This is a genomic window from Oscillibacter sp. MSJ-31, from assembly GCF_018918025.1.
Classification (GTDB): domain Bacteria; phylum Bacillota; class Clostridia; order Oscillospirales; family Oscillospiraceae; genus Hominicoprocola.
The window spans coordinates 282968-340638 of record NZ_JAHLPT010000001.1 but is presented as its reverse complement, the minus strand read 5'-3'; the positions used below and the strand labels follow the sequence as shown (position 1 = coordinate 340638).

Genomic DNA, 57671 nt, shown 5'->3' with positions numbered 1-57671 from the left:
AAGCGCGGTATGTCCGCGACCTACGAGGAATGGCTGATGAGCGCGGAGTACGTCATGGCCGGCGGCAACGAGAACGTCATTCTCTGCGAGCGCGGCGTGCGCACCTTTGAGACCTACACCCGCAATACGCTCGATCTTGCGGCGATCCCCGTGCTGCGCAAGCTGACGCACCTGCCCATCATCGTCGACCCCAGCCACGCCACCGGCAAGAGCTGGCTGGTCGACCCGCTGGCGATGGGCGCGGTGGCGACTGGCTGCGACGGCCTGCTCATCGAGGTCCACAACGACCCCGCACACGCGCTGTGCGACGGCCCGCAGTCCCTGAAGCCCGAGCAGTTCGACGCGCTGGCAAAGAAGCTGCTTCGACTGAAGGAATTTGTCAAGACGATAGAGGAGTAAGACTATGACAGTCGGCATTGTCGGCCTCGGCCTCATCGGAGGCTCGATGGCCAAGAGCATCAAGGCGCGCACCGCGCACACCGTGTTCGGCTGCGATCTCGATCAGGAGACCATGATGATGGCGCGTATGTGCGGCGCCATCGACGCGCCGCTGACGGCGGAAAATTTGAAGGATTGCGACCTTGTGCTGGTCGCCATCCGTCCCGCCGCGGCGGTAAAATGGGTGAAGGAGCACGCGGAGGGAATCCGCCGGGGCGCGATCCTTGTGGACCTGTGCGGTGTGAAGCGCGCGGTGGTGCGCGAGCTCGCGCCTGTCGCCGAGCAGTACGGCTTTGCCTACATCGGCGGACACCCGATGGCGGGCCGTGAGCGCGGCGGCTTTACCGCCGCGACGGACAGCCTGTATGTGGGTGCGTCCATGATCCTTACGCCGGACAAGCGCACGGATATGCAGCTGCTTGAAACGCTCAAGGCGTTTTTCCTCGATATCGGCTTTGCGAGCCTGACCTTCTCCGATCCCGAGGAGCATGACCGCATCATCGCCTTTACCTCGCAGCTCGCGCACATCGTCTCGAGCGCCTACGTCAAGTCGCCCGAGGCGCAGAAGCGCCGCGGCTTCTCCGCCGGCAGCTTTCAGGATATGACGCGCGTGGCGCGGCTCGACGAGAATATGTGGACGGAGCTGTTTCTGGACGACGCGGACTATCTGACGGACGAGCTGGATATCCTCATCGGACATTTGCAGGAGTATGCCGACGCGCTGAAAAGCAAGGACGCCGAGCGCCTGCGCGCGCTGCTGCGCGACGGCCGCGAGAAGAAGGCCACCGCGGGCGGCAACTGAAAAATCAACGAAGATCGACCGGGGAGGGAAGAGCTATGTCCTCTGTTCAGACCATTGAAGTCCATACCGCGCCGACCTACGAGGTCACCATCGGCGTGGGACTGCTGCGGGAGTGCGGCGCACGGCTGAAGACCGTGCTGGGCGGCTGCCGCATCGCGGTCGCCGCCGACAGCAATGTGGCTCCGCTTTATCTTGAAACGGTTTGCGCGAGTCTGCGCGATGCGGGCTTTGCCGTCTGCTCTTATGTGTTCCCGGCGGGGGAGGCGCATAAGAATTTCACGACGCTCTCCGCCATTCTGGAGTTTCTGGCCGAGTCTCAGCTCACGCGCACGGACTGCGTGGCGGCGCTCGGCGGCGGCGTGACCGGCGACATGGCGGGCTTCGCTGCGGCCTCGTACCTGCGCGGCATCCGCTATGTGCAGCTGCCGACCACGCTGCTCTCCACCGTGGATTCCTCCGTCGGCGGCAAGACGGCCATCGACCTTGCGGCGGGGAAAAACCTTGCGGGCGCGTTTTTACAGCCCGCTGCCGTGCTGTGCGACACGGACTGTCTGAGATCCCTGCCCGCCGCCGTCTTTGCCGACGGCGCGGCGGAGGCCATCAAGACCGGCGTGCTGAGCGGCGAGACGCTGTTCTCTCTCTTTGAGGACGGCACACTTACCGACGCGCCCGCCGAGATCATTGCCCGCTGCATCCGCTACAAGGCGGGCGTGGTCGAGCGCGACGAGAAGGAGCAGGGCGAGCGGCGCAAGCTGAACCTCGGCCACACCGTCGGTCATGCCATCGAAAAATGCAGCGGCTATGCCATTCCGCACGGCCACGCGGTCGCGGCGGGTCTTGCCGTCATGGCGCGCGCCTCCGAACGGCTCGGCTGGGCCGAGCCGGGGGTGTCCGCGCGCATCGCGGCGTGTCTGGAGAAGAACGGCCTGCCGACCGGCACGGACTATCCCGCCGAGGCGCTGGCGAAAGCCGCGCTGGCGGACAAAAAGCGCAGCGGGGACAGCATCACCATCGTTGTACCGAAGGCCATCGGCGATTGCGAGCTGAAAAGGATCCCGGTGACGGAGCTTCTGCCCATCATCGCCGCCGGACTGGGGGGATGAGGATGGATATTCGCATCCGACCGCACGCCCTCGCGGGCGCGGTCACGCCGCCGCCGAGCAAGTCGATGGCGCACCGCCTGCTGCTGGCCGCTGCGCTCGCGGACGGTGTGAGCACGGTCCAGAATGTCGCGCTCTCGCAGGACATCGAGGCGACGCTGCGCTGCATGGCGGCGCTCGGCGCAAGCTGGGAGCAGGCAGACGAAGGGACCCTCCACGTGACCGGCATCGGCGGCAAGAGAAAACCCTTTACAGAGCTTCCGCGCTTTGACTGCGGCGAGTCCGGCTCGACGCTGCGCTTTCTCATTCCCATCGCGCTGGCGGCCGCGGGCGGGGGCGTGTTCACCGGCCGCGGGCGGCTGATGGAGCGCCCGCAGAAGCCGTATTTTGACCTCTTTGACGAAAAAGGCATTTCCTATGAACAGACCGCCGGTGCGCTTACCGTGCGCGGTACGCTGACGCCGGGGGAGTACCGGCTGGCGGGCAACGTCTCGAGCCAGTTTTTCACGGGGCTGCTTTTCGCGCTGCCGCTGCTCGGCGGCGGCTCGACGCTGGTATCGACCACGCGGCTCGAGAGCCGCGACTATGTCGCCATGACGCGCGACGCGCTCGCGCGGGCCGGCGTGAAGATAGACGGAGACGCGGAACGCTTTGCCGTGCCGCCGTCGGTCTACCGCTCCTTTGACGCGGCGGTGGAGGCCGACTGGTCGCAGGCGGGCTTCTGGTACGCGGCGCGTTTTCTTGGAAATGGCGTGGAGGTGTGTGGGCTGAACGAAAACTCCGCACAGGGCGACCGCGTTGTAAAAGACCTGCTTGAGCGGTTCAAGGCGGCGGGGGAGCAGAGCGTGGATGTGTCCGACTGCCCCGACCTGCTGCCGCCGCTGGCGGTGATGGCCGCGCGGCGGGAGGGGACGACGTACTTTGTCAACGCCGCCCGCCTTCGGATGAAGGAGAGCGACCGCCTGTCGACGACCGCTGCGCTGCTGCGTGCGCTCGGCGTTCCGGCAGAGGAGACGGCGGACAGCTTGACTGTCCGCGGCGTGCCGGCCTTTTCCGGCGGCACGGTGGACGGCGCGAACGATCATCGCATCGTGATGGCGGCGGCAGTCGCCGCGACCGCCGCGGCGGCTCCGGTCACCGTTACAGGCGCGGAGGCGGTGCGGAAATCCTATCCCTCCTTCTGGGAGGAATACAAACGACTGGGAGGTAGCTTCGATGTCCTCTGAATTCGGAAGAACGCTGCGCGTCGGCGTGTTCGGACAGTCCCACGGAGCCGCGATCGGCGTGACCGTCGACGGCCTGCCTGCGGGCGAGCGCATTGATCTTGCGGAGCTGCAGGCCTTTCTGGATCGGCGCAGGCCGGGAAAAAGCCCGCTTTCGACCGCGCGGAAGGAAGCCGACGCGCCGGAATTCCTCTCCGGTCTGCGCGACGGCGTGACCTGCGGCTCGCCGCTGTGCGCGGTCATTTACAACAGCGACCAGCACTCCTCGGACTACACGGAGCTTGCCGACAAGCCGCGCCCCTCGCACGCCGATTATACCGCGTGGGTGAAATGGGGCGGGCAGGCGGATATGCGCGGCGGCGGGCATTTTTCCGGCCGCCTGACGGCGCCGCTGTGCATCGCCGGCGGCATCGCCAAGCAGATCCTTGCGCGGCACGGCGTATTTGTCGGCGCGCACCTTGCCGCCGTGGGAGCGGAGGACGACGAAGCCTTCCCGCTCTACCCGACCGACGAGCTGTTCCGCGCCGTGGCGGCGAAGCCGTTCCCGACCATTTCCGACGCGGCGGGCGAGCGGATGCAGCGTCTTATTTTGTCGGCGCGTGAGGCGCAGGATTCCGTCGGCGGCATCGTGGAATGTGCCGCCATCGGGCTGCCTGCCGGTCTCGGCGACCCAATGTTCGACGGCATGGAAAACCGCCTTGCCTCGGCGCTGTTCGGCATCCCCGCCGTCAAGGGCGTGGAGTTCGGCGCAGGCTTCGGCGCTTCGCGCCTGCGCGGAAGCGAAAACAACGACGCCTTCCGCGTGGAGGACGGCCGCATCGTCACGGAGACGAATCGCGCCGGCGGCATCCTCGGCGGCATCACCACCGGTATGCCGCTCACGCTGCGCGTCGGCATCAAGCCGACGCCGTCCATCGGCAGACCGCAGAAAACGGTCTCGCTCGCGCGGATGGAAAACACCGAGCTGACCATCCGGGGCCGTCACGACCCCTGCATCGCGCACCGCGCCGTGCCCGTCGTTGAGGCGGTGACGGCCTGCGTGCTCTTAGACTTACTGTTGGAGGAACATCATGGAACTTTCTGAGATCCGCACCCGCATCGACGCCGTGGACGATCAGCTCTTGAAGCTCTTTCTTGAGCGTATGGAGCTGGCCGAGGAGGTCGCGGCCTACAAGAACGAGCACCATCTGCCCATTCTGAACAAGCAGCGCGAGCGCGAAATTCTTGCCAAGGTAACAGCCAAGGCCGGTGACAAGGAGCGCTACGCCTATCACCTCTACTCCACGCTCTTTGAGCTGGCGCGCTCGCGGCAGGCGGAGCTGGTGGACCTGCCGACCAGAGTGGCTGAGCGGGTGGAAAAGTCCCTCGCCGCGGGCGGCCCGGTCTTCCCACAGACGGGTCTTGTCGCCTGTCAGGGCGTGGAGGGCGCGAACTCGCAGGTCGCCTGCGACCGCCTGCTGCCGCGCGGCAGCATCCTGTATGTCAAGACCTTTGACGCGGTGGTGTCCGCGGTGGAGTCCGGCCTGTGCAAATTCGGCGTGCTGCCCATTGAAAACAGCTCCAACGGCTCGGTGCGCGCGGTCTACTCGCTGCTTCAGCAGCATCAGCTCTCCGTGGTGCGCTCCACGAGACTCTGCATCCGCCATGAGCTTTTGGCCATGCCCGGTGTAAAGCTGGAGGACATTACAGAGATCTACTCCCATCAGCAGGCCATCGGTCAATGCAGCAGGTTCCTCAGCAGCCTTTCCGGCGTGCGGGTGATCCCCTGCGGCAACACGGCGGAGGCGGCGAAGCTGGTCGCCGAGAGCGGCAGCCGCCACGCGGCCGCCATCTCCTCACATCCCTGCGCCGCGCTTTACGGCCTTGAATGTGTGAGCGACAAAATTCAGGACAGCGAGAATAATTACACCCGCTTTTTCTGCGTGGCGAAGGACCCCGTCATCTACGCCGGCGCAAACCGCATCAGCCTTATCCTTTCGTTCGAGAATAAGCCCGGCGCGCTCTATGAGATCCTCTCCAAGCTCGCGGCGCTGGACATCAACATGACCAAGCTCGAATCCTGCCCCGTCGCGGGGAGCGATTTTGAGTTTGTGTTCTTCCTTGAGCTGGAGGCAAGCGTGCAGGACCCGAGCGTGCTTGCCATGCTCGAGGAAATGGAGCGCAGCTGCGCGGAGTTTGTATTCCTCGGAAATTACGCCGAGGTGTGAACGATGGGGGAGAAGGTTTACGGACTTCTGGGACGAAAGCTCGGTCACAGCTGGTCGGCGCCCATTCACGCCGCGCTCGGCTGTGCGGACTATCGCCTCATCGAGCTGGAGCCGGAGGAGCTGGGCGCGTTCCTCGCGCGGGAGGAAATCGGCGGGCTGAACGTCACCATTCCCTACAAGCGCGACGTGATAGCGTACTGCGATGTGCTCGACCCGATGGCGGAGGCCATCGGCAGCGTCAACACGCTCGTGCGCCGCGCGGACGGAAAGCTCTATGGCTATAACACCGACGCCGCGGGCTTCTGCTTCATGGCGCAGCGCGCGGGCATCGGCTTTGCGGGGAAGAAGACGCTTGTGCTCGGCAGCGGCGGTGCATCGCGCACGGCGGCCGCGTGCGCGAAAAAGCTCGGCGCGCGCGAGGTGGTCGTCATCTCCCGCTCGGGAGAGAACAACTATACGAACCTCGGCCGTCACGCGGACGCGGAGCGGATCGTCAACACCACGCCGGTCGGGATGTATCCGAACAACGGCGCGGCGGCGGTCGATCTGACCGCCTTTCCCGCCTGCGCGGGCGTGCTCGATCTGATCTACAATCCCCGCCGCACGGCGCTGCTGCTGCAGGCGGAGGAGTTGGGCATTCCAAGCTCGGACGGCCTTCCGATGCTGGTGGCGCAGGCCAAGGCGGCGGAGGAACACTTCTTTGACAGGCACATCGCCGACCGTGAGAACGAGCGCATCCTCGCGCAGCTGCGGCGGGAAATGACGAATCTCGTGCTCATCGGGATGCCGGGCAGCGGCAAGTCCACGGTCGGCGCGGCGCTCGCCGCGCTGACGGGCCGCGAGGCCATCGACATCGACGCGCGCATCGCGGAGAAGGCAGGCTGCTCCATTCCCGAGATCTTCGCCAAGGGAGGAGAAGCCGCCTTCCGCGCACTCGAGCGTGAGGCGACGGCGGAGTGCGGCGCGCTGAGCGGGAAGCTTTTGCTCACGGGCGGCGGCGTGGTGAAAACACCGGAGAATTACGCCGCGCTCCACCAGAATGGCCGCATCTATCAGCTTCTGCGTCCGCTGGAGTTGCTGCCGACCGACGGCCGTCCGCTCTCGCAGGGGGCGGACCTTGCGGCGATGTGGGCGGAGCGCGCGCCGCTCTACGAACGGTTCCGCGACGCCGCGATCGACAACAGCGGCACGGTCGAGCAGACCGCGCAGGCGATCTGGAGGGATTTTTGTGAAAATTCTGGTCATTAACGGCCCCAACATGAATATGCTTGGCATCCGTCAGCCGGAAATTTACGGTCATGCGACCTACGAGGACCTGAAGAGCATGATCGCGGGCGAGGCGGAACGGCTGGGCGCGGAGGTCTCGTTCTTCCAGTCCAACCACGAGGGCGCGCTGGTGGACGCCATTCAGCAGGCGTACTTCGACCGGGTGGACGGCATGATCATCAACCCCGCCGCCTATACGCACACGAGCGTCGCGCTGCTTGACGCGGTGAAGGCGGTCGGCATCCCGACGGTGGAGGTCCACGTTTCCGACCCGGACAGCCGCGAGGATTTCCGCCATGTGTCCTACATCCGCGCGGCCTGCATCGCGACCATCCGCGGGCACGGGCTGCCGGGCTATCTGGAGGCGCTGCATTTGCTGTGCGAGCGCGGGGAGGGCAGAGGATGACGCGGACGGAGTACGACGTTGTTGCGCTCGGTGAGCTGCTCATTGACTTTACGGCGCAGGGGACGGGAGCGGACGGCTATCCGCTCATGGCGGCGCATCCCGGCGGTGCGCCCGCCAATTTCCTCGCGGCCATCGCGCGGCTCGGCGGCAGGACAGCGCTTTTGAGCAAGGTGGGCGCGGACGCCTTCGGCACGATGCTCACCGGGACGCTGCACGAGGTCGGCGTGGATGCGCGCGGCGTTGTCGTGGCGGAGGATGCTTTCACGACGCTGGCATTCGTGACGCTCGACGCGCGCGGCGAGCGCTCCTTTTCCTTTGCCCGCAAGCCGGGCGCGGACACGCAGCTCCGCGCTGAGGAATTGGACCTCTCGCTCATCGAAAAAACAAAAGCGTTCCATTTCGGAACACTTTCTCTGACCGACGAGCCTGCGCGCGGTGCGACGCAGCGTGCTGTCGCCTTTGCAAAGGAACGAGGGAAGCTCATCACCTTCGACCCCAATCTGCGCCCGCCGCTCTGGAGAAGCCCTGACGGCGCGCGGGAGCAGATGCTCTGGGGACTCAGGCAGGCCGACGTTGTGAAGCTCAGCGACAACGAGGTGAAATTCCTCTTCGGCCTTTCACCGCGCGAGGGCGCGGCGTACATTCGGGAGCGGTTCGGCACGCAGCTCGTCTTTGTGACCTGCGGCGCGGACGGCTGCGAGTTTGCAAGCCTGAGGGCGCAGGGCCATGTGGACGGTCTCAAGGGCCTGACAGTCACGGACACCACGGGCGCGGGCGATATTTTCGGCGGCTGCGCGGTGTGGAGGCTGCTCCAAAGCGGCAAGGCTCCCGCAGCGCTGGATGAGGCGGAGCTGCGCGGCATCGCGGAATTTGCCTGCCGCGTCGCCGGACGCTCCACCGAAAAAAGCGGCGGCATCTCCGCGATCACGGAGATGCCGGACGAGGTCTTTATGGGGTGATGGGCGCGGCTCAGTCGCCGACGCCGGCGTGGATCACCTTGCCGATGTTCCACAGATGCGCGACCTGCTTGGCCGCTGCGAGGCGCTCCTCGGGCGTTTCGTAGGCGGCGTGGACGGTGTGCGAGCCGCAGTCAAGGCAGTCTACATAGACGCACCAGCCCTGTTCGTCCTGTATGGCGCCGACGCCGCCGCAATGGGGACAGACGTCCAGATCAATTTCATAAATAGGATCCATCGTGATCCCTCCTTTTCTTTGCTGATGGCAGTATAGCACATCGCGATGGGAAGAACAACAGGAAATCCATGAGTTTTTCGCCGAAAAAGCCGCCCGAGTGGGCGGCTTTTTTGCTTAATCCTGCGTTTTATCCTGTGCTTTTTCGAGATTCAGGATCTTCATGAACTCCTCGCCGGTGATGGTCTCCTTCTCGTAGAGGTACTTGGAGAGCTCATCGAGCTTGGAACGATGATCGTTGAGCAGCTTGACGGCCTTTTCGTGCTCGCGCTTGACGAGCGCGACCACCAGCGCGTCGATCTTCGTCTGCGTTTCGGCAGAGCAGGCGAGCGAGGCGTCGCCGCCGAGGTACTGGTTCGTGACCGTCTCGAGTGCGACCATGTCGAAATCCTCGCTCATGCCGTAGCGTGTGACCATCGCGCGGGCGAGCTTGGTCGCCTGCTCAATGTCGTTGGAAGCGCCCGTGGTGACAGAGCCGAAGCGGACCTCCTCGGCGGCGCGGCCGCCGGTGAGCGTCGCGATCTTGTTCTCCATTTCCTCGCGCGTCATCAGGTAATGGTTGCCCTCCTCGACCTGCATCGTGTAGCCCAGCGCGCCTGAGGTGCGGGGGATAATGGTGATCTTCTGCACAGGGGCGGAGTGGCTTTGCAGCGCCGCGACGAGCGCATGACCGGTCTCGTGGTAGGCGACGATCCATTTTTCGTGGTCGGTGAGGATGGCGTTCTTCTTCTGATAGCCTGCGATGACGACCTCAATGCTCTCCTCCAGATCGGACTCGGTGGCGAACCTGCGGCCTGCGCGCACGGCGCGCAGCGCGGCCTCGTTGACGATGTTCGCAAGCTCCGCGCCGGAAGCGCCGGAGGCCATGCGGGCGATCTTGTTGAAGTCGACGTCCTCCGCGACCTTGATCTTCTTCGCGTGGACCTTCAAAATTTCCTCGCGGCCCTTGAGGTCGGGAAGCTCGACCGGCACACGGCGGTCGAAGCGGCCCGGGCGCGTGAGCGCGGGGTCGAGGGATTCGGGACGGTTGGTGGCGGCGAGGATGATGACGCCGTTGTTGCTCTCAAAGCCGTCCATTTCGGTCAAAAGCTGGTTGAGCGTCTGCTCGCGCTCGTCGTTGCCGCCGTACTGGCTGCCGCTGCGCTTCTGGCCGATGGCGTCGATCTCGTCGATGAAGACGATGCAGGGGGCCTTTTCCTTGGCCTGCTTGAAGAGGTCGCGCACCTTGGACGCGCCCATGCCGACGAACATCTCCACGAACTCCGAGCCGGAGATGGAGAAGAACGGAACGTTCGATTCGCCTGCGACCGCCTTGGCGAGCATGGTCTTGCCGGTTCCCGGAGGGCCGACGAGCAATATGCCCTTGGGCATGGAAGCGCCGATCTCCTGATACTTGCTGGGGTCGTGCAGATAGTTGACGACCTCCTGCAGGTTTTCCTTGGCCTCGTCCTCGCCCGCAACATCAGAGAAGTGGATGCCCTCGGTGGACTGGACGTAGACCTTGACGTTGCTGTTTCCGCCCAGGCCGAACATCATCGAGTTGCCGCCGAGCTTGTCCGCCATCTTCTTGGACATATACTGCCCGAGGGCAAGGAAGATCAGGATGGGCAGCACCCAGCCGAGAATGTCCACGAGCAGCGAGGTCTGCTCGATCTCCTCGCCCTTGAAGGAAACGCCCGCCTCCAAAAGCCGGGCGGAGAGGTCGTCGTCCGACACCATGGCGGTCTTGTAGATAACGGTCTCGTCCTTATCGGTAAAGAGAATGCGGTTGTCCTGCTCCTGAATTTCGACCTTGCCGACCTTGCCCTGCTCGACCATCTCGACAAAGGTGTTGTAGTCCACCTCCTTGATCTGGTGCTGCGCGAGCCACGGCATGGCAAGGAAATTGAAGAGAAATACCGCGAGCATGGCGACGGCGTAGTAGAAGATCAGAGGCTTTTTCGGGGTTTTGACTTCTTTCATAAGCGTCCCTCCAATATAGAATGGGACGGCTGCGCGGAGGGGCGAGCCCGCCTCGTCACAGCCGTGGAAAAGATACGGAAATCATAGTGGAAAAGCCAGCTTTTGTCAAGCGAGGAGGGAGAAGATTTACATATAATTCAATCTTTCGGCACGGAGCGGCGCTATCTTCTAAATAGTATCACGCTTGTGTGTCTTTTTGTTGCAATTTCGGACGAATGTGATACAATAAAAATGAAAAATAATAAGCAGTCCAAACAAAAAGTTTGGGAAGGGAGACCCCGCTATGGCGACATTTACCGTGAACGGACAGACCGTGCAGGCGGAGAAAAATCAAAAGCTCATCCGCTTCCTGCGCGACGAGCTGCGCCTCACCTCCGTCAAGGACGGATGCAGCGAGGGCGCGTGCGGCACCTGCCATGTCCTCATCGACGGCAAGGCGACGAAGGCCTGCGTTCCCTCGACGGACAAGCTGGAGGGAAAGACCATCCTTACGGTCGAGGGCCTTTCCGACTGGGAGAAGGGCGTATATACCTACGCCTTCGGCAAGGCCGGCGCGGTGCAGTGCGGCTTCTGCATCCCGGGCATGGTCATCTCCGCCAAGGCGCTGCTGGACGCGAATCCCGCGCCGACGCGCGAGGAGGCGGCGTTCGCCATCCGCAACAACATCTGCCGCTGCACGGGCTATGTGAAGATCATCGACGGCATCCTGCTCGCGGCGGAGATCCTCCGCAGCGGCAAACTGCCGGAGGAGAAAAAGACAGGCTATGGCGTCGGTGAACGCGCTGTGCGCGTGGACGTGGCGGAAAAGGTGCAGGGCTACGGCAAGTATCCGGACGACCTGTATGTGGACGGTATGCTCTATGCCGGCGCCGTGCGCAGCAAATATCCCCGCGCGCGGGTGCTTGCCATCCATAAGGAAAAGGCGGAGGCCCTGCCCGGCGTGGTCGGCGTCTACACCGCGGAGGATATTCCGGGGGAGAACAAGGTCGGCCATCTGCAGCAGGACTGGGACACGATGATCCCAGTCGGCAGGATCACCCACTACCTCGGTGACGCCATCTGCCTTGTGGCGGCGGAGACGAAGGAGGCTTTGGAGCAGGCGAAGGCCCTCGTCGAGATCGACTACGAGCCGCTCAAGCCGGTGTTCAGCCCGACCTATGCCTCCCAGCCCTTTGCGCCGCTCGTGCATGAGTCCGGCAACCTGCTGTGCGAAAAGCACGTCAGCCGCGGCAACGCCGATCAAGCCATCCGCGACGCGGACTATGTGCTGATGTATCACTACGAAACGCCGTACACGGAGCACGCCTTCCTCGAGCCGGAGTGCGCGGTCGCCTATCCCGACGAGGACGGGCTGACCATCCTCTCCACCGATCAGGGCGCTTACGACACGGCGCGGGAGGTCTCCCGTCTGCTGGGGCTTCCCAAGGAAAAGATCCATGTGACCAATATGCTCGTCGGCGGCGGCTTCGGCGGCAAGGAGGATATGACGGTGCAACACCATGCGGCGCTCGTCGCTTATCTCACGGGCCGTCCGGTCAAGGTGAAGCTGAGCCGCAAGGAAAGTATGCTCGTCCACCCGAAGCGGCATCCGATGAAGGTGACCATCACCATGGGCTGCAATCGTGACGGTCTCATTCAGGGCGTCAAGGCCGAGGTGGTCGCCGACACCGGCGCGTATGCCTCGCTCGGCGGCCCGGTGCTCGAGCGTGCCTGCACGCACGCGGCGGGTCCCTATCACTACGAAAATTTTGAGATCACCGGCAAGGCGTACTATACGAACAATCCGCCCGCGGGCGCGTTCCGCGGCTTCGGCGTGACGCAGACCTGCTACGCCATGGAAATGACGCTCACGAAGATGGCGCACGAGCTGGGCATCTCCCCGTGGGAGATCCGCTACCGCAACGCCATCCGCCCCGGGCAGACGCTGCCGAACGGGCAGATCGCGCCGCCGTCCACCGGCCTGGTGGAGACGCTCGAGGCGGTGAAGGACATCTGCGAGCAGAACAGGAACGTCGGCATCGCCTGCGCGATGAAGAACGCGGGCGTCGGCGTGGGCATTCCCGATACGGGCCGCTGCATCGTGGCGGTCAAGGACGGTAAGCTCCATATCCGCTCCGGCGCATCCTGCATCGGACAGGGGCTCGGCACGGTGCTGACGCAGATCGTCTGCACCATGCTGCACTGTGAGCGCGAGGATGTCGTCTACGAGGCCGCCAACACGGTGAACGCGCCGGACTCCGGCACGACCTCCGGCTCGCGCCAGACGCTCGTGACCGGCGAAGCCTGCCGGCGGGCCTGTCAGAAGCTGCTCGCGGCGGCGGGCGCCGATGTGAGGGTGTCCGATTATTCCGGCATCGCGCACCGGCAGGGCATGGAATCGCTGCCCGGCGGCAACAGCAGCGGCACGGTCGGCACCGAGCTGCCCGAGGGGGCGAGCGTGGACTGGAGAGCGCTCGAGGGACAGGAGTTCTACGGCGAATACCTCGCCAAGACCGACCCGCTGGGCGCGCAGGACGTTGCCAATCCCGTCAGCCACGTCGCCTACGGCTACGCCACCCATGTGTGTGTGCTCAACGACGACGGAACGATCCGCGAGATCGACGCGGCGCACTTCGTCGGCAAGGCGATCAACCCGCTCTCCTGCGAGGGGCAGATCGAGGGCGGCGTCACCATGGCGCTCGGCTTCACGCTGACGGAGCACTATCCGCTCTACGACTGCATCCCCAGCGCAAGGTTCGGTACGCTGGGCCTGTTCCGCGCCGATCAGGTGCCGCCCATCCACAGCATTCTGGTGGAGAAGGAGGGGCAGGACATGGCCTTCGGCGCCATCGGCATCGGCGAGATCACGACCATTCCGACGGCCCCCGCCGTGGCGGGCGCGTACTTCGCGCTCGACGGCGAGATGCGCACGAGCCTTCCGCTGATGAAAACGCCGTATGAGCGGCCCAAGATGCCGCGCTATTGGTGGTAAGCCGTATGAAAAATGTTCTGATCATCTACACCGGCGGGACCATCGGCATGACGCGCACGGAGAACGGCTACGCCCCGCAGAGCGGGCAGTTCCGCCGCGCGATGGAGGCCATTCCCGACCTGTACGCCGAGCAGATGCCCCGTTGGGACATGCTCGAAATGGACCCGCTGCTCGACTCCTCCAACATGACGGTGCATGAGTGGAACAAGATCGCGCAGCTCGTTGCCGACCATTACGACGCCTACGACGGCTTTGTGGTGCTCCACGGCACGGACACGATGGCCTATACCGCCTCCGCGCTTTCCTTCATGCTCGAGGGACTGGCAAAGCCGGTCATTCTCACCGGCTCGCAGATCCCCATGTGCGAGATCCGCAGCGACGGGCGCGACAATCTTATCACCTCGCTGCTCATCGCGGGCGCGGAGGAGGTGCATGAGGTCTGCCTGTACTTCGGCGGGAAGCTCCTGCGCGGCAACCGCGCGACCAAGTTCTCCGCCGACGGGCTGATCGCCTTCCTTTCACCGAACTACCCGAGCCTTGCCGACGCGGGCATCACCATCCGCTACAACGAAAGCGCCCTCCTGCCGAAGCCGAAAGGCGCTTTGAAGCTGCAATTACTGGAGAATATTCCCATTGGGGTGCTGAAGGTCTTCCCGGGCATTCAGTTCTCGCTCTTTGAGCAGATCATGACCGAGCGGCTGCGCGGCATCGTCATCGAGACCTTCGGCGCGGGGAACATTCCCGGGGACGGCGGCGCGCTGCTGCCGATCATCGAAAAGGCGTTTCATAACGGCACGGTGCTGACGGTCTGCTCGCAATGTCCGCAGGGAGCGGTGGCGCTCGGCGCTTACGAGACCTCGAACGCCCTGAAAAGAGCGGGCGCGGTCAGCGGGCTGGACATGACGACCGAGGCTGCCGTCGCCAAGCTCTACTATCTCTTTTCCTGCGGCTATGAGAAGGAGCGCGTCAAGACGATGATGGAGCAGGACCTCCGCGGCGAAATGACGGCGCCGTAGCTCACGCGAGCGTGTCGCGCAGCGCGGCGAGCGCCATCGGCGTGTCCACGTCGCGCAGCTCATCGGGGGAGATCTCAAAGAGCGTCAGCGCGTCCTCGTGGCGGCGGATGACGGCGCTGCCGCCGCGGTCGCCCTCGAGCGCCGTCAGCTCAGGGAAGAAGCGGGCGGGGAAGATGCACGGATTGCCGCGCACACCGCCATGTCCCATCGCGACGATGCGGTCGGGATGCCGGCGGAAAAATTCGACCTCCGCGCGAACGCTCTCGCGCCGCAGCAGCGGCTGGTCGGCGACCTGATAGAGAATGGCGTCACAGTCTGCCATCGCCTCGGTGCCGAGCCTGACGGTGTGGCTCGCGCCCCACTCGGGGAAGGGGTTGACAAGGACGGTAAAGCCGAAGCGCATGGCAAGCACGAGGACCTCGTCGTACTGCGTGACGACGGTCACGCGGGCAAACTCCTCGCGGGGGACGGTCTCGAGCGCGTGCTCGATGAGCATTTTGCCGTCCACCTTGGCGGCGAGCTTGTTGGAGCCGAAGCGGCTGGCGTTTCCGGCCGCCATGATAAGGCAGCCGATCCTGGGCGGATGGTTCATGGAGATCATCTCTCTTTCTCGGTTATGGTTACTTTATCATAAGCAGTCTCCCCAATGCAACCGGAAAATACACGCGCTATTCTGAAAGTAGGACTACGGCGTCTCTGTACAAACAGGGCGTTTGGTGTTAAAATCACAGCAAGAAAATGGGCTGATTCGCTGAAAACAGCGTGTTAGAATATCTTGCTTTTGTAAGAATTTCTAAAAATGTTCAAAATTTACCGAAGGAAGCGTCCCGGCAGTCGGGAACGCTGAAGGAGGTCTTTTATGTCGGAAGGATACAGCAGCAAGCCGATGCAGGCGACGAAGATCGGTGATCGCATCGTCCGTGTGGACGCGGTGCAGAAGGCGAGGGGCGAGGCGGTCTACGTCTGCGATATGACGCTGCCCAATATGCAGTACGCCTACATGGTGCGCTCCACCATTGCCCGCGGCAGGATCAAGGCCATCCATGTGCCGGAGCTGCCGGAGGGCTACCACTTCATCTCCGCGAAGGATATTCCCGCGCAGGGCAAGAACGAGCTGTGGATGATCTCCAAGGACTGGCGCTGCTTCGCCGAGGACTATGTCCTCTACGTCGGCGAGACGATCGGCCTGGTGGTCGGCCCCGACCGCAGCGTTCTCAAGCGGCTCAAGGCGCAGATCAAAATCGACTACGAGGAGCAGACGCCCGCCGTCACCATTGACGACGGTATCCACTGCGTCGGCGGCCCCATGTTCCCGGAGAAGAACAGCAACGTCATGTGCGAGCTGTTCTGCGAAAAGGGCCGGCCGATGGACGAGGTGTTCGCCGAGGCGGACGAGGTCTTTGAGGAGACCATCGAAACGCCCTATCAGGAGCACGTCCATCTGGAGACCAACAGCGCCATCGCGGATATGGAGGACGGCAAGTTCGTCTTCTATGCCTCCGCCCAGTGCCCGTTCTACATCCGCAAGTCCATCGCGGGACTGTTGGACATTCCCTATGACGATATCATCGTCCGCCAGTGCACGACCGGCGGCGCGTTCGGCGGCAAGGAGCATTTCCCCGACGTGCTCTGCGGCGCTCTGCTGGTGGCGGAGAACAAGATCCGCAAGCCCATCAAGATGGTCTTTGACCGCGAGGAGGACACGCAGTTCTCCGTCAAGCGCCATCCGTCCAAGTGCATCTACAAGACCGCGGTGAAGGACGGAAAGATCACCGGTGTGTACGGTCACATCTATTATAACTGCGGCGCGTACCTTTCCTCGTCCTACGTCGTGCTCCAGCGCGGCGTGTTCCACGGCAACGGCGTCTACACCTTTGACAATACCTATCTCAAGGGCGAGGGCATCGGCACCAATATGTTCCCGTCCTGCGCGTTCCGCGGCTTCGGCGCGCCACAGACGCTCTTTGCCATCGAGACGCATCTGGACCATCTGGCGCACCACCTCGGCGTGGACCCGCTGGAATTCAAGATGCAGTACCTCGCCAAGAAGGGCGACGAGACCACGACCAACGGTCACATCATCGAGGAGGTCAAGCTCCCCGAGATGCTGGACGTCATCACCCGCGAGTCCGATTACTGGCGCAAGGCCAAGGAATACAAGCCCGGCTGCGGCAGGGGCATCGGCATCGCGCTCTATAACCACGGCGGCGCATTCACCGGCAACGGCGAGCAGGCCATCATCAAGGCGCACGCGCGGCTGGTTAAGACCGGCGACCGCGTGAGCATTCAGGTCGGCTCCACCGAAATGGGGCAGGGCTTCAAAACGAGCCTGCGCAAGATCTGCGCTGCCACGCTCGGCGTGAGCATCGATCAGATCGAGTATCTCGATCCCGACACCTCCAAGGTCGTGGACTCCGGCCCGACCGCAGCCTCCCGCTCCACCATGGTCGTCGGCCGCCTTGTCGAGCGCGCCGCGCAGGAGATGAAGGAGCGCTGGAGCGAGGGCGACTTCACCACCGAGGTCGAGTACGAGCATCCCGACGGCTATCCGTGGGATCAGGCGACTTTCCGCGGCGACGCCTACCTTGGCTACGGCTGGGGCGTTGCCTGCGTCGAGGCCGAGGTGGATCGATTGACAAACGAGGTCAAGACCGTCGGCGTCTGGTCCTCGCACGAGATCGGCAAGGCCATCGACGAGCTGATCGTCCACGGTCAGATCAACGGCGGCATCCTCCAGTCCCTCGGCTACGGCTCGATGGAAAAGCTGGAGGTCAAGGGCGGCCGCTTCAAGCAGAAGAGTATGTCCGACTATGTGATCCCCACCTCGATGGATTTCCCGAAGCAGTTCTACCACATTCAGGAAAATCCCTATCCCTGGGGCCCCTACGGCGCCAAGGGCATGGGCGAGCTGGTGTTCAACGGCGCTTCCGCGGCCTATGTGGACGCGGTCGAGCGCGCGCTCAACACGCGCTTTACATCCATTCCCATCCCGCCGGAAGCGATTGAGGAGGCTATGAAACATGTACACTGAGATTCGTTTTACATTGAACGGCGAGCAGAAGCTCTATCAGGGCGACCCGCTGAGAAGGCTGCTCGACGTGCTGCGTGAGGACTACGGCCTCACCGGCAGCAAGGAAGGCTGCGGCGAGGGCGAGTGCGGAGCCTGCTCCATCATCAAAAACGGCGAGCTGGTCACGAGCTGCATCATCCCCGTCGGCGCGGTCAACGGCTGCGAGCTTTTGACCATCGAGGGCATCCGCGACACGGAAAAGGGTAAGTGCATCATCGACGCCTACGCCGAGGGCGGCGCGGTGCAGTGTGGCTTCTGTATCCCCGGCATGGTCATGGCGACCTATGTGCTGCTGAGTAAGAATCCCGACCCCACCGAGGAGGAGATCCGCGTCGGCATCAGCGGCAACATCTGCCGCTGCACCGGCTATGACCTGATCGTCGAGTGCATCCGACTCGCGGCGAAGAAAGGAGCGGCCTTATGGAACAGGTAAAGTGCTTCATTCCCGAAACGCTTGAGGAGGCGCTGCGCATCCGCAGAGAGACCGGTGCGACCGTCCTCGCCGGCGGCTCCGACCTGATGGTCGCGAACAGCATAGGCGCGGGCGTGACGCCCGCGTTCAAGGGCGACGTGCTCATCATCACCAACCTCAAGGAGCTCAAGGGCATCCGCGCGCTGCCGGACGGCAGCGTGGAGATCGGCGCGTGCACGACCTCGGCGGAAATCGCCCGCTCGCCCATCGCGCCCGAGCTTTTGAAGGATGCCGCGTCCCGCATGGGCGCGATCGCCCTGCGCAACAGCGCGACCATCGGCGGCAACATCGGCAACGCGTCCCCCAAGGGCGATATGCCCCAGCCGCTCATCCTGATGGATGCGGAGGTGGTGCTCACGAGCGTGGACGGCGAGCGCCGCATGCTCGTGGACGATTACATCATCGCCACCAAAAAGACCGCGCTGCGCGAGGACGAGATCATCACGAAGGTCATCATCCCCAAGCAGGACTTCACCCACATTTTCTTCCGCAAGATCGGTATGCGCCGCGCGAACGCCATCTCCAAGCTGACGCTTTCCGCCGCTGCCACCGTCCGCGACGGCGTGGTGGTCGACTTCCGCGCGTCCTCCGGCGCGGCGGGCCCCAAGGTCGCCCGCTCCCGCAAGGCGGAGGAGCTGCTGATCGGGAAAAAGGTCAGCGAGCTTCACACCTGTAAGGAAGAATTTCTTGACGCATGGAACGCGGTCATCAGCCCGCACGCCATGCCCGAATACCGCAGAAACACCACGCGCAGAATGCTCGCGTTCTTCATCGACGCGCTCGAAGCCGGCCATGCGCCCGGCCGCGTGGATATTCAGGAATAAAAGGGAGGCAATGCCATGATCTACCATCCCCGGACCCCGCAGGAGGCTGTGAACCTCCGCAAGGAGCACGCCGACACGGCGGTCTATCTTGCCGGCGGCACCGATGACCTCCGCCTCGGCGGCGCCGCCGAGGGCAAGGACCTCATCGACATCACCGGCTTCGATTTCAACACCATCACCGAGAAGGACGGCAAGGTCTATATCGGTGCGCTCTGCACTCTACAGGACGTGATCGAGAGCGAGCTTGTCCCGGCATTTATTAGGGAGGCCGCCGGCTTCTGCGCATCCTTCGCCAAGCGCAGCAGCGCGACGGTCGGCGGCAACCTCGGCCTGCGCCGCTCCGACAGCTATCTTGCCGCCGCGCTGACTGCGGCGGACGCAACGCTCAAATCCATCACGCCGCACGGCGAGCAGGACAAGCCCGTCGGCGAATACCTGCAAAGCGACTGCAAGCGTCTGATCGAGTATGTCGTGGTCGATAAAGACCGTACCGGCTCCGTCAAGCGCTTCGGCAACACCTCGTCGAGCCACGCGACGCTCATCGCCGCCGAGAGCGGCGGCATCTACGCGCTGAGCGTGCAGGGCAGCGGCCTTGTCTACGGCACGACGCCGGCCATTGCCGAGCAGGTCACCTATGTCGACGACCTGACCGGCAGCGCCGCCTATAAGAAGTATCTGGCGGGCATTGTTTTCACACTCGGGAGGTAAGGGCGATGGAACTGAAATGCAAGATCAACGGCGAAGAGGTGACCCTCCGCGCCGAACCCACCGCAAGACTGCGTGATGTTTTGTACCGTGCCGGTTACCGCAGCGTTCGCGACAGCGACGACGCCGAGGGCTTCGCCGGCAGCGATACCATCGTCTTTAACGGCAAGCTCAAGTATGCGAACTTCATCCTGTTCTATCAGGCTGAGGGCACGGAGATCCGCACCGCCGAGGGTCTGCTGAACGGACGTGAGCTGAACAATGTGCAGAAGGCCATGGTCGCCGCGGGTATCGTGCAGAGCGCGTACAACGCGCCCGCTGCCGCGCTCATTCTGACCTGGCTGCTCGAGCAGAAGCCGAACCCCACCCGCGAAGAGATCAAGGATGTGCTGACGAGCATCTTTATCCGCGACGCGGGCTATGAGCATTATTATCTCGCCGTCAAGCTCGCGACCGAGCTGCGCGACTTCGGCGAATTTCGCAGTGAGATCGCGCCGACCTTCCGCCCCAGCCTCGAGGTCGTCGGCAAGCCCTGCGGCAAGATCGACGGTGCGGCGCTGGTCTCCGGCGAGCCGGTGTTTGTCGAGGACAAGGTGCCCGAGAACGCCTGGTGCCTGCACGTCCTCCGCAGCCCCTTTGCCAGCGCTTACATCAAGTCCATCGACACGAGCGAGGCGGAGAAGCTGCCCGGCGTCGCCGCCATCCTTACCGCATACAATACGCCGGAGACGCACTATATGCAGGCCGGTCAGGGCAATCCCGAGCCGTCCCCGCACGACCGCCGGCTCTTCAACAGGAAGGTCCGCCACGTCGGCGACCGCGTCGCGGGCATCATCGCCCGCACGCCGGCGATCGCCGATCAGGCCGCCGCGCTTATCAAGGTCGAGTATGAGCCGCAGGGCGCGGTCTACACGGTCGAGGAGGCCATGGCGGAGGGCGCGCCGCTCGTCCACAACGGCGAGGTCATCTACAACGCGGGCGCGCCCGCGGATCTCGCGGAGTACAATAAGCTCGCGGGTGACGAGCGCGAGGGCAAGGTCGTCTACCAGTTCCCGCTGGGCGCGGACATCCATAAGAACATCGCCGCCTCCAACAAGGGCGGCATCGGCGATATGGAAAAGGGCTTCGCCGAGGCGGACGCCATTGTGGAGCGCACCTACCAGACCAGCCAGATCCAGCACACGCCGCTCGAGCCGCACGTCTGCTACGCGCATATCGAGGGCGGGCGTCTGGTGCTCAACTGCGCCACGCAGGTGCCGTACCATGTGCGCCGCATCGTCAGCTGGGTGTGCGGCATTCCGGAAAATAAGATCCACGTCATCAAGGAGCGCGTCGGCGGCGGCTACGGCAGCAAGCAGGACATTCTGGTGGAGGACCTGACCGGCTACGCCGCATGGGTCACCGGCAAGCCCGTCTACTACCGCAACACCCGCGCCGAGGAGTTCTACGCCAACTCCACCCGTCACCCCATGCGTGTGAAGGTGAAGATGGGCGGCAAGAAGGACGGCACGATCACCGCGCTCTTTATGGAGGTCTGCGCCAACACCGGCCCGTTCGGCAACCATTGCCTGACCGTCCCAATGAACAGCTGCTCCAAGACGCTGCCGCTCTTCGCCGTGGACAACATGGCATATGATCTGAAGGTCTTTTACACCAACACGCCGCCCGCAGGCGCGTATCAGGGCTACGGTACGCCGAAGGGCACCTATGGCATCATGATGGCGATGGCGGAGCTGGCGGACAAGCTGGGCGTGGACTACCGCACGATGGTGGAAAAGAACCACGTCAGCGAGGGCTATATGCTTGAGATTCTCAAGGGTCTCGGCGAGGGCCGCGAGGGCAACGTCGTCCCCGTCGGCTCCTGCGGTCTGGACGAGGCCATTGCCAAGGGCTGCGACATGATCGAGTGGGGCAAAAAGGAAGTCTCCGACGATCCCGACTGGAAGATCGGCAAGGGCTTTGCCATGATCATGCAGGGCAGCGGTCTGCCCGGCTTGGACCATGCCGAGGCCATCGCCAAGCTGGAGACGGACGGCACAGTCATTCTCAACAGCGGTGGCGCGGATCTGGGCACGGGACTTGACACCATCTCCGCCAAGGCGGTGAAGGAGGTCCTCAAGCTCCCGATGGAGAAGATCACGGTCGTGTCCGGCGATACCGACTCCTGCGTGTTCGATACCGGCGCTTACGCCTCCTCCGGCACGTTCTTCAGCGGCAACGCTTCACTGCTGGCGGCGAAAAAGCTCAAGGAGAAGATTTTGGCGGAGGCCGCTTTGCAGATGAACGAAAAGGTCGAGGATCTGGACGTTCGCGCACCCGGCGAGGTCTATTCCAAGACGAGCGGCAAGGCGCTCACCTACGGCGAGCTGTCCCACGCGGCGATCGCGGGCGACGGCCGCGGCCAGATGGTCGCGCACGGCAGCTACGTCACCAAAGCATCCTCCGTGCCCTACGGTGCGCACTTCGCGCAGGTGGCGGTCAACGTCAGGACCGGTGAGATCAAGGTGCAGAAGTTCTACGCCCTGCAGGACGCGGGCACGCCCATCAATCCCGAGATCGCGCTGTGCCAGATGTACGGCGCCGCGATGAAGTCCATCGGCCACACCCTCTATGAGGATATGAAGCTGGACGAGAACGGCAAGTGCATCAACGCGAACCTCACGGACTACGGCGCGCCGATGATCGGCGAAGCGCCCGAGGATTTCAAGTCCATGCTGATCGACGTCAACGACGACTTCGGTCCCTTCGGCGCGAAGTCCATCTCCGAGATCGCCTGCAACGGCGCGGCGCCCGCCATCGGCATCGCCATTCACGACGCCTGCGGTGTGTGGATGCGCTCCTGGCCGATGACGCCGGAGAAGCTGCTGCACGAGCTTGGCAGGATCTGAACGACTCGCATCGTAAAAAAGGATTGAACCGAAAACAAAATGGTGCTATACTTTCCATAGCACCATTTTGTTTTGCGATAAAGGAGGAGTCCTTATGGTCATTACCGTTGGAAGACAGTACGGAAGCGGCGGCCGCGAGATCGGCACGGCGCTGGCGAACAAGCTTGGCATCGTCTACTATGACGATCTGCTGCTCAAGAAGGCGGCGGAGGAAAGCGGCCTTTGTGAGGAGCTGTTCCACAGCTTCGACGAGCGCCCCAAGAGCTTTCTTTATTCCATTGCGATGGATCCGTATTCCTTCACCATGCACCATGTGACGCCCAAGGGCAGCATCGAGCAGCAGGTGTATCTTGCGACCTATGATACCATTAAGAAGCTCGCGGACAAGGGCCCCTGCGTTCTCATCGGCCGCTGCGCGGACTACGCGCTCAAGGACCGTGACGATGTGATCAACATCTTCGTTTCCGCGCCGATCGAGAGCCGCATCAAGCGTGTGGCCGCGCGCAACAACATCTCCGAGGTGGAGGCGAAGGAGCGCATCAAGAAGACGGACAAATCCCGCGCGTCGTACTATAACTACTATTCCTCGAAGGACTGGGGCGAAGCCAAGAGCTACGACCTGTGCATCGACTCGTCGCTTCTCGGCATCGAGGGGACGGTCTCACTGCTCGAAGAGCTGGTGAAGCTCAAGGGCATGAAGTAAAAGCCAAAAATGAAAAGGGAGCTTTGCGCTGCGGCGCAAAGCTCCCTTTTTCGCAATAATGTTACTTGTCCTCTTCCAGCTTTTCCAGACCCGCGCGCAGCGCGTTGAAGGCAGCGGGCAGGGAGGAGATGCTGTTTTCAGCGCGCCGAAGCTCGCCGGTCACATTGATGCAGGTGTTGCCGAGCGTTGAGAGAACGCTGTCGCAATGGGCGCGGCAGTCGCCGATCATGGCGGCAAGCCGCTCGTGGACGCCGCGCTCGTACTCCTCGGCGCGCTGGTGTGCGTCCAGTTCGATGCCGGCAAGGTGCTCCTTGATGGTGGAATACTGCTCGGCCATGGGGCGGAGCTTATCATTCTCCGCGCGCAGGGAAGCGTTCTCCGCGCGCAGCGCTTCGGCCTCGGCGCGCAGCGCGGTCAGCTCATCATTGGCTGTATCCAGCGCGGCACGCAGGGTGTCGCGCTCCGCCGCGGCGTCGCTGTGCTCTTGGGTGAGGCGGTCGTTTTCGCCGCGCAGGGTGCTGACCTGCGTGCGCAGCTCCTGCTCCTGCGCGCAGAGCTTGTCGATGTCGCCCTCGAGCGACTCGATGCGGGCGGTGCTCTCCGCCGAGGTCTTTTTGATATAGTCAATGACGTCCTCGCGGTTGAAGCCGCCGAACAGGGAACCCTTAAAGGTATTGTTTTCCATCCTGAATCCCACCTTATTCATACTCTTTCGATAGTGTAGCACAGTTTTCGCCCGATGACAAGCAGAAAAAGAGCAGCCTCAGCCGGCTGCTCCGTTTTCTTTTTTGCTTGGCTTCGCAGCCTTTTTTCCGCGCTTGCGGTGGACGACGCGGACGATGAAGAAGACCGCAGCGGCGATCAGCGCGAGAAAGATCGCCCAGAGCCACCAGACGGCCGTCGTGGTCAGCACGGCGAGCTGCACGTTCTCGCCCTCCGCGGTAAAGAGCAGGTAGCTGCCCATCGAGGTCGTCTCGACCGGCTGCCAGCTTCCGTCGGACCGGCGGACAAAGACGGCGCAGTGATCCATGCTCACTTCCTCGGGCGGGAGATAGCGGATCGTGTGCTCGGCCAGCGCGTCGCGCGGGAAGGAAAGCTCCCACTGCTCAGCAACGGAGCGGTAGACGGTCATGGCGGGCAGCGTCCGCTCGGAGAGGAAGGAGAAATAGTTTTTGAGCGCGGTGCGGCGGTTATCCGCAAGCTGCGGGAACGCGTTGGGATCGGGCGTCTGCGCGGCGGCGGTGAGCGTGTCCGTCTCGTTGAACTCGCCCTCGACGAAGAAAACGCTGCGGCCGTCCGCGCGCTGCGCGTCGCTTTGGAGGGAGGCGCGGTAGGCGGTGTATTCGGCGGTGACAACGGTATCAAAGCGCAGGTCGGTCAGGTCGGTGCGGTCCCAGACCGGATAGCTCCCGCTTTGCTCCGTCAGACTGGGGAAGATGGAGGAATCAAAGGAGTCGCCGTAGTCAAAGCGCAGCGTTTTGAGCGTTCTGCCGTCGCAGACAAAGCGCAGCGTAAAGCTGAGAAAGTCCTCGGGCACGCCGTCGAGCGCGCAGAGGGCGGCATAGTCCATCGGCTCCGCCTGACCAGATAGACTGCGGCGGTCGATGCCGCGCAGCGTGTCGGAGACGAAGTAATTGCCACGGAAGACGCCGAGGTCGCGCCCGGAGATCGCGCCGGAAAACTGATCGCAGTCCTCAACGACAACGAGGCTGCGGCAATCTGTCACCGTGCAGCCGGAGCTGGCTGACGAGGAGGTGTCCTCGCTGCCGGAGCCGACGATGCCGCCCACGCTGCTCTTGCCGGAAAGCGTGAGCTTTGCCCAGCTGGATCGGATGCCGGCGGAGGACAGTCCCGCGATGCCGCCGACATAGCTGCCGGTCTCGCTTCTTGCGCTGCCGTAGGCTTCGCAGGAGAGCACGATGCCGAGGTCCATCTCGCCGACGATGCCGCCGATGCAGTCCTTTTTGCCGCTGATGCTGCCGCGGTTGACGCAGTGCTGCACGACCGCCTTCGTCTCATATACGCGGTCAAACACGGAGACGGACTGCTTTTCGTCGTCCTCGGGGTCCAGCTCATATTCGATGGCCATAGCGCCGGCGATGCCGCCGACATTCAGGTCGGCGTCCACGGTGCCGTAGTTCGTGCAGCCGCGGACCTTGCCGAAGGTCACGGCGTCGATGTTCTCGTCGGAGGTATCCTCAAAAATATCCGAGGCGTCGGCGTCGGTCATATCCACAAAGATGTCAAGGCACAGATTGACGACTGCGTTCATCTGATCGTTCACCGCGCGCAGGTCGGCGGTGAGCGTTGAACCATCGGCAGAGAGCCCGTCGCTGAGCGCATCCAGCTCATCCATCGTGCTGCGCAGATTGGTGAAAAGGCTGTCCAGCGTGTCCTGATAGCCGTCGCCGAGGGGATAGAAGGTGAGATCGTCCCGTGTGTTGAGGTCCTCAATGAGACGGCGCGTTTTGCCCGTCGCCGTGTCAAGGCTGGCGGCGGCATCGCTCAGCGCGTCGAGCGCGCGCTGGATGTCGTCGTGCGCCTTGGGCGCGGCGTCCTTGAGAAAGTCGGAGAGGATGGCGGCGATTTTTGCCATGTCCGTCGAGATCTCCGCCATTGCGCTCACGGCGTCAGAGAGCGCGGCAAGGGCGTCGGAGAGCAGCCCGCACACTGCGGCGGTGTCCCATGTCTTGCTGCCGTCAAGGTATCCCTTCAAAGCGTTGACAGCGGTATTCAATCTGTCCGCCGCATCCTTGAGCTTGGCGCTGTTTGTCTGGATGCGTCCGCTGGCCGCGCTGAGCTCCGCGCGGTCGGCAGCACTCAGCGTCAGGTCCTTGTTGCACTGCTCGAGCGCGTCGACAGCGGCGCCCATGCTGTCCTCCGCCGCCTCGAGCGCCTTGAGAATGTCGGGCAGAGCGTCCATCACGTCGTCCGCACGGTCGGTCAGCTCGTTGACCGTGCCGATGTTCTTGTCGATGAAGTCCGTGGTCTGACCGGCGAGAGAATCGGCGTCGTCCACCGCGGCGTTTGTGTAGGACGAGACCGAATCGAGACGGGCGGAAAGCGCGGCGTTTGTGCCGTCCATATCGTCCAGCGTGGAGGAAACGAGGGCGTTGAGCTTATCCAGCTCCGTGCGCAGCCTGGCGATCAGGTCGTCGCGCAGCGAGAGATGGAGATAGGGCTCCATCTGACCGACGATGCCGCCCACATCCTTGCGGCCGTAGATCATGCCGTAGTTGGAGCAGAAATCCACAAAGCCGTCGCTGCGGCCCGCGCCGCCGCCGACGTTGTAGCCGAAGTGCGGGTAGCCGACCGCGCCGCGGTTGATGCAGGAGAGCAGGCTGCCGGAGGAATAGCCGGCGACGCCGCCGGTGTCTGAGGTGGCGTTCCGGCTTTCCGCTGCGCCGACGGAAACGAGGTCGGTAAGAGAGGCGGCGGGGTCGATGCTCAGATCGTCAAGGCTGAGCGTGGGATCGACATTTGCCGTATTCACGCTGGCGGAGTTGATGCACGCGCGCAGCGTGCCGAGGTTATAGCCGGCGATGCCGCCGGTGTAGCGATTGGCGGAGACGCTGCCGCTCACCGTGCAGTTGGCGACCAGCCCGCCCGCCTCATTGCGACCGACGATGCCGCCCACGGCGCTCTCACCCTTCACAACGCCGAAAAACGAGCATTCCTCGATCGTGCCGTAGCTGCGTCCGGCAATGCCGCCGACAAATTCCTTCGTGCCGCCCGGCGCGACCTGCCCCTCGACCTTGAGCGCGTGGACGAAGGCGCCGCGCTCGAGCGTGAGGAAAAGACCGGCGGGGGAGAGCGAGTCGGTCAGCGTCAGACCGCTGATGGTGTGCCCGCCGCCGTTGAAGGTGCCGCTGAAGCTGGCGATGGGCTCGAAGTCCACGCCGCGCAGGGAGATGTCGGCGGTCAGAAGGACCGTCTTGCCGCGCGACCAGGCGTCATAGGCGCAGCTGTCCGAAAGGGCGCACAGGTCCTTCGCCGTGTGGATGTAGATGATGTCATCCTCTCCGGCAGCGAGCGCGGGCAGGGACAGGGAAAGGCTCAGCACGAGCGACAGGGCGAGCGCGAGCAGGCGGGAAGAGCGCTTATTCGGTTTCATCGTCTGCACCTCCTTCCTCGACCATGCTGCCGGAAATGACGGTCACGTTCACATCGCCGTCCACGATCGCGCGGACCACGCCGCTGACCGTGCCGTGGATCTCGCCGCGCACCACGCCGTCGAGCCGGATGCGTCCGTCCGCCGCGTGGCGGTGAATGACGTTCGGCACGGCGAATGAGGTCCGGTCAATGACCTTGGAGCCGATGAGCAAAATCTGCGGCAGGGCGAACATGACCATGAGGATGGAGATGACCGTGCCGCGTCCGAGACTTTCGCCGATGCCGGCAATGACCGGCTCGGAGGTCATGCGGCCGATCAGAAAGCCGCTGATCGACAGGATCGAGCCGGAGGTGATGATGGTCGGGAACGCGAAGTTGAGCGTTTCAATGATGGCATCGCGGTGGTGCATCTTTGTCTTGGTCTCCTGAAAGCGGCTGGCGATGACGATGGCGTAGTCGATGTTCGCGCCCATCTGGATCGAGCTGACGATCAGGTAGCCAAGGAAGAAGAGGTATTTGCCCGTGATGGTGGGGAACGAGAAGTTGATCCAGATGCAGCCCTGAATGACAAGGATCAGCAGCACCGGCATACCGGCGGAGTTGAAGGTGAAAAGCAGCACCGCCATGACGATCAGGATCGAAACGATGCTCACGACCTTATTGTCCACGGCAAAGGACTTTTCAAATTCGTACTCGTTGGTGGAGTCGCCCGCCAGATAGACCTTCTCACCGGGGTAATACTTCTGCGCGATCGCGGTGACGGTGTCGGTGAAGGCGTAGGTCTCATCGCCGCTGACCGGCAGCGTGGAGTAGATGAGCATACGGCTGTACTGCTCGCTTTGAAGCTGGAGCTTGGCGTTCGTCATCTGCGTGTAGGCGTCGTCCAGCGTGCTTTGCAGCTCGTCGTCCAGCGTGACATAGCCCTGCTGCACCTCGTCGTAGAGAAAGAGGAACATGTCAATGAGCGGGACGGAGTAGGTCGAAAGCCCGCCGACGATCTTGCCGTAATTTTCATGGTTTGCGGCATAGGCGCCATAGAGGAACTCGGCGACCTCGTAATCGAGATCGGTCAGCTCGGAGAACTGACGGGGCGTGAGCCTGTCGGTGAGCATATAGCCGCCCATGGCTTCGACGTTGGAAAGCCCCAGCGTGGAGTCGACCTCGTCGTACTGCTCAAGCTCGTCGAGAATGGCGCGCTCCTTGTCATAGTCGCCCGCGGGGACCACGAGCGCCATGAGGTTTTTGGTGCTGAAGTTGTCGTCGATCATATTCTCGGCGATCTGCGTTTCGTTGAGCTTGGGTGCGGAGATCAGCCCGTAGCCGTAGGCATAGGGACAGTCGGACGAGAGGCGGCAGCCGATCACAGCCAGCGCGACAAAGAGAATGGGAACGACATGGCGCGTGGCGTAGGCAAACTTGCCGACAAAGGAGATCTTGGGGACAAAGCTGCGGTGGCCGGTCTTGTCGATAAGCGGGCCGAAGAGCATCAGCAGGCCCGGCATGATAACGAACGCCGAGAGCAGCGCGAAGAGAATGGATTTGATGAGGCACAGCGCCATATCGGGGCCGAGCTTGAACTGCATGAAGAGCATGGCGACCAGACCGCCGATGGTCGTGAGCGAGCTGGCGCCGATCTCGGGGATGGACTTGCTCAGCGCCACAATGACCGCCTCGCGCAGAGGCAGGGAGCGGTGCTCCTCCTTGAAGCGGTTGCAAAAGATGATGGCGTAGTCGATGGAGAGCGCCAGCTGCAAGATGCTCGTCACGGAATTGGAGATGAACGAGATCTTGCCCATCATGAAGTTCGTGCCCTGATTGAGCACGAGCGCGACCACAAAGGTCAAAATCAGGACCGGCACCTCGCCGTAGGTCTCGGAGGTGAAGAGCAGCACGGTGACAATGACGATGGCGACATAGACCATAATGACGCTGATCTCGTGGTCGATGGTCTCCTCCTGCGTGTTGCCGAGGTCGGTGGAGACATAGAGATCGTAGCCGGCGAGCGAGTTCTTGACGCGCTCGAGCGCGTCGAGACAGCGCTCGTCGTCCTCGTCGTAGTCAAAGGTGACGGAGAAGAGCGCGCTGACGTTGTTGTAGTGCTCGTCGGTCTCGTCGAACGCCACGCCCTGCACGCCCTCGACATCCTCCAGCTTCTCCTGCAGATCGAAGGCGTCGGTGAGCGGGAGGTTGGCGACCATCACGCTCGCTGTGCCGAAGGTGGTGAATTGCTCGTCCATGACGTCGAGCGCCTGGCGGGTCTCGGAATCGGCGGGGAGATAGGCGGTCAGGTCGTTTTCCACCTGCACCCAGCTGCGGGAGAAGACGGAGAAAATCAGCCCGATGATGACGACAAGAAAGACAAGGTTGCGTTTATCGACGATGAAGCGGGCGAGCTTGAGCATAAAGCTCTCGCCGCTTTGTTCCGTTGGCTTTGCCATAGACGGACCTCCTGTATCGTGATATGCCCGGCGCACCGTGCGCCGAGGCGGAAAAATCGACACCTATTATATAACACAGACAATGCAAAAATGAAATATGGAAAACGTGAAAAATCTGTGAATAAAAGGGAGTCAGGCTGTGCCTGACTCCCAAAAACGAGAGAAAATCGGACATATTTCGCGCTTTGCCCAAACGGCAGGGAATGCCGCGTGGGGCGTTACTTTTCCACGATGACCTTCTGAGCGTTCTTCTCGCGGATGGCGGCGTAAATGCGGGCGATGATCTCGTCCGGCGCACCCTTGGTCTGCTCGCCGGTGACCATGTCCTTGCAGGTGACGACGCCGGAGGCGACCTCGTCCTCGCCGAGGAAGAGAACATAGGGGATCTTCGTCTTGTCGGCGTAGTTCATCTTGGCCTTGAACTTCTTGTTCTCGGTGTAGAGCTGAGCGCGCAGGCCGCGCTCGCGCAGTCGGGTGGCGAGGGAGACGGCAAAGCTCAGATCCTCCGTCATCGGCAGAAGCAGCACGTCCGCGGGCGCGGTGTTGAGCGCGTCGTTGAGAAGGCCCTGCTCGCCGAGCACATAGAACAGGCGCGTCACGCCGATGGAGATGCCCACGCCCGGCAGCTTGCGGTCGGTATAATACTCGGCGAGGTTGTCGTAACGGCCGCCGGAGCAGACCGAGCCGATCTGCGGATAGTCGAGCAGAGCGGTCTCGTAGACCGTGCCGGTATAGTAGTCGAGGCCGCGGGCGATGGTCAGGTCGACCTTGAAATTCTCCTGCGCGACACCGAAGCCGCCGAGGTATTTGATGACGGTGGAAAGCTCCTCATAGCCGCGGTCGAACAGCTCGTCGCGACCGCAGTAGCCCTTGAGGGAGGCGAGAACCTCTTCGTTCGTGCCGGTGATGGCGATGAACTTGAGGATCTCGTCGGCCTGCTCGCCCGTGAGCTTGATGTCGTCGACGAGAATGGCGCGCACCATGTCGGGACCGATCTTTTCGATCTTATCCACCGTGCGCATGATCTCGCCGCTCTGCTCGGTCAGGCCGAGCATGGAGTAGAAGCCGTTGAGCACGCGGCGGTTGTTGATGCGGATCTGGAAGCGCTTGAGGCCCATCGCCGAAAAGACGTCGTAGATGATGGCGGGGATCTCGGCGTCGTTCATGATGTCCAGCTCGCCGTCGCCGATGACGTCGATATCCGCCTGATAGAACTCGCGGAAGCGGCCGCGCTGCGCGCGCTCGCCGCGGTAGACCTTGCCGATCTGGAAGCGGCGGAAGGGGAAAGCAAGCTCGTTGTAGTGCAGGGCGACGTACTTCGCCAGCGGCACGGTCAGGTCAAAGCGCAGGGAGAGGTCGCTGTCGCCCTTGGAGAAGCGGTAGATCTGCTTTTCCGTTTCGCCGCCGCCCTTGGCGAGCAGGATCTCGCTGGCCTCGATGATGGGGGTATCGAGGGGGGTGAAGCCGTAGCGGCTATAGGTCGTGCGCAGAATGTCCATCACGCGCTCCATCTGCTGCTGCTGCGCGGGAAGCAGCTCCATGAAGCCTGAGAGGGTCCGGGGCTTGATTCTTTCCATATCTATCTTCCTCCGTGAAAATCGTTGTGTGCGAATCTGCCAAAATCAATAATAATGTATTGTACAAGTTTACAAAGAAAATGTCAACCCCTTATTTGCTTATAAAGTATCACAACAGCACATTAGCGCACGAAACTACGGCAATACCCGTTGCGTTTCGCGCAAAAGGGCGGTATAATAGCGGCAATATTGAAACAGGAGAAGGCTATGACCGATTATTTTTCCTATACGCTCGATGCCGACGCCATCCGCGCCATCAGCAGCATCGGGCTGGCTCATCTCGGCGACGCGGTATACGAGCTGCTTGTGCGCACCTATCTCTGCGCGCACGGCAAGGCGACGGGCAAGGGTCTGCACCGCGCGACGGTGGAGCTTGTCCGCGCACCGAAGCAGGCAGAGCTGGCCGACGCCATTTTTGGGGAGCTGACGGACGAGGAGCACGACGTGTTCCGCCGCGGGCGCAATGCCAACGTCCACACGATCCCGCACAGCGCCGACCGCGCGCAGTACCAGAAGGCCACGGCGCTCGAGGCGCTCTTTGGCTGGCTCTATTTACAGGGCCGGCACGAGCGCATCAACGAACTGTTTAACCGGATGATGGAGGCGAACGATGCCGCTTGACGCGATCTGCCTGCGGGCATTGACAAACGAATTGAAGGGGCAGCTCCTCGGCGCGCGCATCGACAAGGTGCAGCAGCCTGCGCGCGACCAGATCGTGCTGCTCCTGCGCGGCAATCTGCGCCTGCTTATCAACGCGGGGCCGAACCAGCCGCGCGTGCAGCTCACGGAGGTCCTGCGCGAGAATCCCGCCGAGCCGCCGATGCTCTGTATGCTGCTGCGCAAGCACCTCGTCGGCGGACGCATCACGGAGATCGAGCAGAGCGGACTGGAGCGCATCGTGACGTTCACCGTCCGCAGCGTGAACGAGTTGGGCGAGTCCGGTACGAAGAAGCTGGTGCTTGAGGCGATGGGCCGCCGCTCGAACCTCCTGCTGCTCGACGAGGACGACCGCATTTTGGATTGTATGCGCCGCGTGGAGTTTGAGGTCTCCGGTGCGCGGGCGCTGCTGCCGGGGCTGTACTACCAGCTTCCAACGCCGCTTGACAAGCTCTCGCTGCTGACCGATCCCGAGGGAGCGGTCGAGCTGGCCCGCCGCGGCGGGGGAACGGAGGAGACCGTCGAGCGCTTCCTGCTCGACCGGTATCTCGGCATCTCGCCGCTCATCGCGCGCGAGCTGGCGCTTCGCGCCTTCGGCGCAGCCGACGCCCGCTTCGCGGACCGGAGCGACGGCTGCGAGCGCCTTGCCGCGGAAATAGAACGCCTGGCAGAAGCTGTGCGGGAGAATCGCTTTACACCGACCATGCTCTCGCGCGAGGGAAAGCCGGTGGATTTCACCTATTGTCCCATCACGCAGTACGGCGCGGAGACGGTGCAGACGACCTTCCCGACCTTCTCCGCGCTGCTCGACGCCTTCTACACCGAGCGCGACCGGCAGGAGGCCGCGCAGCGCCGCGGGCGTGAGCTGACGCGCACGGTGACCTCCGCGCATGACCGCGTGGTGCGTAAGCTCGGAATGCTCGAAAAGGAGTACGCCGCCTCGCAGGATCGTGATGCGCTGCGGCTGTACGGCGACCTCATCACCGCGAACCTCTACCGCATGGAGCGCGGGGCGGCGCGGCTGACGGCGCAGAACTACTACGACGAGAACGGCGCGGAGCTCGACATCCCGCTCGACCCGCTGCTCACGCCGCAGCAGAATGCGGCGAAATACTACAAGCGCTACACCAAGGCCAAGACCGCGGAGAAGCATCTGCGCGAGCAGATCGACAAGGCCATCGGCGAGCGCGACTACCTCGAGAGCGTGCAGGGCGAGATCGCGCTGGCGCAGACCGAGGCGGAGTTCGCCGAGCTGCGCCGTGAGCTGCAGGAGACCGGCTATATCCGCCGCAGCGGAAAGGAAAAGAAGGGACGCGAGAAGCCCATCGCGCCGCGCGAGTTCCGCTCGTCGAGCGGGCTGCGTATCCTCGTGGGCCGCAGCAACGTGCAGAACGACGCGCTCACGCGCAAGGCGGACAAGCGCGATCTGTGGCTCCATACGCAGAAGATCCACGGCAGCCATGTCATTCTCTGCACCGAGGACGGCGCGTTTGACGACGAGAGCCTGCACGAGGCCGCGCTGCTCGCGGCGTATTACTCACAGGCGCAGGGCGGCAGCAACGTCCCGGTGGACTACACGAGCGTCAAATACGTCAAAAAGCCAGCGGGCGCCAGACCGGGCATGGTGGTCTACGAGACTTACCGCACCCTCTATGTCACGCCGGACGAGGAGACGATCCGCCGTCTGGATCGCAAAAATAAGTAAAGAAAAGAGAGGGCGGGAGCCCTCTTTTTCTTCTTATGCGTGTTAGGCGTGCGCGTCGCCCTCGATGGGCTCCGTTTCGCGGAAAAGCATCGTGATGCACCATACGCCGGCAAGGCCCACGAGCGTGTAGATCACGCGGCTGACCGTGCCCATCTGACCGCCGCAGAGGAACGCGACGAGGTCAAAGCCGAACAGGCCGATGCTGCCCCAGTTGAGCGCGCCGATGACGGCGAGCGTTAATGCCACTTTGTCGATGACCATGGATCTCCCTCCTAATCGTGTTTGGTTGGCTGTGCATAGTGTCCGCAAAAGACAAAAAAATATACATCCTTAAAAATTTTCAGCAAAAGCAGAAAAATAATCAGGTAAAATTTGCCGCAATGGATTGCTTTTTGCGCGGGGGATATTGTATAATCTACACGATATCTACCGCACGCAAGGGGCGCTGCCCCGTTTCAACAACGAACATCAGGAGGAAACACCATGAACGAAAAATTCAGTAAGCTCGGCTTTTATCCCGCTGACATCCTGCTGCCCAACAAGGACGTCGATATGGAGAAGTGGGCCGTCGTCGCCTGCGACCAGTTCACGTCCGAGCCCGAGTATTGGGAGCGCGTGGAAAAGACCGTCGGCGATGCGCCGTCCACCCTGCGCCTCATCCTGCCCGAGGCCAACCTGAAGGCCCCCAATGTCGACGAGTTCATCGCCGACATCAACGCCTCCATGGACAAGTATCTCAAGGAGAACATCTTTGAGACGCTCAAGGATTCTCTCATCTACATCGAGCGCGGCCAGAGCGACGGCAAGATCCGCCACGGCCTGATCGGCATGGTCGACCTCGACCAGTACGATTTCACCCCCGGCTCCGGCGCCCTGATCCGCGCCACCGAGGGCACCGTGCTCGACCGTATCCCCCCGCGCGCCCGCGTGCGCCGCAACGCGCCCATCGAGCTGCCCCACGTCATGCTGCTCATTGACGATCCCGATAAGACCGTCATCGAGCCTCTGACCGCCGCGGCCGACGGCATGGAGAAGGTCTACGACTTCGACCTCATGGAAAACGGCGGCCACATCAAGGGCTTCAAGCTCTCCGCTTCTCAGATCGACGCCGTGGCAGACGCTCTGATGGGCCTGACCACCGACGAGGCAATGAAGAGTAAGTACGGCGTGTCCGGCGTGGCTCCGCTGCTGTTTGCGGTCGGCGACGGCAACCACTCCCTCGCCACCGCCAAGGCCTGCTACGAGGAGCAGAAGAAGGGCAAGACCCCTGAGGAGTATCTCGCCCTGCCCGCCCGCTACGCGCTCGTTGAGGTCGTCAACAACCACGACGACGCGCTGCAGTTCGAGCCGATCCACCGCGTCCTCTTCGGCGTGGACCATGAGAAGTTCATGGAGGAGTTCAAGAAGTTCTATCCCAACACCCACGAGGGCAAGGGCGAGGGCCACACCATCGAGGTCTGCTGGGCCGGTCACGACGAGTTTATCACCGTTCCCGATCCCAAGGTGCAGCTGGCCGTCGGTACGCTCCAGGCGTTCATCGACGAGTACCTCAAGAAGTTCGGCGGCGAGGTGGACTACATCCACGGCGACGAGGTCACCCGCGAGCTTGGCTCCAAGGAGGGCAACATGGGCTTCCTGCTGCCCGCGATGGGCAAGGAGCAGCTGTTTAAGACCGTTATGGCCGACGGCGTGCTGCCCCGCAAGACCTTCTCGATGGGTCACGCGCAGGATAAGCGCTACTACGTCGAGGCCCGCAAGATCCGATAACCGATATACCGAAAAAGCGCCCCTCGGCGGGCGCTTTTTCAAATAGGAGGACCATTCGATGAACTACAAGAAAGCTAGAGCATGGCAGGACATTCTTCTCTTCGGCGGCGCGTTCGTCGCCGGCGTCGGCGTGTGGGGCTTTGACAGCACGTTTTTGGGGCTTCTGGGCCTGGCGATGGTGCTGCTGTCCATCCTCGTGTGGTGGCTGTACTACCGCTGCCCGCAGTGCCATGAGAGCCTTGGGCGCGGGAACCCGAAGCATTGCCCGCACTGCGGCGCGTGGCTTGGCGACGAGCCGGAGCCGGAGGAGAAGAAAAAGATCCAGCACAAGAAAAAGAGAAGATGAAAACACAAACGGTCCCCGCCTATGCCAAGCTCAACCTGACGCTGGACATCTTAGGCAAGCGCCCGGACGGCTATCACGAGCTGCGGATGGTCATGCAGACCGTTTCGCTCTGCGACGATGTGACCGTGACGCTCACCGACGGCACAGGCGTCGCCTGCCGCGTCGCGGGCGCAGAGCTTCCGTGCGACGAACGCAACCTTGCCGTCAAGGCGGCGAACGCCTTCTGCGAGGCGCTCGGCTATCACGGCGGCATCGACATCACGCTCACCAAGCGCATCCCGTCCGAGGCCGGGATGGCGGGCGGCAGCGCGGATGCCGCCGCCGTGCTGCGCGCGCTGCGCGATCTGATCGCCCCTACGCTCACGGACGAGCGGCTCGAGGAGATCGGCGCGCGTGTCGGCAGCGACGTACCGTTCTGCGTCCGCGGCGGCACGCAGCTGGCCGAGGGCAGGGGTGAAAGGCTGACTGCTCTGCGGAACGCGCCGAGGCTCTATGCCGCGGTCTGCAAGCCGGACTTTCCCATCTCTACGCCCGCGCTCTTTCAGCGGTCGGACCGCGTGGCGCTGACCGATCGACCCGACACGGCGGCGTTGCTCGCCGCGCTGGAGGCGGGCGACGCGGCGGCGCTGTGCGCGAAGGTCAAAAACGTCTTTGAGCAGGTACTGCCGGACGGGCAGCGCACGCGCATCGAGGACATCAAGCGCGCTTTGCTTGCCAGCGGTGCGGAATGTGCCGCAATGACCGGCTCGGGCAGCGCCGTGTTCGGACTGTTCCGCGAGGAGGACGCCTGCCGCGCGGCCTGCGGCGCGCTGCGGAGCGCGGAGCTGCAAACCTTCTGCACGATTTTTGTTTGAAAAACGAAAAAACCGTCCATACTCAAGCTATTACTTGAAACGGACGGTTTTTTCTTATGAAATTTCGGAAGATCGAGATATCCCTTGCCGTCGGCCTCCTTTGCGCGCTCGTGTGGTGCGCGCTGGAGCCGGGCTTTCTGATGAGCTGGTGGGGCGCGGCGTTCGAGCCGCTGTGCGACGGTGTGCTGACCGCCGAGGGCGAGGGCGGCGAGGTCGTGCTGCGCTCGTTCTTCGCCGAGCTGCTGGAAAAGCTGCTTTCCTGAAAGAGCCGCCTGCGGGCGGCTTTTTCTTATGTCAGAACGTTGAAGAGCATGATGACCACGCCAAGGATGACGAGCACCACGCCGGTCGCGCGGTTGAGCGTTTTGGGAGAAGCCTTGTTGGCGAACACGGCGGCAATGCGCGCCCAAACGAGCGTGAAGAGCACGCAGAGCGCGAACACCGTCCAGTCCGGCGCGCCGCCGATGGTGAAGTGCGAGACCGCGCCGGTGAGCGCTGTGAAGGCCATGATGAAAACGCTGGTGCCCACGGCGGTCTTGAGCTCGTAGCCGAGCACGGAGGTGAGGATGAGCAGCATCATCATGCCGCCGCCCGCGCCGATGAAGCCGCAGATAAAGCCGACGAGTACGCCGCAGAGAATAGACTGCACGGCACGCTTTTTCGCGCTCACGCCGGCCATGGCCTCCTTGGTCGTCATGACGGGGCGGACGATGAACTTCACGCCGAGCAGGAAGGTCATAAAGACTGAGAAGCCGCCCATCGTGGTCGAGGGGACAAGGCTCGCAGCGTAGCTGCCGACCACAGTGAAGGTCAGCACGCTCACCATCATGATGAGACCGTTGCGGATGTCGAGATTTTTGTTTTTGCCGTAGGTGTAGGCAGACACGGCGCTTGCCAGCACGTCGGACGAGAGCGCGATGCCGACCGCCATATAGGGGTCCATGCCGAGGAAGGTGATGAGCATGGGGCTGATGACCGCCGCGGCGCTCATGCCCGCAAAGCCGGTGCCGAGACCTGCGCCCATGCCGGCGAAAAAGGTGACGAGAAGTGTGATGACAAATTCCACTTTTAAGGCTCCTTTTCTAACATGGCGTCGAGATCGGCGTCCATAACGGTGAGCGTCCGGAAGAAGCTCGCGCGCATTTCTTCATCTGTATGAGCAAAGAGCTGCTCAAAAAAAGCGGATTGCACCGCGCGGCCCCGCTCAATGACCGGCTGTGCCCGCTCGGTGCAGACGAGCAGCGTCTTTCGACGGTCGCCCTCGACCGTCTCGCGCCGCAGATAGCCCTCGCGCACGAGCTTATCAACGTTCACCGAAACGAGGTTGGCCTTGATGCGCCGGACCTCCACGATGTCGCCCGCCGTCCGGTAGCCGGGGTTGTTGGCAAGAAACATCAGAATGTCAAAGGCGGTCTGCGGCAGCTTCAGCTCGCGGCAAAGCGGCTTGCAGGCGGCGGCATAGGCGCGGGCAAATTTATGGGCAAACTCCATACCGGCGTTCATACGCAGGGCTCCTTTTCAAATAATGCAAAAATGAACAGTTCAAATTTGAACTAAAAGATAGCACACATCGGGCACCTTGTCAAGAAAAAATTGACGCCCGTTCAATTCAGGGCACGGCGGAATATCCACGGTTGCCGAACGGCGGGAATGATGGTAAAATAGAAAAAAATGACGAAGGGAGGGCGGTATCATGCTGCGTATCCTGCTGGGCCGCGCCCGCACGGGCAAGTCCGCGCGGGTGCTGGAGGAGATCCGCGCGCTAGGCGATTCCTCACAGCAGATCCTGCTCGTGCCGGAGCACGCTTCGCACGTCGCGGAGGTGGACGTGTGCCGCGCGTGCGGTGTGACCGCGAGCCGTCACGCGGAGGTGCTGACCTTCAAGCTGCTGGCCTCGCGCGTGCTGACGCTCACCGGCGGCGCGGCGGAGGTGACGCTCGACAACGGCGGCAAGCTCCTGCTGCTCCAGCGCGTGCTGGTGTCGCTTGCGCCGAGCCTGCGCGTCTATCGCCGACCCTCACAGCGCGCGGCGTTTCTGGAAAGTCTGCTCGCGCTCATCGAAGAATTGCAGGCCTATGCCGTCGCGCCGGAGGTGCTGGCGGAAAAGGCCGAGGCCATCGCGGGCGAGAGCGGCGAGCGGCTGCGCGATGTGGCACTGCTCTACGGCGCGTATCTTGCCAAGCTCCACGAGGGCGGGCGCGACGCGCGCGACCGGCTGGAGAAGCTGGAGGAAAACCTTGCGGCCTCCGGCTACGCCGACGATAAGGACATTTTTCTCGACGGCTTTTCCTACTTCACGGGCCGCGAGCGGAACATCCTGCGCATTCTGCTCAAGCGGGCAAAAAGCGTCACTGTGACGCTGCTCGGCGATGGCAGCGACAGCGAGCTGTTCGCCGAGGGCCTGCGCGTGCGCGAGCAGCTTTACGCTCTTGCGCGGGACGCGGGCGTTCCCTGCACGGAGGAGGTGCTGCGCGGCGGCGCGCCGCGCGATGCGCTCGGTCATGTGGAGAAGCATTTCTTCGGCGGCAATGTCCGCTGGGACGAGCCGACGGAGCAGCTGCGGCTGTATGAAGCCTCCACCGCTTACGACGAGGCGGAGCGGATCGCTGCGGAAATTCTGCGTCTGGTGCGCTGCGAGGGCTACCGCTTCCGCGATATTACGGTCACCTCGCGCGATATGGATGCCGCGGAGCCGGTGCTGCGCACCGTATTCGCGCGCTGCGTCATCCCGCTCTACTGTGCGCGGCGCAGCGATATTCTGCGCCGCGGCGTGCCCGCGCTGCTGCTCGGCGCGCTTGACGCGGTGAGCGGAGGCTTTGAGTACGAGGATGTGTTCCGCTGCCTCAAGACCGGCCTCGCGGGACTTTCGGCGGAGGAGTGCGACCTGCTGGAAAACTACGTCATCAAGTGGGACATTCGCGGCGCAATGTGGACGCGCGACGTTCCGTGGACGGCGCACCCCGAGGGCTACGGCGTGCCGTGGCGTACAGAGCATGAGGAAATGCTCGCGCGGGTGAACGCCGCGCGGGAAAAGGTACGCGCGCCGCTGAGCCATCTCTATGAGGGCGTGCGCGGTATGGGAGACGTTGAGGGTAAAGTAACAGCGCTTTACAATTATCTGACGGAGATCGCGCTGCCCGAAGAGCTGCAGCGGCAGACGGAGACGCTTTGGCAGCGCGGCGAAACGCAGCGGGCGGAGGAGCTGGCGCAGCTTTGGAACGTTCTGTGCGGCGTGCTCGACCAGTTTGTGGAGATGCTGGGCGGTACCGAGCTGGATGCGGAGGAGTTCGCGCGGCTCATGCGCCTTGTGCTCACGCAGTATTCGGTCGGCACGATCCCGGTCTCGCTTGACCGGGTGAGTCTTGCCGAAATGACGCGCAACGACCGCCACGCCGTGCGCGTGCTGTTTTTGATGGGCGCGAACGACCATGTGCTGCCCGCCGTGGGCGGCAGCGGCGGCATTTTGAAGGACGAGGACCGCGCGGCGCTCGAGGCGCTCGACGTGCGCCTTGCGCCCTACGGTATGGCGCAGTTCCGGCTGGAGCTGCAGAATCTCTACGCCGCGCTCGCCCAGCCGACCGACCGGCTCTACATCTCTTATCCGCGCTTTGATAACGCGGGCGCCGAGCTGCGCCCCAGCTTTGTCGTCGGGCGCGTGCAGACGCTTTGCCCGTCGGTAAAGGTCGAAACGGAGGATGCCGACAAGGCATACCGCCTTACAACGGAGAGCGGTGCGCTCGACTATGCGGGCGAACACGTCGGCGGGGAAGCGTGGCGTTATCTGGAGCGGCGCGGCGGCTGCGCCGAGGCGCTTGCCGCCATGCGCGACGCCTCGCACTATACGCGCGGAAGGCTCTCGCGTGAGGCCGTCCACACGCTCTATGGGCGCAGCATCACGCTCAGCGCCTCGCGCATGGACAAGGCGCGGAGCTGCCATTTCGCCTACTTCATGCAGTACGGTCTGCGCGCGAAGGAGCGCACGGCTGCGGGCTTCGACGCGCCGCAGGTCGGCACCTTTGTCCACGACGTGATGGAGCACACGCTTCGCACGGCGAGCGAGCGCGGCGGCCTCAAGGCGCTGGAGCGTCCGGCGCTGCACGCGCTTGTGCGGCAGGCGATCGGTGCATACATCGAAAAAAATCTCCCCGACCTTGACGAGAAGAATGCGCGCTTCCGCTATCTTTTCCGCCGGCTGTGCGAGTCGGTCTACCGCATCATGGATTCGACGGTGGAGGAGCTTTCCGACTCCGATTTCGAGCCGCTGGCCTTTGAGCTGGGCTTCGGCGCGGACGGACAGCTTCCCGCCGTGACCATCCGCGAGGCGGGGGAGGAGCTGCGCGTGGTCGGCAAGGTCGACCGTGTGGACGGCTGGCTCAAGGACGGTAAGCTGTATCTGCGCGTGGTGGACTACAAGACCGGCGCGAAGCGCTTTGACCTCGCGGAGCTGCGCTACGGGCTCGGCCTGCAAATGCTGCTCTATCTCTTTACGCTGCGGGACGAAGGGGGAAAGCTCTTCGGCGGCTATCCCATCGAGCCGGCGGGCGTCCTCTATCTTCCCGCACGGGAAAAGCTGCTGAATCTGCCGCGCAATGCCTCGGAGGCGGAGATCGAGCGCGCGATGCACAAGGAGCTGCAGCGCAGCGGCATGGTGCTGAACGATCCCGCGGTGCTGCGCGCGATGGAGCACAGCGCGCTGGAAGCGCCGTGCTATCTCCCGGTGCGCGTGAAAAAGAACAAGGACGGCGAGACGGAGATCAGCGGCAGCATCGCCACGAGCGCTCAGCTCGGCAAGTTGGGCTTATACGTTGAGGAGCAGCTGCGCCGCATGGTGCGAGAGCTGGCGAGCGGCAACATCGACGCCGACCCGTGGGCGCGCAGCGAGCAGGACAGCGCCTGCACCTATTGCGAATTCGCGCCCGCCTGCCACTTTGAAAACGGCTGCGGCGGCGACCGCATCGAATACATCCGCGCGACCGGAGCCGAGCAGCTCTGGGAGCACGTTGACCGGACGATCGGGGAAGGGGGAAAACGCGATGGCTGACATCCTGACCGCCGAGCAGCAGGCGGCGGTAGAGAACCGCGGGCGGAGCCTGCTGGTGTCCGCCGCAGCGGGCAGCGGCAAGACGAAGGTGCTCGTCGAGCGGCTTTTTTCCTACGTCGAGAGCGGTGAAGCGAACCTTGACGACTTTCTCATCATCACCTACACCCGCGCCGCGGCGGCGGAGCTGCGCGGCAAGATCGCCAAGGTTCTCGGCGAAAAGCTGCAGGAGGACCCGCTCAACGCGCATCTGCAGCGGCAGCTGCTGCGCGTCTACCGCGCGGACATCAAAACGGTGGACGCCTTCTGCACGGCTCTGCTGCGCGAGAACTGCCACCTGCTGCGCGAGGACGCGCGCGGCCACGCGCTGCGGCCCGATTTCCGCGTGCTCGACGAGAATGAGGCGCAGCTTCTGCGCGAGCGGGTGCTCGCGCGCACGCTGGATGAATTTTACGAGACGATGCGCGAGGGCGACGGCGCGTCGCTCCTGGCCGATACCCTCGGCGCGGGGCGGGACGACCGCGCGCTCGGCGCGCTGGTGCTCGAGCTGCACGGAAAGCTGCAGGCGCAGCCGTACATGGACCGCTGGCTCGCGTCGCAGGAGCAGCTCTGGCACGATCTGCCGCCGCGCGTGGAGGATACGGTCTACGGGACGCTGCTGCTTTCTATGGTGCGGCGCAAGGCGCTCCACTGTGCCGCACTGCTGCGCGGCGCGGCGCAGGAGATGACGTCGGACGCCGCGCTTGCGGATAAGTACGCGCCGCTCTTTCTCGGCGTGGCGGAGCAATTCGCGCTCCTCGCCGCGTCAGCGGAGGAGGACTGGGACGCGGCGGCAAAGCGCCGCGTGGACTTCCCGCGCCTGACGCCGGTGCGCAAATGCGAGGACGAAGCGCTCAAGGCCAAAATGCAGGGCGTGTGGAACGGCTGCAAAAAGACCGCCAAGGGCTTCGACGAGGTGTTTTCCGTCACCTCCGCCGAGGCGATGGAGGACCTGCGCGCGATGGCGCCCGCCATGCTCGCGCTCTTAAAGCTGACGGCGGATTTTTCCCGCGCCTATCAGGAGGAGAAGCGCCGCCGCAACGCGGCGGACTTCTCTGACCAGGAGCATGAGGCCATTGACCTGCTCCTCGGCGCGGACGGACAGCCCACCGACCTTGCGCGAACGGTCTCGCAGCGCTACCGCGAGATCATGGTGGACGAATATCAGGACACGAACGAGGTGCAGAACTGCATCTTCTCCGCCATCTCGCGCGAGGGAAAAAACCTCTTCACCGTCGGCGACGTCAAGCAGAGCATCTACCGCTTCCGCCTTGCCGACCCGCGCATTTTCCTCGACCACTACCTGCGCTACCCGCACGCCGCCGACGCGGCGGAGGGCGAGAGCGCAAAGCTCCTTTTGAGCAAAAACTTCCGCTCGCGCGATACGGTGCTGGACGCGGCGAACTTCGTGTTCCGCAACGTCCTTTCCCGGGAAATGGGCGAGCTGGACTACGGCGAGGACGAGTCCCTGCACGTCGGGGCGAGCTATCCCGAGAACCCCGACTGCTGCACGGAGTTCCATTTTGTGGAGATGTCCGCGCAGGAGAGCGATACGGAAAAGCTCCGCGCGGCCCGGGCCGAGGCGAGCTTCGCCGCGGACTACATACAAAGGCTCATCGCCGGCGGCTTCACGGTGCAGGACGATAAAACGCACGAGCCGCGCACGGTGCGGGAGGAGGACATCGTCATCCTCATGCGCTCGCCCCGCACACGGCTTGCCGACTATCGCCGCGCGCTGGAGAGCCGCGGGCTGCACTGCGCCGCCGAGAGCGACGGCGGGTTCTACGAGACGATGGAGGTCGCCGTGACCTTCGCGCTGCTCGAGATTTTGGATAATCCGCGTCAGGACGTGCCGCTCATCTCTGTGCTGCGCTCGCCGCTTTTCGGCTTCACGCCGGACCGTCTCGCCGAGCTGCGCGCGAAAACGCCGGGCGGCGATTTTTACGATGCACTCGCCGCGGACGGGGGCGAGGACTCTGTGCGGTTCCTCGCGCTGCTGCGCGAGCTGCGCGAGAGCGCGCAGACGCTCACGCTCATCGAGCTGGTCGCGGCGCTCTATGAGCGCTGCCATATCCCGGCGGTGTTCGGCGCGATGCGGGGAGGAGCCGCACGCCGGGAAAATCTTCGTGCGTTCTTCTCGCTGGCGGAGGAATTTGAGCGCGGCGGCGGGCGGGGGATCTTCGCCTTTGTCCGGCATCTGCGCGAGCAGCTGGAATCCGGCGAGCCGCCCGTGCCGCAGACCACGCACGCCGCGCAGGGCGTGCGCATCATGAGCATCCACAAGTCCAAGGGACTGGAATTTCCGGTCGTGATCCTTGCGGACCTCGCGCGGCCGTTCAGCCGCATGGACTTCCAGAGCTCCGTGCTCGTCCACCCGGAATACGGCCTCGGGCCGGTCTGCGTGGACACGAAGCGCTCGATCAAATACCCCACGGCTGCGCGGCTCGCACTCGAGCGTCAGCTGCGCCGCGAGGCAAAGGCCGAGGAGCTGCGCGTGCTGTACGTCGCCATGACGCGCGCGAAGGAGAAGCTCGTCATGGTCTGCGCCCGCGCGGGCGCGGCGAAGCATCTTGCCGACCTCTGCGCCGTGACCTCCTGCCCCGTGCGGCCGGAGACGGTGGAGGAGCAGAAGTGCATGGCGGACTGGATCCTGCTACCGCTTTTGTGCCGTCAGGAGGCCGCGCCGCTGCGTGAGCTGGCGGGCGCGGACGCGGCGGCGGTCATGGGAAGCGATGCGCCGTGGCGCGTGGAGGTCCACAACGGCTATGACTTTGCGCCCGCCGAGCGCGCGGCAGAGGAGCGCGTGGAGGAGACTGCCCCCGAGCTGCCGCTGGACACGGCGGCGCTGGAGTGGCGCTATCCCTACGAACCGGAAACGACGCTCAGCGCCAAGCTGACCGCGACGCAGCTCAAGGGCCGCGCGCTTGACGAGGAGATCGCGGAGAACGCCCCGCTGCCTCCACGCCTGCGGAGCCTCGCGAAGCCGAGATTTCTGGAGGGAGCGGCAGCGCTTACGCCCGCCGAGCAGGGCACCGCGATGCACGCGGCGCTGCAGTTTCTCGATTTCTCGACGCCGGCGGAGGAAGGTGCGGTGCGCGCCGCAGTCAAAAGCATGGAGGAGCGCCGCCTGCTCACGCCCGAGCAGGCGCGGGCGGTCGACGCCGCCGCGCTGACGCGGTTTCTGCAAAGCCCACTGTGCGCGCGCATCCGCGCGGCAGGGGAGCGGGCCAGGCGGGAATACCGCTTCTCGCTGCTTGAGAGCGCCGCGCGCTTTGTGCCGGAGGCGAGCGCCGGAGACGAGATCCTTTTGCAGGGCGTGGTGGACTGCTTCTTTGAGGAGGACGGCGCGCTGGTCGTAGTCGATTTCAAGACCGACCGCCTCGCGCCGGACGCGCTCGCCGAGCGGGCGGAGCATTACCGGCCGCAGCTCGAGGCGTACTCGCTCGCACTCGCGCAGGTGATCGGAAAGCCCGTGAAGGAGAAGATCCTATACTTCCTCCGCCTCGGCGAGCAGATCATACTATAGTTATAAAAACGAAAAAACTTTGCAAAAATGCAAAAAGTGCTTGCATTTCTGTACTTGATGTGATATTCTATTCGAGCTTGAAAAGGGCGGTCCTCTGCCGTGCGCGGGTGAAAGCACCCCGATGCGCCATGGAAAAGCGGTCACGAACGCCTATAAATTAGGAGGAAATATCCATGGATCTCATCAAGGAACTCGAAAGCCAGCAGATGAAAGCTGAGAAGCCCGTTGCCAACGTCGGCGACACCGTCCGCGTCCACGTCAAGATCAAGGAAGGCTCCCGCGAGCGTATCCAGGTCTTCGAGGGCATCGTGATCGCCAAGAAGCACGGCGGCATCGAGGAGACCATCACCGTCCGCCGTCTGGCCTATGGCGTCGGCGTCGAGAAGGTTTTCCCGCTGCACTCTCCCTCGATCGAGAAGATCGAGACCGTGCGCACCGGCTTTGTCCGCCGCGCGAAGCTCTACTATCTGCGTGACCGCGTTGGTAAGGCTGCCAAGATCCGCGAGAAGCTGTAAGAAAAGCAAAATAGAAACGACGTGGGCGACCGCGTCGTTTTTATTTTTGTTGTTTTTTTGCGTGGCGCGTGGTATCATACACCATGAAATATTCTGCGGCCCTGCGCCGCCCGAGCGATGGAGAAACGAGTATGAACGATTTTGATAACGAGATCCTGCCCACCGATCCCGACGAGGGAGAGGAGATCACCGAGCGCGTCGCCGGGCGCGAGACCTACGAATGGGTGCGCTCGCTGGTGGGCGCGGTGCTGGCCATCACGCTGCTCTTTACCTTCGTGGTGCGTCTGATGGGCGTTGACGGCCATTCGATGGTGCCGACGCTGCAGGACGGTGACCGCCTGATCGTGGTCAGCGGCTGGCTGTGCGGCGATTACAAATACGGCGACATTGTCATTGCGTACAAGGAGAGCTTCGATGCCGAGCCCATCGTCAAGCGCGTTATCGCCACCGAGGGGCAGACCGTGGACATCGACTTCACGCTCGGGCGCGTGTTCGTGGACGGCGAACTGCTGCAGGAGGATTATGTCAACGACCTGACCTATCTCGACGAAGGAACGCAGTTCCCGCTGACGCTCGGCGAGGGCGAGCTGTTCCTGATGGGCGACAACCGCAACCGCAGCAGCGACAGCCGCGACGAACGACTCGGCGCGGTGGACGAGCGGCTCATCATCGGCAAGGCGGTGCTGCTGGTATTTCCGGGCAGGGACAGCCTGACCGACAAGCGCGATTTCAGCCGTCTCGGTTCTTTGAAAATGAAGTAAGGGGGAAACGGTCATGCAACTGGAAAGTCTGAGCTGGTTCCCCGGACACATGACAAAAACGCGCCGCATGGTCGCCTCCGAGATCGGCAGCATGGACGCGGTGTGCGAGATCATCGACGCGCGCATCCCTCGCGCGAGCCGCAACCCCGACCTCGACGAGCTGACCGCGGGCAAGCCGCGCATCGTGGTGCTCAACCGCGTCGATCAGGCGGACCCCAAGGCGACGAAGCAGTGGGCGGCATGGTTCCGCGCGCAGGGCTACGCGGTGCTGGAGGTCGACGCCAAGTCCGGCGCGGGTGTGAAGCAGTTTGCGCCCGCCGTGCGCACGCTGCTTGCGGACAAGCTCCGCGCCTACGAGGAAAAGGGGCAGATCGGGCGCGTACTGCGCGTGATGGTGCTCGGCATCCCGAACGTCGGCAAATCGACCTTCATCAACAAGGTCTCCGGCCGAAAGACCGCCAAGGCGGAGGACCGCCCCGGCGTGACGCGCGGCAAGCAGTGGGTGCCGGTAGACAAGACGCTGGAGCTGCTCGATACCCCGGGCATCCTCTGGCCGAAATTCGAGGACCCGAACGTGGGCGTGCGCCTCGGGTTTACCGGCGCCATCCGCGACGACGTGATGGATATGGAGGATCTGGCCTCCCGCCTGATGGCGTACCTCGGTGCGCATTATCCAGACGCGCTGACCGAGCGCTACAAGATCGCCGTCGAGCCGGGAGAGCCGGGCTGGGAGCTGCTGGAGAAGGCAGGCCGCAAGCGCGGCTTCCTCATGTCCGGCGGCGAGGTGAACACCGAGCGCATGGCGCGCATTTTGCTCGACGAATACCGCGCCGGCAAGCTGGGACGCTTTACACTTGAGCTGCCGGAGGAGAACGCATGAGCAAGCATATTTCGCTCGCAAGCTATGAGCTGGAAGCCGCCGCCCGCGCAGAGGGGTATGCCCATGTCTGCGGCGCGGACGAGGCGGGCGCGGGTCCTCTGATGGGGCCGGTGTACGCCGCCGCGGTGATCCTGCCGGAGGGCTGCGTCATCGAGGGGCTGGATGACTCGAAGAAGCTCAGCGAGAAAAAGCGCGAGGCGCTGTTTGACATCATCCGCGAAAGGGCGGTCGCTTACAGCGTCGCGTCCGTGGACGCGCGGGAGATCGACGAGATCGACATTTTGAACGCCCGCATGAAGGCGATGCAGCTTGCCATCGACGGCCTGGGCATCGAGGCGGACTTTGCCCTCATCGACGGCAACCGCGATCATGGGACGAAATACGCTGTCTCCACGCCGCACCGCACGGTCGTCGGCGGCGACAGTGTGAGCATGAGCATCGCCGCGGCGTCGATCTTAGCCAAGGTCAGCCGTGACCGCTTTGTGACCGACGTGCTGGACAAGCAATATCCGCAGTATCAATTTGCAAGGCACAAGGGCTATGGAACCAAGCTGCACTACGCCATGCTCGACGAGTACGGTCCATGTCCCTGTCACCGAAAGACTTTTCTCAAAAAGTGGGAGGCGGGGAGACCATGAGCACGACCAGAGAAGCCGGCGACCGCGGCGAAGCGATGGCCGCGGAGTATCTGCGCGAAAACGGCTATGAGCTCCTTGCCTCGCAGTTCCGCTGCCGCTTCGGCGAGATCGACCTCATCGCCCGGCGGGGCGATATTCTCTGCTTTGTGGAGGTCAAGCTGCGCAGCGACCGGCGCTTCGGCCTGCCGCGCGATTTTGTCACCGCTGCCAAGCAGCGGCGTATCCGCACCACGGCGGCCTTTTACATGACGCGGCACGATCCCGACCTCTTCGCCCGCTTTGACGTGGCGGAGGTCTACGACGACGAAACGCCGCCGCGCATCGAGTACATTGAGAACGCATTTGAGTGATCGGCAGGAAAGGGGGCGGCTATGGCGCTCTATACGATCGGCGATCTGCACCTCTCGCTCGGCGGGAGCAAGCCGATGGATATTTTCGGCGATAAGTGGGCGAACCACGTTGAGCGCCTGCGTGAGTCCTTTTCGCACCTGACGGCGGACGACGTGACGGTGCTTGCGGGCGACCTCTCTTGGGGGATCTCGCTCGAGGAGTCGCTGCCGGACTTTCAGTTCATCGACGCGCTGCCCGGGCGCAAGATCATTCTGAAGGGAAACCATGACTACTGGTGGGGCACCGCCACGAAAATGAAGAAATTTTTCGAGGCGCACGGCATCGAAAGCATTGACATTTTGTTCAACAACTGCTTCTTCTACGGGGACTATGCCCTCTGCGGCACGCGCGGCTGGTTTTATGAGGAGGACGCCGCCGGCACGCACACGGGTAAGATGCTTGCGCGCGAGGCGCTGCGGCTGGAGGCCTCATTCAAGGCGGCGGGGGAGCGGCCCATCCTCTGCTTCCTGCACTATCCGCCGCTCTACCAGGGCTACCGGTGTCCGGAGCTGCTCGAACTCATCGACCGCTATCGCGCCGAGCGCTGCTATTACGGACATCTGCACGGCCCCACGCACCGCCGCGCCTTTGAGGGACGGCGCGGAGAGACCGACTATGCCCTCGTTTCCGCGGATTATCTGGGCTTCGTCCCAAAAAAAATCTGCGATTAAAGGAAAAATGATAAAAAAAGGGTAGATATTTTCCAAAACCTATGGTAAAATACCGCTTTGCAATGAGCATCATTTGCTTAATACGGAGGAAAAAGAAACATGAATGTCAAGTCTGTTGAAAAGCTCGAAAAGAGCCAGGTCGCCGTCACCGTCGAAGTGACTGCCGAGGAGTTTGAAGCCGCCGTTCAGAAGGCGTATCTCAAGATGCGCAATAAGATCAGCGTGCCCGGCTTCCGTCCCGGCAAGGCGCCCCGCAAAATGATCGAAAAGCTCTACGGCGAGGGCGTGTTCTACAGCGACGCTGTGGATGCCGCGCTCCCCGAAGCATATACACAGGCCATCGGCTCCAGCGGCCTCGATGTGGTCGGCTACCCCGAGGTCGAGATCGTGGACGATCAGATCGGCAAGGACGGCTTCACCTTCAAGGCGACCGTCGCGGTCTATCCCGAGGTCGAGCTGGGCCAGTACAAGGGCGTGAGCGCTGTGAAGGAAGAGGTCAAGGTCACGGCGGACGACGTCAAGGAGCGCCTGAACCAGATGGCCGAGCGTGAGGCCCGCCTCGTTTCCGTCGACCGCAAGGTTAAGAAGGGCGATACCGCCGTCATCGACTTCGAGGGCTTTGACAACGGCGTTGCCTTCGAGGGCGGCAAGGGCGAGAACCACGAGCTGGAGATCGGCTCGGGCAGCTTCGTTCCCGGCTTTGAGGATCAGATCATCGGCATGAAGGCCGGTGAGGAGAAGGACATCGACATCACCTTCCCCGAGAACTACACCAAGGATCTCGCCGGCAAGCAGGTCGTGTTCCACGTCAAGGTCAACGAGGTCAAGGAAAAGCAGACCCCGGTGCTCGACGATGAGTTCGCCAAGGACGTTTCCGAGTTTGAGACGCTCAAGGAGCTCAAGGACGACACCAAGGCCAAGATCACGGCCGAGCGTGAGCAGTCCGCCAAGATCGCCTTTGAGAACGCTCTGCTTGAGAAGGTCGCCGGCGACATCAAGGCCGATATCCCCGAGGTCATGATCGAAGAGCAGTGCCGCCGCTTCCTCGACGAGTTCAAGCAGCGTCTGCAGGCGCAGGGCATCCCCTACGACCAGTACTGCAAGATGACCGGCATGGACGAGGCCAAGTTCATGGAGGACGGCCGCGAGCCCGCCGTCCGTCAGGTCAAGATGGACCTTGCCATCGCCGCCATCATCAAGGCGGAGAACCTCGACGTCACCGACGAGGAGATCGAGGAGAAGTACAAGTCCATGGCCGAGCAGTACGGTATGGAGCTTGATATGCTCAAAAAGTATCTCGACGCGCCCACCGTCCGCAATCAGCTCCTGAACGAGAAGGCCATTGCCGTGGTCGTTGACAGCGCCAAGGCGGAGAAACCCGCCAAGGCCGAAAAGACCGAGGGCGAGGAAGAGAAGAAGCCTGCCAAGAAGACCGCGAAGAAGGCCGCTGAGGGCGAAGAGGAAAAGAAGCCCGCCGCCAAGAAGACGACCAAGAAGGCTGCCGAGGGCGAGGAAGAAAAGAAGCCCGCCAGGAAGACTGCGAAGAAGGCCGCCGAGAAGGCTGAATGAGCCGGAAACCGGTTATACTTCAGCAGAAAAAAGTAAACAGGCATAAATAGAGACAGCCAATCAACCACAAATGAGGAGCATTTGTGGTTGATTGCATACATACCGGAAATTTGAACAGGGTATGAACATTTTGAACGGACACCAAGGAGGTAACCCTATGAGCTTAGTCCCTTATGTTGTCGAGCAGACCAGCCGCGGCGAGCGGTCCTATGACATTTTCTCCCGCCTGCTCAACGACCGCATCATTTTCCTCGGCGAGGAGGTCAACGACACCACCGCGAGCCTCGTCGTCGCCCAGCTCCTCTATCTTGAGGCGCAGGACCCCGACAAGGATATCCAGCTTTATATCAACTCGCCCGGCGGCAGCGTGACCGCCGGCATGGCGATCTATGACACCATGCAGTATATCAAGTGCGACGTTTCAACCATCTGCGTCGGCATGGCAGCGAGCATGGGCGCGTTCCTGCTCTCCTGCGGCGCGAAGGGCAAGCGCATCGCGCTGCCTAACGCGGAGGTCATGATCCATCAGCCCTCCGCCGGCACGCAGGGCAAGGTCACCGATATGGAGATCGACGTGGAGCACTTCCTCAAGATCAAGCAGCGCATCAATAAGATCCTTGCCGACAACACCGGCAAGACGCCCGAGCAGATCAAGTCGGACTCCGAGCGCGACAACTGGATGACGGCGGAGGAGGCCAAGGAGTACGGCCTGATCGACAAGGTCATCTACAAGCGGTAATCAATACCTGTAAAGGGAAAGGTCATTACACGAATGAGTGAAGAAAAAAGCAAGAAGCAGCTTCTCCGCTGCTCGTTCTGCGGCAAGTCGGAGAAGGAAACGCACCGCATGATCCAGGGCCCCGCCGGCGTGCGCATCTGCGACGAGTGCGTGCGGCTGTGCATGGAGATCGTGGAGGATGGCTATGAGGCCGAGCAGCACGAGTTCGATACGCCCGATGAGATCCCCACCCCGCACGAGATCCGCGCCGTGCTCGACCAGTATGTGATCGGACAGGACGAGGCCAAGGTCGCGCTGAGCGTGGCGGTCTACAACCACTATAAGCGCATCTTCTTCGGCGGCGGAGACGACGTGGAGCTGCAAAAGAGCAACATCCTGCTGCTCGGTCCCACCGGCAGCGGCAAGACGCTCTTTGCCCAGACGCTCGCCCGCATCCTCAAGGTGCCGTTCGCCATCGCGGACGCGACCACGCTCACCGAGGCGGGATACGTCGGCGACGATGTGGAGAATATCCTCCTGCGTCTTCTGCAGGCGGCGGATTACGACGTGGAGCTCGCCGAGCGCGGCATCATCTACGTTGACGAGATCGACAAGATCGCCCGCAAGAGCGAGAATACCTCCATTACGCGCGACGTCTCCGGCGAGGGCGTGCAGCAGGCGCTGCTGAAGATCGTCGAGGGCACGGTCGCGAACGTTCCGCCGCAGGGCGGACGCAAGCATCCGCACCAGGAGTTCATTCAGATCGACACGCGCAACATTCTCTTTATCTGCGGCGGCGCGTTCGAGGGACTGGACAAGATCATCGAGAGCCGTCTGGACCGCAAGAGCATCGGCTTTGACGCGGTCATCGAGGGCAGAAAAGAGAAGGATCACGCAAAGATCCTGCGCGAGGTGCAGCCGCACGACATCCTCAAGTTCGGCATCATTCCCGAGCTGGTGGGCCGTCTGCCGGTCATCGCCGCGCTCGACGAGCTGCGGCGCGACGATCTGGTGCGCATCCTGACCGAGCCGAAGAACGCCTTGGTCAAGCAGTATCAGAAGCTCCTGAGCTACGACGGCGCGGAGCTCGTGTTCGATCACGACGCGCTTGAGGAGATCGCCGACAAGGCCATCGAGCGCAAGATCGGCGCGCGCGGCCTGCGCGCGGTGATGGAGGGCCTGCTCACCAAGGTGATGTATGACATTCCGTCTGACCGCACGATCGACCGCGTGACCATCACCCGTGACTGCGTGGACGGCAAGGAGCCGCCGCAGCTCGGACACAGAAAAGAAGCATTGCAGGAGGGAAAGCCCGCGGCGGAGCTGCCGCCGGTCGAGCCGGCCTCCTGACGTAAGGAGACCCTATGGAAACCATCACCAAAAACATCCCGGCCCTTGCGCTGCGCGGACTCACGGTCTTTCCCCGCATGACCGCGAGCTTTGACGTGGAGCGCGAGATCTCCGTGCGCGCGCTGGAGCGCGCGATGGAGACGGGGCAGGAGATATTCCTTGTCACGCAGCGCGAGCTGGGCGTTGAGCTGCCGGAGGAAAAGGACCTCTACGAGGTCGGCACCGTCGCGCGCGTCATTCAGATCCTGCGCGCGTCGAACTCCATGATGCGCGTCGTCATGGAGGGCGGCAGCCGTGCGCGGCTGCGCCGCCTGTGGCAGCGCGAGCCGTTTCTGCAGGCGCAGGTCGAGCTGATCGGCGAGGAAAAGTCGCCGCGGCACGGCACGCGCACCGAGGCGATGCTGCGCCAGACCTACGCGCTCTTCGGCGAGTACAGCGAGCTGCTGCCCAAGCAGCCCGAGAGCATCTTCACCACGGTCATGGACGCGACCGACCCGGGCTTTCTCGCTGATTTCATCGCGCAGAACAGCAATCTGCGCTATCAGGATAAGCAGTCTGTGCTTGAGGAGCTGCGCCCGCTGATGCGTCTGCGCCGTGTGAACGAGATCCTCAAGCGCGAGATCAGCGTCATTGCGATGGAGCAGGACATTGAAAGCAAGGTGCGCGAGCGCGTCGGTCAGATCCAAAAGGACATGATCCTGCGCGAGCAGGTCAAGGTGCTGCAGAATGAGCTGGGCGAGGGAGACAGCGACGCGGAGTTCGACGAATACCGCACAAGGATCTGTGCCTGCCGCCTGCCGGAGGAAACGGAGAAAAAGCTCCTCAAGGACGTGGATCGCCTGTCGCGTCAGCCGTTCGGCAGCGCGGAGGCCAGCGTGCTGCGCAACTATCTCGACACCGTGCTCGATATGCCGTGGGGCGTGGAGACAAAGGAGCGCGTGAGCGTGGAAACGGCGCGCCGCCGTCTTGACCGCGACCACTACGGCCTGGAGAAGGTCAAGGAGCGTATTCTGGAGTTCATTGCCGTGCGCAGGCTCAATCCCGACGCCAGAGGGCAGATCATCTGCCTTGTCGGCCCGCCGGGCGTGGGCAAGACGTCCATCGCGCTGAGCATCGCCAAGGCGATGAACCGCAAGGTCGCGCGGCTGTCGCTCGGCGGCGTGCGGGACGAGGCGGACATCCGCGGTCACCGCAAGACCTACATCGGCGCGATGCCCGGCCGCATCATCGAGGCCATCTCCCGCAGCGGCTCGATGAATCCGCTGCTCGTGCTCGACGAGGTGGACAAGCTCGCGAGCGACCAGCGCGGTGATCCCGCGTCGGCGCTGCTCGAGGTGCTCGACAGCGAGCAGAACAGCGCCTTCCGCGACCACTATCTCGAAATCCCGGTCGATCTCAGCCGCGTCATGTTCCTCATGACCGCCAACACGACCGAGACCATTCCCCGCCCGCTGCTTGACCGCATGGAGGTCATCGAGCTTCCCAGCTACACGGACGAGGAGAAGCTACATATCGCCGTGGACTATCTGCTGCCCAAGCAGAAGAAGGCGAACGGCATTGCGCCCGCCGCGCTGCGCGTGGACGAGGGGGCGCTGCGGACGGTCATCGCGCGCTACACGCGCGAGAGCGGTGTACGCAGTCTGGAGCGTGAGCTCGGCCGGCTTTGCCGCAAGGCGGCAATGGCTTTTGCCACCACGGATGTAAAGCGCATTTCCATTACGGCAGAGAATGTGGAAAGCTATCTCGGCACACCGCGCTATACGCGCGACGAGGCGGCAAAGACCGATCTGGTCGGCGTGGTCAACGGTCTTGCGTGGACGCAGGTCGGCGGCGAGATCCTTCCGGTCGAGGTCGGCGTGATGGACGGCAGCGGCAAGCTGGAGCTGACCGGCAACCTCGGCGAGGTCATGCAGGAGAGCTGCAAGGCCGCTATGTCCTGCCTGCGCCAGCGCGCGGCGGAGCTGGGCATTCCGACGGACTTCTATAAGACGAAGGATATTCACATCCACTTCCCCGAGGGGGCGGTCCCCAAGGATGGGCCGAGCGCGGGCATCGCCATCACGACGGCACTGCTCTCGGCGCTGACGGACCGCGCGGTGCGCCACGATGTTGCCATGACCGGCGAGGTCACGCTGCGCGGGCGCGTCATGCCCATCGGCGGGCTGCGGGAGAAGACCATGGGCGCGCTGCGCGCCGGCATCCGCACCGTCATCCTTCCGAAGGAGAATGAAAAGGACCTCGACGAGATCGACCCGAACGTGCGCGCAAAGCTGCGCTTTGTGCCGGTGGAGACGGTGGACGCCGTGTTCGCCGAAGCGCTGGTCTATCCCAAGGCGGCTTCCGCCGCGCGGCTCGACACCGTGCTGCCGGGCGCTGCGGAGGGCGGCAAGCTGCCCGCGCTGCGGGTCTGAAAATCAACAGAAGCGGAGTGACCCCTTATGGCGATCAACTTCAACAAGGCGGAATTTATCCTGAGCGCGACCGTGCCCGCGCAGTTCGTCCATGACGGACTGCCGCAGGTCGCGTTCGCGGGACGCTCGAACGTCGGCAAATCGAGCGTCATCAACCGCGTGGTGAACCGCAAAAATTTTGCCCGCGTCGGCGCGAGTCCCGGCAAAACGACGCAGATCAACTACTTCAAGATCGACGGCAGGCTCTACCTCGTCGATCTGCCCGGCTACGGCTACGCGAAGGTCTCCAAGGCCGAGCGCGACCGCTGGGGCCGCCTGATGGAGAACTACTTCCAGAGCGCGGGGCTTATTGACCTCGGCGTGCTGATCGTCGATGCCCGCCACAAGCCGACAGCGGACGACGTGACGATGCGCGAGTGGTTCCGGGGAAGCGGCTGCCCGATGGTGGTCGTGGCGAACAAGCTCGACAAGCTCAAAAGGAGCGAGATCGAGCCGAACCTCGCGCTCATCCGCGAGACGCTTGACCTCGGGCCGGACGATGTGCTCGTGCCGTTTTCCGCCGAGAAGGGCGAGGGCAAGGACGCGCTTATCACCGCCCTTGCCGGGCATCTCAAACGATAAAAGGAAGGTCTTCCCGCGGAGGCGCAGGGGAGACCTTCTGAATTTGAAGAAAGGGTCATGCATGGAGAGAAAGAATTACCGCATCATTGCGTTGGATATGGACGGAACGCTCCTGACATCGGACAAGACCATTGCCCCGGACACTGTGCGCGATATCCGCGCGGCAAGCGAGCGCGGCATTCATGTGGTGTACTGCACGGGCCGCGCCGTGCCAGAGCTGAAGCTGTATTTTGATATGGTGCCGATGATGCGCTACGCTGTGTGCAGCACGGGCGCGCTTGTCTATGACCGCGTGGAAAAACGCTGCATCGACCGCCGCCCGGTCAGATCGGAACTGGCTGCTGCGTTGGCGGAGACTGCAAAACGGTATCGCGCGATGCCGCATATCCTCACGGACGACGAGACCATTGTTGCCGCAGACGATGTAACGCATATGAAGGACTTTCACGCGGGGATCTATCAGCCTATGTTTGAGAGGATCACACGCAAGGTCGCCGATATGGCCGAGGAGGCACGGCATCTTACATCCATCGGCAAGGTGAACATTTACTTCCGCTCATCGGAGGATTGCCATGCGTGTTATGAGGAGCTCAGGACACTTCCCTTGTCCTTTGCAATGCCGGAGGAGACTACATTGGAGATGACGGCGCAGGGCGTCACGAAGGGCAGCGGCCTGAAGGCACTTGCGGACTATCTGCATATCCCGATGGCGCAGACTGTCGGCATCGGCGACTCCGATAACGACCGCGCGATGCTGCATGACGTGGGCCTGTCCATTGCGATGGGCAATGCACAGGCGGATATCAAAGCGCAGTGCGATCTGATCACAGAGGACAACGACCACAACGGCGTGGGCGAGGCGATCCGCCGTATTTTGGCGTTCTGACGCAGGCGCGCAAAGAGAAAAAACGAGAACGGCATTGCATTCCGCAGGAGCGGCGTGCAATGCCGTTTTTTACAGCTTCTTAACTTTCTGCTCTTATTTCTTAACTTTCACTTTGCTTTTGAGAAAACTATACTGGAATTACCGATCCATACGTTGCATTCGCACAGACAATTTTCCGGCAGAAAGAGGTCCTTTCATGAATACATATCGCGCAGGCATCGACATTGGCTCCACCACCGTGAAGCTCGTCCTTCTGGACGAGGAGGGAAAGTTGCTCTTCGGCGAGTACCGGCGGCATTGCGCGCACACGCAGGAGGCGCTTTCGGCGCTTCTACGCGAGGCACGCGAGCAGGTGGGGGACTGTGCCCTGCGGGCGAAAATCACCGGCTCGGGCGCCATCAATCTCGCCAAGGCGCTCGGTATCCCATTCGTGCAGGAGGTCGTGGCTGTCGCGGACGCGCTGCGGCGCGAGGCTCCGCAGACCGATGTGGCCATCGAGCTCGGCGGCGAGGACGCGAAGATCATCTACTTCGGTACGACGCTTGAGGAGCGCATGAACGGCGTCTGCGCCGGCGGCACCGGCTCGTTCATCGACCAGATGGCGGCGCTTTTGCAGACCGACGCCGCGGGCCTTGACCGCGAGGCGGAGAAGTATCAGCAGATCTATCCCATCGCCGCGCGCTGCGGTGTGTTTGCCAAGACGGACATCCAGCCCCTCATCAACGAGGGGGCGACCAAGGCGGACCTTGCCGCCTCCATCTTTCAGGCAGTCGTCAACCAGACCATCTCGGGCCTTGCCTGCGGCAAGCCGATTCGCGGCCACATCGCGTTCCTCGGCGGACCGCTGCACTTCCTGCCGCAGCTCAAGGCGGCGTTCATTCGCACGCTGAAGCTCACGGACGAGACCGCCATCGACCCGCCGAACTCGCACCTTTTCGCCGCGATGGGTGCGGCGCT

The 57671-nt window shown here is 63.1% G+C and carries 48 protein-coding genes (2 of these 48 running past the window's edge); 38 read left to right on the top strand and 10 right to left on the bottom strand.

The window, feature by feature from the left end; genetic code table 11:
* The 9 genes in view from aroF to KQI17_RS01455 are tightly spaced (at most 35 nt apart) and all read left to right on the top strand, a layout consistent with a single transcriptional unit that may run on beyond the window.
* Positions 1–399: the end of a 3-deoxy-7-phosphoheptulonate synthase gene (gene aroF, locus KQI17_RS01495; protein ID WP_022018061.1), read on the top strand. Its footprint begins 615 nt before the window's first position; only the last 399 of its 1014 coding nucleotides appear in the window; the start codon falls outside the window, past its left edge; the stop codon is at positions 397–399.
* Positions 400–403: 4 nt separating this feature from the next.
* Positions 404–1240, top strand: coding sequence for a prephenate dehydrogenase/arogenate dehydrogenase family protein (locus tag KQI17_RS01490; RefSeq protein ID WP_216494455.1), 837 nt, complete (start codon positions 404–406; stop codon positions 1238–1240).
* Positions 1241–1275: 35 nt separating this feature from the next.
* The gene (gene aroB / locus KQI17_RS01485) at positions 1276–2343 is read left to right on the top strand and encodes a 3-dehydroquinate synthase (RefSeq protein WP_216494454.1); all 1068 of its coding nucleotides are present in this window, start codon (positions 1276–1278) and stop codon (positions 2341–2343) included.
* Between the two features lie 2 nt (positions 2344–2345).
* Complete coding sequence (gene aroA, locus KQI17_RS01480) at positions 2346–3566, top strand: 3-phosphoshikimate 1-carboxyvinyltransferase (RefSeq protein ID WP_216494452.1); 1221 nt, start codon at positions 2346–2348, stop codon at positions 3564–3566.
* Entirely contained in the window at positions 3556–4647 is a 1092-nt protein-coding gene (gene aroC / locus KQI17_RS01475; RefSeq protein ID WP_216494450.1) for a chorismate synthase, read from the top strand. Before aroA ends, aroC begins: the two co-directional genes overlap by 11 nt.
* Positions 4634–5770 (top strand): bifunctional chorismate mutase/prephenate dehydratase, encoded by a 1137-nt coding sequence (locus tag KQI17_RS01470; RefSeq protein WP_216494448.1) that lies wholly within the window; start codon positions 4634–4636, stop codon positions 5768–5770. The genes aroC and KQI17_RS01470 overlap by 14 nt, the downstream gene beginning before the upstream one ends.
* Positions 5771–5773: 3 nt before the next feature.
* The gene (locus KQI17_RS01465) at positions 5774–7018 is read left to right on the top strand and encodes a shikimate kinase (RefSeq protein ID WP_216494446.1); all 1245 of its coding nucleotides are present in this window, start codon (positions 5774–5776) and stop codon (positions 7016–7018) included.
* Positions 6999–7442, top strand: coding sequence for a type II 3-dehydroquinate dehydratase (gene aroQ, locus KQI17_RS01460; RefSeq protein WP_216494445.1), 444 nt, complete (start codon positions 6999–7001; stop codon positions 7440–7442). The genes KQI17_RS01465 and aroQ overlap by 20 nt, the downstream gene beginning before the upstream one ends.
* Positions 7439–8401, top strand: a complete 963-nt coding sequence (locus tag KQI17_RS01455; RefSeq protein WP_216494444.1) for a carbohydrate kinase — start codon at positions 7439–7441, stop codon at positions 8399–8401. The genes aroQ and KQI17_RS01455 overlap by 4 nt, the downstream gene beginning before the upstream one ends.
* A gap of 10 nt (positions 8402–8411) precedes the next feature.
* Here KQI17_RS01455 and KQI17_RS01450 read toward each other — a convergent pair whose 3' ends face one another.
* Both KQI17_RS01450 and ftsH read right to left on the bottom strand, forming a co-directional pair.
* Positions 8412–8636 carry a Lar family restriction alleviation protein gene (locus tag KQI17_RS01450; RefSeq protein ID WP_022018955.1) on the bottom strand — a complete coding sequence of 75 codons (225 nt, stop codon included), beginning with the start codon at positions 8634–8636 and terminating at the stop codon, positions 8412–8414.
* A 114-nt stretch (positions 8637–8750) separates the two neighbouring features.
* Positions 8751–10595, bottom strand: coding sequence for an ATP-dependent zinc metalloprotease FtsH (gene ftsH / locus KQI17_RS01445; protein WP_216494443.1), 1845 nt, complete (start codon positions 10593–10595; stop codon positions 8751–8753).
* Between the two features lie 283 nt (positions 10596–10878).
* Between ftsH and xdh the strand changes: the two genes are divergently transcribed.
* Both xdh and ansA read left to right on the top strand, forming a co-directional pair.
* A complete protein-coding gene (gene xdh / locus KQI17_RS01440) occupies positions 10879–13566 on the top strand; it encodes a selenium-dependent xanthine dehydrogenase (RefSeq protein WP_216494440.1) in 2688 nt (895 codons plus the stop codon).
* A 5-nt stretch (positions 13567–13571) separates the two neighbouring features.
* Positions 13572–14582 carry an asparaginase gene (gene ansA / locus KQI17_RS01435; protein ID WP_216494439.1) on the top strand — a complete coding sequence of 337 codons (1011 nt, stop codon included), beginning with the start codon at positions 13572–13574 and terminating at the stop codon, positions 14580–14582.
* Between the two features lies 1 nt (position 14583).
* On the opposite strand, the gene KQI17_RS01430 is transcribed toward ansA, so the two are convergent.
* Positions 14584–15174: a nucleotidyltransferase family protein gene (locus tag KQI17_RS01430; protein ID WP_216494437.1), complete on the bottom strand. Its 591-nt coding sequence runs from the start codon at positions 15172–15174 to the stop codon at positions 14584–14586.
* A 267-nt stretch (positions 15175–15441) separates the two neighbouring features.
* On the opposite strand from KQI17_RS01430, the gene KQI17_RS01425 reads away from it, so the two are divergent.
* The 6 genes from KQI17_RS01425 (at position 15442) to KQI17_RS01400 (ending at position 23244) form a co-directional block, all read left to right on the top strand.
* On the top strand, positions 15442–17613 hold the full coding sequence (locus tag KQI17_RS01425; protein ID WP_216494436.1) for a xanthine dehydrogenase family protein molybdopterin-binding subunit: 2172 nt from the start codon (positions 15442–15444) through the stop codon (positions 17611–17613).
* Positions 17603–18085 (top strand): (2Fe-2S)-binding protein, encoded by a 483-nt coding sequence (locus tag KQI17_RS01420; RefSeq protein ID WP_022019395.1) that lies wholly within the window; start codon positions 17603–17605, stop codon positions 18083–18085. Before KQI17_RS01425 ends, KQI17_RS01420 begins: the two co-directional genes overlap by 11 nt.
* Entirely contained in the window at positions 18073–18948 is an 876-nt protein-coding gene (locus KQI17_RS01415) for a xanthine dehydrogenase family protein subunit M (RefSeq protein WP_216494435.1), read from the top strand. The genes KQI17_RS01420 and KQI17_RS01415 overlap by 13 nt, the downstream gene beginning before the upstream one ends.
* 15 nt (positions 18949–18963) lie before the next feature.
* Positions 18964–19656 carry an FAD binding domain-containing protein gene (locus KQI17_RS01410; protein ID WP_216494434.1) on the top strand — a complete coding sequence of 231 codons (693 nt, stop codon included), beginning with the start codon at positions 18964–18966 and terminating at the stop codon, positions 19654–19656.
* Positions 19657–19661: 5 nt separating this feature from the next.
* Positions 19662–22541, top strand: a complete 2880-nt coding sequence (locus KQI17_RS01405) for a molybdopterin-dependent oxidoreductase Mo/Fe-S-binding subunit (RefSeq protein WP_216494432.1) — start codon at positions 19662–19664, stop codon at positions 22539–22541.
* A 94-nt stretch (positions 22542–22635) separates the two neighbouring features.
* Complete coding sequence (locus tag KQI17_RS01400; RefSeq protein WP_216494430.1) at positions 22636–23244, top strand: AAA family ATPase; 609 nt, start codon at positions 22636–22638, stop codon at positions 23242–23244.
* Between the two features lie 61 nt (positions 23245–23305).
* On the opposite strand, the gene KQI17_RS01395 is transcribed toward KQI17_RS01400, so the two are convergent.
* The 4 genes from KQI17_RS01395 to hisS form a co-directional block, all read right to left on the bottom strand.
* Positions 23306–23929 (bottom strand): hypothetical protein, encoded by a 624-nt coding sequence (locus tag KQI17_RS01395; protein ID WP_216494428.1) that lies wholly within the window; start codon positions 23927–23929, stop codon positions 23306–23308.
* 78 nt (positions 23930–24007) lie between these two features.
* Positions 24008–27358: a GLUG motif-containing protein gene (locus tag KQI17_RS01390; protein ID WP_216494426.1), complete on the bottom strand. Its 3351-nt coding sequence runs from the start codon at positions 27356–27358 to the stop codon at positions 24008–24010.
* Complete coding sequence (locus tag KQI17_RS01385; RefSeq protein ID WP_216494424.1) at positions 27345–29795, bottom strand: RND family transporter; 2451 nt, start codon at positions 29793–29795, stop codon at positions 27345–27347. The genes KQI17_RS01390 and KQI17_RS01385 overlap by 14 nt, the downstream gene beginning before the upstream one ends.
* A 218-nt stretch (positions 29796–30013) precedes the next feature.
* The gene (gene hisS / locus KQI17_RS01380; RefSeq protein WP_022019388.1) at positions 30014–31372 is read right to left on the bottom strand and encodes a histidine--tRNA ligase; all 1359 of its coding nucleotides are present in this window, start codon (positions 31370–31372) and stop codon (positions 30014–30016) included.
* Between the two features lie 207 nt (positions 31373–31579).
* Here hisS and KQI17_RS01375 point away from each other — a divergent pair, with 207 nt between their 5' ends.
* Positions 31580–31993: a Mini-ribonuclease 3 gene (locus KQI17_RS01375; protein WP_022019387.1), complete on the top strand. Its 414-nt coding sequence runs from the start codon at positions 31580–31582 to the stop codon at positions 31991–31993.
* Positions 31983–33734, top strand: a complete 1752-nt coding sequence (locus KQI17_RS01370) for an NFACT family protein (RefSeq protein WP_216494423.1) — start codon at positions 31983–31985, stop codon at positions 33732–33734. Before KQI17_RS01375 ends, KQI17_RS01370 begins: the two co-directional genes overlap by 11 nt.
* Positions 33735–33776: 42 nt before the next feature.
* Here the strand turns inward: KQI17_RS01370 and KQI17_RS01365 are convergent, their stop codons facing one another.
* Complete coding sequence (locus KQI17_RS01365) at positions 33777–33995, bottom strand: DUF378 domain-containing protein (RefSeq protein WP_022019385.1); 219 nt, start codon at positions 33993–33995, stop codon at positions 33777–33779.
* 222 nt (positions 33996–34217) lie between these two features.
* Between KQI17_RS01365 and KQI17_RS01360 the strand changes: the two genes are divergently transcribed.
* From KQI17_RS01360 to KQI17_RS01345, 4 genes are read left to right on the top strand one after another with little or no spacing between them, the layout of a single operon-like run.
* On the top strand, positions 34218–35501 hold the full coding sequence (locus KQI17_RS01360) for a DUF1015 domain-containing protein (protein WP_216494421.1): 1284 nt from the start codon (positions 34218–34220) through the stop codon (positions 35499–35501).
* Between the two features lie 58 nt (positions 35502–35559).
* Complete coding sequence (locus KQI17_RS01355; protein WP_216494419.1) at positions 35560–35847, top strand: hypothetical protein; 288 nt, start codon at positions 35560–35562, stop codon at positions 35845–35847.
* Positions 35844–36701: a 4-(cytidine 5'-diphospho)-2-C-methyl-D-erythritol kinase gene (gene ispE, locus KQI17_RS01350; RefSeq protein ID WP_216494418.1), complete on the top strand. Its 858-nt coding sequence runs from the start codon at positions 35844–35846 to the stop codon at positions 36699–36701. The genes KQI17_RS01355 and ispE overlap by 4 nt, the downstream gene beginning before the upstream one ends.
* A gap of 56 nt (positions 36702–36757) precedes the next feature.
* On the top strand, positions 36758–36964 hold the full coding sequence (locus KQI17_RS01345) for a hypothetical protein (RefSeq protein WP_022019381.1): 207 nt from the start codon (positions 36758–36760) through the stop codon (positions 36962–36964).
* A 26-nt stretch (positions 36965–36990) separates the two neighbouring features.
* On the opposite strand, the gene KQI17_RS01340 is transcribed toward KQI17_RS01345, so the two are convergent.
* Positions 36991–37725 (bottom strand): sulfite exporter TauE/SafE family protein, encoded by a 735-nt coding sequence (locus tag KQI17_RS01340; protein WP_253285632.1) that lies wholly within the window; start codon positions 37723–37725, stop codon positions 36991–36993.
* Positions 37726–37769: 44 nt separating this feature from the next.
* The gene (locus KQI17_RS01335) at positions 37770–38204 is read right to left on the bottom strand and encodes a MarR family winged helix-turn-helix transcriptional regulator (RefSeq protein ID WP_216494416.1); all 435 of its coding nucleotides are present in this window, start codon (positions 38202–38204) and stop codon (positions 37770–37772) included.
* A 190-nt stretch (positions 38205–38394) separates the two neighbouring features.
* Between KQI17_RS01335 and KQI17_RS01330 the strand changes: the two genes are divergently transcribed.
* The 15 genes from KQI17_RS01330 to KQI17_RS01260 all read left to right on the top strand — a co-directional run.
* Positions 38395–41742, top strand: a complete 3348-nt coding sequence (locus tag KQI17_RS01330; protein ID WP_216494414.1) for a PD-(D/E)XK nuclease family protein — start codon at positions 38395–38397, stop codon at positions 41740–41742.
* Positions 41735–45304 (top strand): helicase-exonuclease AddAB subunit AddA, encoded by a 3570-nt coding sequence (gene addA / locus KQI17_RS01325; RefSeq protein WP_216494413.1) that lies wholly within the window; start codon positions 41735–41737, stop codon positions 45302–45304. The genes KQI17_RS01330 and addA overlap by 8 nt, the downstream gene beginning before the upstream one ends.
* A 173-nt stretch (positions 45305–45477) precedes the next feature.
* Positions 45478–45819: a 50S ribosomal protein L19 gene (rplS, locus tag KQI17_RS01320; protein ID WP_022019376.1), complete on the top strand. Its 342-nt coding sequence runs from the start codon at positions 45478–45480 to the stop codon at positions 45817–45819.
* 131 nt (positions 45820–45950) lie between these two features.
* Complete coding sequence (gene lepB, locus KQI17_RS01315; RefSeq protein ID WP_216494411.1) at positions 45951–46580, top strand: signal peptidase I; 630 nt, start codon at positions 45951–45953, stop codon at positions 46578–46580.
* Between the two features lie 13 nt (positions 46581–46593).
* The gene (gene ylqF / locus KQI17_RS01310) at positions 46594–47460 is read left to right on the top strand and encodes a ribosome biogenesis GTPase YlqF (protein ID WP_216494409.1); all 867 of its coding nucleotides are present in this window, start codon (positions 46594–46596) and stop codon (positions 47458–47460) included.
* Complete coding sequence (locus KQI17_RS01305; RefSeq protein WP_216494407.1) at positions 47457–48098, top strand: ribonuclease HII; 642 nt, start codon at positions 47457–47459, stop codon at positions 48096–48098. Before ylqF ends, KQI17_RS01305 begins: the two co-directional genes overlap by 4 nt.
* On the top strand, positions 48095–48448 hold the full coding sequence (locus KQI17_RS01300; protein WP_216494406.1) for a YraN family protein: 354 nt from the start codon (positions 48095–48097) through the stop codon (positions 48446–48448). The genes KQI17_RS01305 and KQI17_RS01300 overlap by 4 nt, the downstream gene beginning before the upstream one ends.
* Before the next feature lie 21 nt (positions 48449–48469).
* Positions 48470–49159 (top strand): metallophosphoesterase, encoded by a 690-nt coding sequence (locus KQI17_RS01295; RefSeq protein ID WP_216494405.1) that lies wholly within the window; start codon positions 48470–48472, stop codon positions 49157–49159.
* Between the two features lie 99 nt (positions 49160–49258).
* A complete protein-coding gene (tig, locus tag KQI17_RS01290) occupies positions 49259–50728 on the top strand; it encodes a trigger factor (protein ID WP_216494404.1) in 1470 nt (489 codons plus the stop codon).
* A 157-nt stretch (positions 50729–50885) separates the two neighbouring features.
* On the top strand, positions 50886–51467 hold the full coding sequence (clpP, locus tag KQI17_RS01285; RefSeq protein WP_022019369.1) for an ATP-dependent Clp endopeptidase proteolytic subunit ClpP: 582 nt from the start codon (positions 50886–50888) through the stop codon (positions 51465–51467).
* Between the two features lie 33 nt (positions 51468–51500).
* Positions 51501–52796: an ATP-dependent Clp protease ATP-binding subunit ClpX gene (gene clpX, locus KQI17_RS01280; RefSeq protein WP_216494403.1), complete on the top strand. Its 1296-nt coding sequence runs from the start codon at positions 51501–51503 to the stop codon at positions 52794–52796.
* A gap of 14 nt (positions 52797–52810) precedes the next feature.
* Positions 52811–55207: an endopeptidase La gene (gene lon / locus KQI17_RS01275; protein ID WP_216494402.1), complete on the top strand. Its 2397-nt coding sequence runs from the start codon at positions 52811–52813 to the stop codon at positions 55205–55207.
* A 27-nt stretch (positions 55208–55234) separates the two neighbouring features.
* Positions 55235–55828 carry a ribosome biogenesis GTP-binding protein YihA/YsxC gene (yihA, locus tag KQI17_RS01270; protein WP_216494400.1) on the top strand — a complete coding sequence of 198 codons (594 nt, stop codon included), beginning with the start codon at positions 55235–55237 and terminating at the stop codon, positions 55826–55828.
* Between the two features lie 61 nt (positions 55829–55889).
* Positions 55890–56714 carry a Cof-type HAD-IIB family hydrolase gene (locus tag KQI17_RS01265; protein ID WP_216494398.1) on the top strand — a complete coding sequence of 275 codons (825 nt, stop codon included), beginning with the start codon at positions 55890–55892 and terminating at the stop codon, positions 56712–56714.
* Between the two features lie 196 nt (positions 56715–56910).
* On the top strand, positions 56911–57671 hold the 5' end (the start) of the coding sequence (locus tag KQI17_RS01260; RefSeq protein WP_216494396.1) for a 2-hydroxyacyl-CoA dehydratase. It continues 3508 nt past the right edge of the window; the window shows 761 of its 4269 coding nt (coding positions 1–761); the start codon lies at positions 56911–56913; its stop codon lies off the right edge, out of view.

Coding starts and splice junctions, on each gene's coding strand:
- KQI17_RS01395 (WP_216494428.1), bottom strand. CDS start 23,929: ATGGAAAACAATACCTTTAAGGGTTCCCTGTTCGGCGGCTTCAACCGC.
- KQI17_RS01295 (WP_216494405.1), top strand. CDS start 48,470: ATGGCGCTCTATACGATCGGCGATCTGCACCTCTCGCTCGGCGGGAGC.
- ylqF (WP_216494409.1), top strand. CDS start 46,594: ATGCAACTGGAAAGTCTGAGCTGGTTCCCCGGACACATGACAAAAACG.
- KQI17_RS01300 (WP_216494406.1), top strand. CDS start 48,095: ATGAGCACGACCAGAGAAGCCGGCGACCGCGGCGAAGCGATGGCCGCG.
- clpP (WP_022019369.1), top strand. CDS start 50,886: ATGAGCTTAGTCCCTTATGTTGTCGAGCAGACCAGCCGCGGCGAGCGG.
- aroA (WP_216494452.1), top strand. CDS start 2,346: ATGGATATTCGCATCCGACCGCACGCCCTCGCGGGCGCGGTCACGCCG.
- KQI17_RS01390 (WP_216494426.1), bottom strand. CDS start 27,358: ATGAAACCGAATAAGCGCTCTTCCCGCCTGCTCGCGCTCGCCCTGTCG.
- KQI17_RS01330 (WP_216494414.1), top strand. CDS start 38,395: ATGCTGCGTATCCTGCTGGGCCGCGCCCGCACGGGCAAGTCCGCGCGG.
- aroB (WP_216494454.1), top strand. CDS start 1,276: ATGTCCTCTGTTCAGACCATTGAAGTCCATACCGCGCCGACCTACGAG.
- KQI17_RS01305 (WP_216494407.1), top strand. CDS start 47,457: ATGAGCAAGCATATTTCGCTCGCAAGCTATGAGCTGGAAGCCGCCGCC.
- KQI17_RS01345 (WP_022019381.1), top strand. CDS start 36,758: ATGAAATTTCGGAAGATCGAGATATCCCTTGCCGTCGGCCTCCTTTGC.
- ftsH (WP_216494443.1), bottom strand. CDS start 10,595: ATGAAAGAAGTCAAAACCCCGAAAAAGCCTCTGATCTTCTACTACGCC.
- ispE (WP_216494418.1), top strand. CDS start 35,844: ATGAAAACACAAACGGTCCCCGCCTATGCCAAGCTCAACCTGACGCTG.
- KQI17_RS01405 (WP_216494432.1), top strand. CDS start 19,662: ATGGAACTGAAATGCAAGATCAACGGCGAAGAGGTGACCCTCCGCGCC.
- KQI17_RS01370 (WP_216494423.1), top strand. CDS start 31,983: ATGCCGCTTGACGCGATCTGCCTGCGGGCATTGACAAACGAATTGAAG.
- tig (WP_216494404.1), top strand. CDS start 49,259: ATGAATGTCAAGTCTGTTGAAAAGCTCGAAAAGAGCCAGGTCGCCGTC.
- KQI17_RS01340 (WP_253285632.1), bottom strand. CDS start 37,725: ATGGGCGCAGGTCTCGGCACCGGCTTTGCGGGCATGAGCGCCGCGGCG.
- KQI17_RS01415 (WP_216494435.1), top strand. CDS start 18,073: ATGGAACAGGTAAAGTGCTTCATTCCCGAAACGCTTGAGGAGGCGCTG.
- KQI17_RS01375 (WP_022019387.1), top strand. CDS start 31,580: ATGACCGATTATTTTTCCTATACGCTCGATGCCGACGCCATCCGCGCC.
- KQI17_RS01265 (WP_216494398.1), top strand. CDS start 55,890: ATGGAGAGAAAGAATTACCGCATCATTGCGTTGGATATGGACGGAACG.
- KQI17_RS01490 (WP_216494455.1), top strand. CDS start 404: ATGACAGTCGGCATTGTCGGCCTCGGCCTCATCGGAGGCTCGATGGCC.
- KQI17_RS01400 (WP_216494430.1), top strand. CDS start 22,636: ATGGTCATTACCGTTGGAAGACAGTACGGAAGCGGCGGCCGCGAGATC.
- KQI17_RS01410 (WP_216494434.1), top strand. CDS start 18,964: ATGATCTACCATCCCCGGACCCCGCAGGAGGCTGTGAACCTCCGCAAG.
- KQI17_RS01455 (WP_216494444.1), top strand. CDS start 7,439: ATGACGCGGACGGAGTACGACGTTGTTGCGCTCGGTGAGCTGCTCATT.
- lon (WP_216494402.1), top strand. CDS start 52,811: ATGGAAACCATCACCAAAAACATCCCGGCCCTTGCGCTGCGCGGACTC.
- KQI17_RS01465 (WP_216494446.1), top strand. CDS start 5,774: ATGGGGGAGAAGGTTTACGGACTTCTGGGACGAAAGCTCGGTCACAGC.
- KQI17_RS01355 (WP_216494419.1), top strand. CDS start 35,560: ATGAACTACAAGAAAGCTAGAGCATGGCAGGACATTCTTCTCTTCGGC.
- hisS (WP_022019388.1), bottom strand. CDS start 31,372: ATGGAAAGAATCAAGCCCCGGACCCTCTCAGGCTTCATGGAGCTGCTT.
- KQI17_RS01420 (WP_022019395.1), top strand. CDS start 17,603: ATGTACACTGAGATTCGTTTTACATTGAACGGCGAGCAGAAGCTCTAT.
- KQI17_RS01335 (WP_216494416.1), bottom strand. CDS start 38,204: ATGAACGCCGGTATGGAGTTTGCCCATAAATTTGCCCGCGCCTATGCC.
- xdh (WP_216494440.1), top strand. CDS start 10,879: ATGGCGACATTTACCGTGAACGGACAGACCGTGCAGGCGGAGAAAAAT.
- clpX (WP_216494403.1), top strand. CDS start 51,501: ATGAGTGAAGAAAAAAGCAAGAAGCAGCTTCTCCGCTGCTCGTTCTGC.
- rplS (WP_022019376.1), top strand. CDS start 45,478: ATGGATCTCATCAAGGAACTCGAAAGCCAGCAGATGAAAGCTGAGAAG.
- KQI17_RS01360 (WP_216494421.1), top strand. CDS start 34,218: ATGAACGAAAAATTCAGTAAGCTCGGCTTTTATCCCGCTGACATCCTG.
- KQI17_RS01430 (WP_216494437.1), bottom strand. CDS start 15,174: ATGAACCATCCGCCCAGGATCGGCTGCCTTATCATGGCGGCCGGAAAC.
- KQI17_RS01365 (WP_022019385.1), bottom strand. CDS start 33,995: ATGGTCATCGACAAAGTGGCATTAACGCTCGCCGTCATCGGCGCGCTC.
- yihA (WP_216494400.1), top strand. CDS start 55,235: ATGGCGATCAACTTCAACAAGGCGGAATTTATCCTGAGCGCGACCGTG.
- KQI17_RS01450 (WP_022018955.1), bottom strand. CDS start 8,636: ATGGATCCTATTTATGAAATTGATCTGGACGTCTGTCCCCATTGCGGC.
- KQI17_RS01470 (WP_216494448.1), top strand. CDS start 4,634: ATGGAACTTTCTGAGATCCGCACCCGCATCGACGCCGTGGACGATCAG.
- KQI17_RS01385 (WP_216494424.1), bottom strand. CDS start 29,795: ATGGCAAAGCCAACGGAACAAAGCGGCGAGAGCTTTATGCTCAAGCTC.
- addA (WP_216494413.1), top strand. CDS start 41,735: ATGGCTGACATCCTGACCGCCGAGCAGCAGGCGGCGGTAGAGAACCGC.
- aroC (WP_216494450.1), top strand. CDS start 3,556: ATGTCCTCTGAATTCGGAAGAACGCTGCGCGTCGGCGTGTTCGGACAG.
- KQI17_RS01425 (WP_216494436.1), top strand. CDS start 15,442: ATGTCGGAAGGATACAGCAGCAAGCCGATGCAGGCGACGAAGATCGGT.
- ansA (WP_216494439.1), top strand. CDS start 13,572: ATGAAAAATGTTCTGATCATCTACACCGGCGGGACCATCGGCATGACG.
- lepB (WP_216494411.1), top strand. CDS start 45,951: ATGAACGATTTTGATAACGAGATCCTGCCCACCGATCCCGACGAGGGA.